General features: G+C 64.9%; 45 protein-coding genes and 1 riboswitch (2 of these 46 cut by a window edge). Of the genes, 19 read left to right on the forward strand and 26 right to left on the reverse strand.

Annotation, left to right across the window (positions count from 1 at the left end):
* Positions 1-415 carry the beginning of a helix-turn-helix domain-containing protein gene (locus EB836_RS11660; RefSeq protein WP_135540577.1) on the reverse strand. 881 nt of this gene lie to the left of the window's left edge, so the window shows 415 of its 1,296 coding nt (coding positions 1-415); it begins with the start codon at positions 413-415; its stop codon lies off the left edge, out of view.
* Between the two features lie 147 nt (positions 416-562).
* Between EB836_RS11660 and EB836_RS11665 the strand changes: the two genes are divergently transcribed.
* The 6 genes from EB836_RS11665 to EB836_RS11690 all read left to right on the forward strand — a co-directional run bounded on the left by EB836_RS11665 (position 563) and on the right by EB836_RS11690 (position 8,755).
* Positions 563-2,092 carry an AMP-binding protein gene (locus tag EB836_RS11665; protein ID WP_240689913.1) on the forward strand — a complete coding sequence of 510 codons (1,530 nt, stop codon included), beginning with the start codon at positions 563-565 and terminating at the stop codon, positions 2,090-2,092.
* A gap of 163 nt (positions 2,093-2,255) precedes the next feature.
* Entirely contained in the window at positions 2,256-3,527 is a 1,272-nt protein-coding gene (hutI, locus tag EB836_RS11670) for an imidazolonepropionase (RefSeq protein ID WP_205683358.1), read from the forward strand.
* A gap of 108 nt (positions 3,528-3,635) precedes the next feature.
* Positions 3,636-5,312: a histidine ammonia-lyase gene (gene hutH, locus EB836_RS11675; RefSeq protein WP_135540579.1), complete on the forward strand. Its 1,677-nt coding sequence runs from the start codon at positions 3,636-3,638 to the stop codon at positions 5,310-5,312.
* 84 nt (positions 5,313-5,396) lie between these two features.
* On the forward strand, positions 5,397-6,659 hold the full coding sequence (locus EB836_RS11680; protein WP_135540581.1) for an allantoate amidohydrolase: 1,263 nt from the start codon (positions 5,397-5,399) through the stop codon (positions 6,657-6,659).
* On the forward strand, positions 6,656-8,008 hold the full coding sequence (locus EB836_RS11685; RefSeq protein ID WP_135540583.1) for a formimidoylglutamate deiminase: 1,353 nt from the start codon (positions 6,656-6,658) through the stop codon (positions 8,006-8,008). Before EB836_RS11680 ends, EB836_RS11685 begins: the two co-directional genes overlap by 4 nt.
* Positions 8,009-8,011: 3 nt before the next feature.
* Positions 8,012-8,755: an IclR family transcriptional regulator gene (locus tag EB836_RS11690; protein ID WP_135540585.1), complete on the forward strand. Its 744-nt coding sequence runs from the start codon at positions 8,012-8,014 to the stop codon at positions 8,753-8,755.
* A 200-nt stretch (positions 8,756-8,955) separates the two neighbouring features.
* On the opposite strand, the gene EB836_RS11695 is transcribed toward EB836_RS11690, so the two are convergent.
* The 3 genes from EB836_RS11695 to EB836_RS11705 form a co-directional block, all read right to left on the reverse strand.
* Positions 8,956-10,698: a BCCT family transporter gene (locus EB836_RS11695; protein ID WP_240689915.1), complete on the reverse strand. Its 1,743-nt coding sequence runs from the start codon at positions 10,696-10,698 to the stop codon at positions 8,956-8,958.
* A 158-nt stretch (positions 10,699-10,856) separates the two neighbouring features.
* Complete coding sequence (locus EB836_RS11700) at positions 10,857-12,053, reverse strand: methyltransferase domain-containing protein (RefSeq protein WP_205683359.1); 1,197 nt, start codon at positions 12,051-12,053, stop codon at positions 10,857-10,859.
* A 104-nt stretch (positions 12,054-12,157) separates the two neighbouring features.
* Positions 12,158-12,820: a MerR family transcriptional regulator gene (locus EB836_RS11705; protein ID WP_135540587.1), complete on the reverse strand. Its 663-nt coding sequence runs from the start codon at positions 12,818-12,820 to the stop codon at positions 12,158-12,160.
* 92 nt (positions 12,821-12,912) lie between these two features.
* Here EB836_RS11705 and EB836_RS11710 point away from each other — a divergent pair, with 92 nt between their 5' ends.
* The 4 genes from EB836_RS11710 to EB836_RS11725 all read left to right on the forward strand — a co-directional run bounded on the left by EB836_RS11710 (position 12,913) and on the right by EB836_RS11725 (position 17,213).
* A complete protein-coding gene (locus tag EB836_RS11710) occupies positions 12,913-13,413 on the forward strand; it encodes a DUF2306 domain-containing protein (RefSeq protein WP_135540589.1) in 501 nt (166 codons plus the stop codon).
* A gap of 124 nt (positions 13,414-13,537) precedes the next feature.
* Positions 13,538-15,073 (forward strand): amidohydrolase family protein, encoded by a 1,536-nt coding sequence (locus EB836_RS11715; protein WP_135540591.1) that lies wholly within the window; start codon positions 13,538-13,540, stop codon positions 15,071-15,073.
* Positions 15,073-15,783, forward strand: a complete 711-nt coding sequence (locus EB836_RS11720; protein ID WP_135540593.1) for a sulfite exporter TauE/SafE family protein — start codon at positions 15,073-15,075, stop codon at positions 15,781-15,783. Before EB836_RS11715 ends, EB836_RS11720 begins: the two co-directional genes overlap by 1 nt.
* Before the next feature lie 263 nt (positions 15,784-16,046).
* Entirely contained in the window at positions 16,047-17,213 is a 1,167-nt protein-coding gene (locus tag EB836_RS11725; RefSeq protein ID WP_135540595.1) for a LacI family DNA-binding transcriptional regulator, read from the forward strand.
* 167 nt (positions 17,214-17,380) lie between these two features.
* Here EB836_RS11725 and EB836_RS11730 read toward each other — a convergent pair whose 3' ends face one another.
* The 5 genes from EB836_RS11730 to EB836_RS11750 form a co-directional block, all read right to left on the reverse strand.
* A complete protein-coding gene (locus EB836_RS11730; protein WP_135540597.1) occupies positions 17,381-18,787 on the reverse strand; it encodes a uracil-xanthine permease family protein in 1,407 nt (468 codons plus the stop codon).
* A gap of 316 nt (positions 18,788-19,103) precedes the next feature.
* Positions 19,104-19,724, reverse strand: coding sequence for a hypothetical protein (locus tag EB836_RS11735; protein ID WP_135540599.1), 621 nt, complete (start codon positions 19,722-19,724; stop codon positions 19,104-19,106).
* A gap of 214 nt (positions 19,725-19,938) precedes the next feature.
* On the reverse strand, positions 19,939-20,754 hold the full coding sequence (locus EB836_RS11740; RefSeq protein WP_135540600.1) for a methyltransferase type 11: 816 nt from the start codon (positions 20,752-20,754) through the stop codon (positions 19,939-19,941).
* Positions 20,755-20,942: 188 nt separating this feature from the next.
* On the reverse strand, positions 20,943-21,302 hold the full coding sequence (locus tag EB836_RS11745; RefSeq protein WP_135540602.1) for a DoxX family protein: 360 nt from the start codon (positions 21,300-21,302) through the stop codon (positions 20,943-20,945).
* Positions 21,303-21,339: 37 nt separating this feature from the next.
* Positions 21,340-22,005 carry a TetR/AcrR family transcriptional regulator gene (locus EB836_RS11750; RefSeq protein WP_135540604.1) on the reverse strand — a complete coding sequence of 222 codons (666 nt, stop codon included), beginning with the start codon at positions 22,003-22,005 and terminating at the stop codon, positions 21,340-21,342.
* A 187-nt stretch (positions 22,006-22,192) separates the two neighbouring features.
* On the opposite strand from EB836_RS11750, the gene EB836_RS11755 reads away from it, so the two are divergent.
* Positions 22,193-23,464, forward strand: a complete 1,272-nt coding sequence (locus EB836_RS11755; protein WP_240689917.1) for an Nramp family divalent metal transporter — start codon at positions 22,193-22,195, stop codon at positions 23,462-23,464.
* 164 nt (positions 23,465-23,628) lie between these two features.
* Here EB836_RS11755 and EB836_RS11760 read toward each other — a convergent pair whose 3' ends face one another.
* The 7 genes from EB836_RS11760 to EB836_RS11790 all read right to left on the reverse strand — a co-directional run bounded on the left by EB836_RS11760 (position 23,629) and on the right by EB836_RS11790 (position 32,472).
* Positions 23,629-24,501, reverse strand: a complete 873-nt coding sequence (locus EB836_RS11760) for a metal ABC transporter permease (RefSeq protein ID WP_135540608.1) — start codon at positions 24,499-24,501, stop codon at positions 23,629-23,631.
* The gene (locus EB836_RS11765) at positions 24,498-25,316 is read right to left on the reverse strand and encodes a metal ABC transporter ATP-binding protein (RefSeq protein ID WP_135540610.1); all 819 of its coding nucleotides are present in this window, start codon (positions 25,314-25,316) and stop codon (positions 24,498-24,500) included. The genes EB836_RS11760 and EB836_RS11765 overlap by 4 nt, the downstream gene beginning before the upstream one ends.
* Positions 25,313-26,275 (reverse strand): metal ABC transporter substrate-binding protein, encoded by a 963-nt coding sequence (locus EB836_RS11770; RefSeq protein WP_135540612.1) that lies wholly within the window; start codon positions 26,273-26,275, stop codon positions 25,313-25,315. The genes EB836_RS11765 and EB836_RS11770 overlap by 4 nt, the downstream gene beginning before the upstream one ends.
* A 136-nt stretch (positions 26,276-26,411) precedes the next feature.
* Positions 26,412-28,067 (reverse strand): lipase maturation factor family protein, encoded by a 1,656-nt coding sequence (locus EB836_RS11775; protein WP_135540614.1) that lies wholly within the window; start codon positions 28,065-28,067, stop codon positions 26,412-26,414.
* 104 nt (positions 28,068-28,171) lie between these two features.
* Positions 28,172-29,356, reverse strand: a complete 1,185-nt coding sequence (locus EB836_RS11780) for a hypothetical protein (RefSeq protein WP_135540616.1) — start codon at positions 29,354-29,356, stop codon at positions 28,172-28,174.
* Positions 29,357-29,508: 152 nt separating this feature from the next.
* Positions 29,509-31,767 (reverse strand): choline BCCT transporter BetT, encoded by a 2,259-nt coding sequence (gene betT / locus EB836_RS11785; protein ID WP_135540618.1) that lies wholly within the window; start codon positions 31,765-31,767, stop codon positions 29,509-29,511.
* Positions 31,768-31,911: 144 nt separating this feature from the next.
* Positions 31,912-32,472, reverse strand: a complete 561-nt coding sequence (locus tag EB836_RS11790) for a hypothetical protein (protein WP_135540620.1) — start codon at positions 32,470-32,472, stop codon at positions 31,912-31,914.
* Positions 32,473-32,568: 96 nt separating this feature from the next.
* Between EB836_RS11790 and EB836_RS11795 the strand changes: the two genes are divergently transcribed.
* The gene (locus EB836_RS11795; RefSeq protein ID WP_135540622.1) at positions 32,569-33,231 is read left to right on the forward strand and encodes a metal-dependent transcriptional regulator; all 663 of its coding nucleotides are present in this window, start codon (positions 32,569-32,571) and stop codon (positions 33,229-33,231) included.
* 46 nt (positions 33,232-33,277) lie between these two features.
* A complete protein-coding gene (locus tag EB836_RS11800) occupies positions 33,278-35,680 on the forward strand; it encodes a hypothetical protein (protein WP_135540624.1) in 2,403 nt (800 codons plus the stop codon).
* Between the two features lie 48 nt (positions 35,681-35,728).
* Here the strand turns inward: EB836_RS11800 and EB836_RS11805 are convergent, their stop codons facing one another.
* From EB836_RS11805 to EB836_RS11820, 4 genes are all read right to left on the reverse strand, one after another.
* On the reverse strand, positions 35,729-36,202 hold the full coding sequence (locus EB836_RS11805; RefSeq protein WP_135540626.1) for a hypothetical protein: 474 nt from the start codon (positions 36,200-36,202) through the stop codon (positions 35,729-35,731).
* A gap of 32 nt (positions 36,203-36,234) precedes the next feature.
* Positions 36,235-36,345, reverse strand: a riboswitch (SAM riboswitch).
* Positions 36,346-36,431: 86 nt separating this feature from the next.
* Positions 36,432-37,412: a hypothetical protein gene (locus EB836_RS11810; protein ID WP_135540627.1), complete on the reverse strand. Its 981-nt coding sequence runs from the start codon at positions 37,410-37,412 to the stop codon at positions 36,432-36,434.
* A gap of 42 nt (positions 37,413-37,454) precedes the next feature.
* Positions 37,455-38,513, reverse strand: a complete 1,059-nt coding sequence (locus tag EB836_RS11815) for a TM2 domain-containing protein (RefSeq protein WP_135540629.1) — start codon at positions 38,511-38,513, stop codon at positions 37,455-37,457.
* Positions 38,514-38,671: 158 nt separating this feature from the next.
* A complete protein-coding gene (locus EB836_RS11820) occupies positions 38,672-39,199 on the reverse strand; it encodes a hypothetical protein (protein ID WP_135540631.1) in 528 nt (175 codons plus the stop codon).
* 201 nt (positions 39,200-39,400) lie between these two features.
* Here EB836_RS11820 and EB836_RS11825 point away from each other — a divergent pair, with 201 nt between their 5' ends.
* Genes EB836_RS11825 through EB836_RS11835 form a run of 3 tightly spaced genes read left to right on the forward strand, consistent with a single transcriptional unit; the run spans position 39,401 to position 44,161 of the window.
* Positions 39,401-41,341, forward strand: a complete 1,941-nt coding sequence (locus tag EB836_RS11825) for a helix-turn-helix domain-containing protein (protein ID WP_135540633.1) — start codon at positions 39,401-39,403, stop codon at positions 41,339-41,341.
* Between the two features lies 1 nt (position 41,342).
* A complete protein-coding gene (locus tag EB836_RS11830) occupies positions 41,343-42,941 on the forward strand; it encodes a class I SAM-dependent DNA methyltransferase (RefSeq protein ID WP_135540635.1) in 1,599 nt (532 codons plus the stop codon).
* Positions 42,938-44,161 (forward strand): restriction endonuclease subunit S, encoded by a 1,224-nt coding sequence (locus tag EB836_RS11835; protein ID WP_135540637.1) that lies wholly within the window; start codon positions 42,938-42,940, stop codon positions 44,159-44,161. The genes EB836_RS11830 and EB836_RS11835 overlap by 4 nt, the downstream gene beginning before the upstream one ends.
* A 288-nt stretch (positions 44,162-44,449) precedes the next feature.
* On the opposite strand, the gene EB836_RS18495 is transcribed toward EB836_RS11835, so the two are convergent.
* Positions 44,450-44,776, reverse strand: coding sequence for a hypothetical protein (locus EB836_RS18495; protein WP_240689919.1), 327 nt, complete (start codon positions 44,774-44,776; stop codon positions 44,450-44,452).
* Positions 44,777-44,938: 162 nt separating this feature from the next.
* On the opposite strand from EB836_RS18495, the gene EB836_RS11840 reads away from it, so the two are divergent.
* The 3 genes from EB836_RS11840 to EB836_RS11850 all read left to right on the forward strand — a co-directional run bounded on the left by EB836_RS11840 (position 44,939) and on the right by EB836_RS11850 (position 51,374).
* Complete coding sequence (locus tag EB836_RS11840; protein WP_240689921.1) at positions 44,939-46,051, forward strand: ATP-binding protein; 1,113 nt, start codon at positions 44,939-44,941, stop codon at positions 46,049-46,051.
* Positions 46,048-49,272, forward strand: a complete 3,225-nt coding sequence (locus EB836_RS11845) for a type I restriction endonuclease subunit R (RefSeq protein WP_135540639.1) — start codon at positions 46,048-46,050, stop codon at positions 49,270-49,272. The genes EB836_RS11840 and EB836_RS11845 overlap by 4 nt, the downstream gene beginning before the upstream one ends.
* Positions 49,273-49,976: 704 nt before the next feature.
* A complete protein-coding gene (locus EB836_RS11850; protein WP_135540640.1) occupies positions 49,977-51,374 on the forward strand; it encodes an IS1380 family transposase in 1,398 nt (465 codons plus the stop codon).
* A 433-nt stretch (positions 51,375-51,807) separates the two neighbouring features.
* On the opposite strand, the gene erm is transcribed toward EB836_RS11850, so the two are convergent.
* The 5 genes from erm to EB836_RS11875 all read right to left on the reverse strand — a co-directional run.
* Positions 51,808-52,947, reverse strand: coding sequence for a 23S ribosomal RNA methyltransferase Erm (gene erm / locus EB836_RS11855; RefSeq protein WP_135540642.1), 1,140 nt, complete (start codon positions 52,945-52,947; stop codon positions 51,808-51,810).
* A 414-nt stretch (positions 52,948-53,361) separates the two neighbouring features.
* The gene (locus EB836_RS11860; protein WP_135540644.1) at positions 53,362-54,873 is read right to left on the reverse strand and encodes an inorganic phosphate transporter; all 1,512 of its coding nucleotides are present in this window, start codon (positions 54,871-54,873) and stop codon (positions 53,362-53,364) included.
* A gap of 379 nt (positions 54,874-55,252) precedes the next feature.
* Positions 55,253-55,849 carry a DUF308 domain-containing protein gene (locus EB836_RS11865; protein WP_135540646.1) on the reverse strand — a complete coding sequence of 199 codons (597 nt, stop codon included), beginning with the start codon at positions 55,847-55,849 and terminating at the stop codon, positions 55,253-55,255.
* A 52-nt stretch (positions 55,850-55,901) separates the two neighbouring features.
* Positions 55,902-56,882, reverse strand: coding sequence for a slipin family protein (locus tag EB836_RS11870; RefSeq protein WP_135540647.1), 981 nt, complete (start codon positions 56,880-56,882; stop codon positions 55,902-55,904).
* A 152-nt stretch (positions 56,883-57,034) separates the two neighbouring features.
* A protein-coding gene (locus EB836_RS11875; protein WP_135540649.1) for an aspartate/glutamate racemase family protein crosses the window boundary here: on the reverse strand, positions 57,035-57,671 show its 3' portion. It continues 155 nt past the right edge of the window; the window shows 637 of its 792 coding nt (coding positions 156-792); its start codon lies off the right edge, out of view — the gene reads right to left on this strand; the stop codon is at positions 57,035-57,037.

Raw genomic sequence — 57,671 nt, forward strand, 5'->3', positions numbered from 1 at the left:
CCGGCAGCTCCTCGTCCTCGATGACGAAATCGTAGGCGCTCTGGAGCATTCTCTGCTGCCCCAGACGATAGGCCCTGACCAGTGCATTGACGGAGATTCCGCGTTGGGCTAGCCGTCTGGCGTATTCAAACGCGGCGGTCGGCGGTTCCAAGTTGTCCGAGGAGATGCCGTGCTGAAGCGCGTGGAGGATCGTTTCGACATTGCCCTCGATGCTTGCACTGAGGAGATCGAGGAGAGCCGGTTCGGCACCGAGCTCGGTGATCTTCGTCGCCAGATAGTCGTAGACCCGTCGTGTGAGCTCGGGAATGTGCGGGGTCATGCCCGCAGCGATCCGCGACGCGTGGGTCCGCACCTCCGTGGTGGAGCTGTCGGCTTTCAGCCCGTCATTGGGCGGCCAGAGCAGATGATCGACCATGTCTGCACAGTACCGCCGATTGAGGCCCGTGGGGACGGCCGAGTCGACGAAAGCGCGAGCCGTGTTTGTATCTTTGACCGAAATGGCGATGGTGATTTGGTTACCGTGCCCAGTGAACGTGCGTCAACGCGTGGCTAGTGTGAGGCCATGATGACTTCGAATCCTGTCCCCATCGACGCGGAATCCTCCACCTATCCCGTCGCCGAGGTGATGGGGCTGCCCCTTGCTCGTGCCCGAACCAACCCCCACGGACCATGCCTCAGCTGGCCCGGAGGCAGTTTCGACAATGCTGAGTTCGCCGCCGCTGTCGCGGCCACAACCCACATACTGCGCTCGCGGTTCGGAATCGGTCGCGGTTCGGTGGTTGGTGTGTTGCTGCGCAATGTCCCCGAAATCATCACCACGATGTTCGCCACCTGGTCTCTCGGCGCCGGTCTCACTCCGATCAACCCTGCGCTCACTGACGACGAGGTGGTCTTCCAGCTCGACGACTCCGGCTGTGCCCTGCTCGTGGGGGACTCCCGCGCCGAGGCGCTCGCCAGAGGATGCGGGATCGGCTGCCTTCCGGTGACCGACGGCTGCTTCCGCGGTGACATGGAGCCCTGCGCTGGCGTCTCTTCGCACTGCCTCGATGACGTCCGGGATGACGACGTGGCGCTCATCGTCTACACCTCGGGGACGACGGGCAAGCCGAAGGGATGCGTTCTGGAGCAGTCGAACATCGCTGCCATGGTCTGGTCGATCTTGAATGGTCTCGACTTCGGTGAGAACGCCCGCAGCCTGCTGGTTCTCCCGCTCTTCCACTGCAACGGCCTGCTCGCGGGGACGGTCTCACCTCTCATGCTCGGCGGCAGCGTGCATATGATCCCGAAGTTCGATCCCGAGTCATTTTGGGACGTCGTGGAGGAAGAGCGCCCCACCTATTTCTCTGCTGTGCCGACGATCTTCTCGATCCTCGAGGCGACGACGACTCGGAATGTCGACTCGAGTTCTCTGCGCTTCGTCATCTGCGGTGCCGCCCCGATGTCCCCGGACGCGATCACCCGGTTCGAGACTCGTTTCGATGTCGACATGGTCGAGGGTTACGGTCTCTCGGAGTGCTCGGTGTGCGCCACGATCAACCGAAACGATGGTACGAGCAAGCCGGGAACCGTCGGGCCAGCACTGCCAGGAGTGAGCGTGGGAATCACCGATCCTCACGATCGACTGCTCGAACCTGGGGATGTCGGAGAGGTCGTGATCGCTGGGCGGACGGTGATGCGCGGGTACCTCGGCCGACCGGAGGCCACCGCCGAAGTGCTCAAGAACGGGTGGCTGCACACCGGGGACGTCGGATACCTCGATGAGGACGGCTTCCTCGTCCTCGTCGATCGGATCAAGGATCTCATCATTCGCGGCGGAGAGAACATCTATCCCAAGGAGATCGAGGATGCGCTCTTCGAACATCCTCAGGTTCTCGAGGCAGCGGTGGTCGGAAGCCCCGATGACACCTACGGGGAGATCCCCGTGGCTCATGTGGCTCTGCGTGAAGGAGCCGTCAATCGTGCAGAGACCCTGCGAGCCTTCCTCGAACCGCGGCTTGCGCGCTACAAACTCCCGGCGGAGATCCATATCCACGCAGGTCTTCCGAAGAACTCCGTGGGCAAGATCGTCAAGGGTCAGCTGCGAGAGAGCTGAGCGGTCGAGAACGAAGATCGTCCACGCCTGACGCCCGAGCGCTCTGAGCGCCCAATCACCATCTGTCCGAAATATCAGACAAATTCTTCCTGACCCGGTTCTGCCATACGCCGCGGCAGTTCATACTGAGGATGAACCATTCTCAACCGTTAAGGATCTTGTCGTGCAGCTCATCACGGGGATCAGCGAATTGGTCGTCAACGACCTCGACTCCCTCGGAGAACTCAGCGTCATCACCGACGCCGCCCTGCTCATCGACGACGGCCGAGTCGTCTGGTCCGGACCGTCCGCTGAGGCGGACACTGCGGTGGAGAACCATTGCGGTGAAGAACCGTCACCAGGTGTCAACGACGACGATATCGTCAACGGGGAAGTCACCTCGGCGAGTGATCTCGCGGGACTCGAGACCGTCGACCTCGGCGGTAAAGCCGTGATCCCCGGCTTCGTCGACAGCCACAACCACCTCGTCTTCGCCGGTGACCGCTCCGAGGAATTCGCCGCACGCATGGCCGGGCAGAAGTATTCGGCCGGCGGCATCGCGACTACGGTCGCCGCGACCCGGGCCGCCAGCGACGAGGAGCTCGAGGCCAACCTCGTCCACCTGATGGAGCAGGCGACTCGGCAGGGCACGACGACGTTCGAGATCAAGTCCGGGTACGGGCTGAGCCTCGACGATGAGATCCGTGCCCTGGACATCATCAACCGGCACACCGAGGAAACCACGCTCATCGCCGCCCATGTGGTCCCGCCGGAGTACAAGGACAACCCCGAGGGCTACGTCGACCTCGTCATCGACGAGATCATCCCGGCGGCCGCGGACAAAGCGAAATGGATCGACGTCTTCTGCGAGAAGGGAGCCTTCACCGAGGACCAGACCCGCCGCATCATCGACGCCGGCAAGGCCGCAGGCATGAAGCCGCGGCTGCACGCCAACCAACTCACCGAGGGCGGAGCGCTCAAACTCGGCGCCGAACTCGGCTGCGTCTCCGTCGACCATGCGACCTTCGCCTCGGACTCCGATCTCGCCGTCCTCGCCGAGGCGGGAACCGTCGTCACCCTGCTGCCGAGCATCGAATTCTCCACCCGTCAGCCATACCCCGATGCCCGCCGCTACGTCGAGGCCGGTGTGCGGCTCGCCATCGCCACCGACTGCAACCCGGGCTCAGGGTTCTCCAACAGCGTGCCCTTCGCGATCGCCATCGGTGTGCGCGATATGCACTTCACCGTCGAGCAGGCGGTGTGGGCGGCGACCGCGGGTGGGGCCCACGCTCTGCAGCGTTCCGATGTCGGCCACCTCGGCGTCGGAGCCCGCGCCGATCTGGCGATCCTCGACGCACCCAGCTATCGGCACCTGGCCTACCGGCCGGGAGTCCAGCTCGTCGAACGCGTCTACTCCAGCGGCGAACTCGTCGTCGACAACCGACCACGGAGCTGATGGGCGCGCAGAGGGCCTGAACCGGCCCGACCGTCGCCCCGGCAGCACCTCGAATACCACCGAACCTCCGGCGCCACAGCGCAGAGCAACTCAACCGAAAGGTCCGACATGTCAGACTTCATCGACCTCGATCCCGACACCCTCACCTTCGCCGAGGTGGTCGCGGTCGCCCGCCACGACGCGAAGGTGGAACTGAGCGCGGCCACGCTGGCCCGAGTGAACAAGTACCGCGAGGCCGTCGATGCCCTGGCTCAGGCCGAGAAGCCCGTCTACGGAGTCTCGACCGGATTCGGGGCGCTCGCCCAGCGCCACATCCCCGCCGAACTGCGCACCCAGCTGCAGAAGTCGCTCATCCGCTCACATGCGGCTGGAGTCGGCGAACCCGTCGAGCGAGAGGTCGTCCGCGCCCTCATGCTGCTGCGTGCCCGGACGTTGGCCACGGGCCGGGCCGGAGTCCGCGCCGAGGTGCTCCAGACCTATGTTGACCTGCTCAATGCCGGCATCACCCCGGTCGTCCACGAATACGGGTCGCTCGGCTGTTCCGGCGACCTCGCCCCCCTGTCGGCCTGTGCGCTCGTCGTCATGGGCGAAGGCGTCGCCGTCGGCCCCGACGGTGTGGCCGGACCCGCCGATGAGATCCTCGCGAAGGCCGGCATCACCCCGGTCACCCTGGCCGAGAAGGAGGGCCTGGCGCTGGTCAACGGCACCGACGGCATGCTCGGCATGCTCATCATGGCCCTGACCGATCTCGAGAACCTGCTCACCGCCGTCGACGTCTCTGCGGCCATGAGCATCGAGGGCCTCTTCGGCACCGACGCCGTCTTCGCCCCCGAACTCCACTACGCGCTGCGCCCCCACGATGGTCAGTCCGCCTCGGCGGCGAACATGCTCTCGGCCCTCGAGGACTCGGGCATCACCGCCAGCCACCGCGACTCGACCCACCTGGTCCAGGACGCCTACTCGATGCGCTGCGCCCCGCAGGTCAACGGCGCCGCCCGCGATGCGGTCGCCTTTGCCACGCAGGTCGCCGAACGCGAGCTGCGGGCGGCCATCGACAACCCGGTCGTGCTCACCAACGGCATGGTGTCCTCGAACGGCAACTTCCACGGGGCACCCCTGGCCCACGCCCTGGACTTCCTCGCCATCGTCGCCGCCGACGTCGCCTCGATGTCCGAACGCCGCACCGACCGGATGATGGATGTCGCCCGCAACCAGGATCTCACCCCGTTCCTCGCCGACGACGCCGGAGTCGACTCGGGCCTGATGATCGCCCACTACACGCAGGCCGCGATGGTCTCCGAAGCCAAGCGGGGCGCGGCTCCCGCCTCGGTCGATTCGATCCCGTCCTCGGCGATGCAGGAGGACCATGTGTCCATGGGGTGGTCGGCAGCACGCAAGCTGCGCAAGGTCGTCGACAACCTCGCCAGCGTCATCGGCATCGAGTTCTACGCCGCCGCCCGCGCCTGCGATATGCGTGAAGCCGCGCCGGCGCCGGTCACCGGTGCCGTGATCTCCGCACTGCGGGAGACCGTCCCCGGGCCCGGGCCCGACCGGTTCCTGTCCCCGGAGCTCGCCGAAACCATCGCGAAGGTCAAGGACGGAACACTCGTCACCGCCGCCGAGGCGGTCACCCCGCTGACCCACACCGTGACCAGCGACGCCGGCGCCTGGCAGCCCGTCGGCGGAGGACCAGCGGTGAACGATCCCGAGTTCACGGCACTGGGCAACCTCGACGCTGCCGCCGAAGCCTCGGGCACCGCGGCGGCGACCACCCACCAGAAGTGAAACCGGTTCGGGGCCCGTCACTGACTGGTCCCGAACTGACGGGACCGCTGCACCACCGGTCCCACCTTGAGTGAACGGAGTGACATGACCACCAGCGATGTCGTCTCGCTGCTGAGGCAGATCGAGGACACCGGCCGCGACCCCCGTGGACCCGGCTACCAGCGTCCTGGGTTTTCCGCCACCGAACGCGAGCTGCGTGACTGGTTCCTCGCCGAGGCAGACCGCCGCGGTCTCGACACGGAGATCGACGCCAACGGCATCACCTGGGCCTGGGCCACCCCGCCCGGTGACAACGCCGTCGTCACCGGCTCCCATCTCGACTCCGTCCCCGGCGGCGGCGAGTTCGACGGGCCCCTCGGTGTCGCCTCGGCGCTGGCGGCTTTCGACGAGCTCAAGGCCACCGGCGCACTCGAACGGGCCACCCGGCCTCTGGCCCTGGCCGTGTTCCCCGAAGAGGAGGGCTCACGCTTCGGCGTCGCCTGCCTCGGCTCACGACTGCTCACCGGCGCCATCGAGGTCGACCGGGCACTCGGACTCAAGGACGCCGCAGGCGACACCTTCGCCGACGTCGCGACGAGCTATGGCCTCGACCCGGAACGGGTCGGGCGTGACCAGTCTCGGCTGGCCGGTATCGGTTCATTCATCGAACTCCATGTCGAACAGGGCCTCGGCCTGGCGGGCACCGATCAGGCCGTTGCCATCGGCTCCTCGATCATCGGCCACGGCCGCTGGCACTTCGCCTTCACCGGACAGGGCAACCACGCCGGGACGACGCCGATGAGCCACCGCGCCGACCCCGTCGTCACCGCCTCCCGGGTGATCGGGGATGTCCCGACCCTAGCGGCCGCCACTGACACGAGCGCCGTGGCCACCGTGGGACGGACCCTCATCCACCCGGGCGGGACGAACGTCATCGCCTCGGCCATGAGCTTCTGGCTCGACATCCGTCACGCCGACGACGCCGTCGTGACACAGGTGCTCGAGGCCATCAGCCGCCGCGCCCGCGAGCACGCCGCCGACGCCGGCGTCGAGGTGAGCATCTCGCAGGAGTCCTACTCACCGACCACCCACTTCACCGCCGATCTCAACACCCGGCTGACCTCGGTGCTGCCCGAGGCACCCCTGCTGCCCTCGGGTGCCGGACACGATGCCGGCATCCTCGCCGGTCATGTGCCCTCGGCGATGCTCTACGTGCGCAACCCGACCGGCGTCTCCCACGCCCCGGAGGAGGCCTGCGAGGTCGATGACCAGCGAGCCGGAGTCGACGCGCTCGTCGCGGTGCTCGCCCGTGAACTCGGTGTCACGGGAACGCCCGGGCCGACCGGAGAGACAGGGGCGGGCGCATGAGCACCCAGTACTGGTGCGAAACCGCGTGGGTCGATGGAGCCGTGGCTCGCGGGGTGCTGCTGAGCGCCGATGACACCGGCACCCTGACCGCGGTCCAGACCGGAGTCGACGCCGCCCCGGCCACCGCCGAGGTGGTGCCCGGGTTCACCCTGCCCGGCGGAGTGAACGCCCACTCACATGCCTTCCACCGCATCCTGCGCGGACGCACCCACGGCGACGGTGGGACCTTCTGGACCTGGCGCGAGGTCATGTACTCCGTTGCCGCGAAGCTCGACCCCGAATCCTATGAGACCGTGGCCCGCGCCGTGTTCGCGGAGATGCTCGCCGGCGGGTACACCTCGGTGGGGGAGTTCCACTACGTCCACCACGCGCCCGACGGGTCGGCCTATGAACCGGCCCACGCAATGGAACGGGCGCTGGCCCGGGCGGCCGCCTCGGCGGGGATCCGGATCCGACTCCTCGACACCTGCTACCTCACCGGTGCCATCGACGCCGAACTCTCGGATGAGCAGGCCCGCTTCGGTGATGGCACGATCGACGGATTCATCGATCGGCACGCCGGACTGGCAGAGACCTTCGCCGCAGAGTTCCCCGTCAATGCCCCAGGTGAGAGCTTCGTCCACGTGGGTGCGGCCATCCACTCGATCCGTGCCGTGCCCGCCGCGAACCTGCCGCGCTTCGCGGAACTGACCGGCCCCGTGCACGTCCACCTGTCCGAACAGCCCGCGGAGAACGACGCCTGCCGAGCCGCCTACGGCGCGAGTCCCACCGAGGTGCTCGCACGCTCCGGCGTCGTCGACGAACGGCTGTCGGCCGTCCACGCCACACATCTGGATGATGAGGACATCGCGATCCTCGGCGGCTCACGAGCAGCGATCGTCATGTGCCCGTGCACCGAGGCGGACCTCGCCGACGGGATCGGCCCGGCGCGCGAACTCGCCGATGCCGGGGCCGTGATCTCGATCGGCTCCGACCAGCACGTCGTCCTCGACGCCCTGCGTGAGACCCAGAGCCTCGAAGCCGGAGAACGTCTGCGCTCGGGGCAGCGCGGCCGATTCTCCCCGGCCGAACTCATCACCGCACTCACCGAGGGCGGGGCACGCAGCCTCGACCTGCCCGTCGGAGCGCTCGAGGTCGGGAAGGCATGCGACTTCATTGCGCTGCGCACCGACAGCATGCGCACCATCGGCTCACTCGACGAGCAGATCGTCCTCACGGCCACCTCGGCGGATGTGCATCTCACCGTCAGCGGCGGCAGGGTGCGCGTCCGCGATGGCGTGCACGCGCAGCTCGGGGACGTCTCGGACCTCTACGCGAAGGCGTTCGCGGCGCTGGAGATGGAGGGCTGAACCGTGGCTGAGGTTCCCGCACTGCGGCGGGCGATCGCGATTCTGCGGCATCTGGCCGCGTCGAATCGGTCGATCACGGCCGGTGCTCTGGTCAGAGCACTCGAGATACCGCGCTCGAGTGCCTACGACATCCTCGGTGTGCTCGAGGAGCTCGGGCTCGTCGCGCGCACCGAGTCCGGGTACGTGCTCGGTGCCGGTGTGCATGAGCTCGGGGCCTCCTACCTGCGGACGAACCCCCTGCAGAGGCTGGCGCAGCCGATCGTGCGTCAGCTCGCCGAGGATACCGCCACGACCGCTCAGCTCGCCGTCATCCGCGGGTGGGAGACCGAGTACGTGCTCAAGGAGCAGTCGCTGAAGTCTGTCGCGGTCATCACTGCCACCGGGGTGCGCATGCCCAGCTACCTCACGGCGACGGGGCGGGCGATCCTCGCGCAGCTGCCGAAGTCCGAGGTGCTCGCGATGCTCCAGTCCGAGACGGGTTTCGTCACCCGCACGGGCAAGGGGCCGGCCTCGGTGAAGGCGCTCAACGCGATACTCGCCCAGGAGCGACGCACCGGCTGCGCGATCGAACACGGCGAAGTCACACCGGGGATCTCGACGATCGCCGCCCCCGTCTTCGACGTGCTCGGGCGTCCTGTCGCCGCAATCGGGCTGTCCGTGGTCAGCGACACCCTGCCCGAGGACTCCGGTCCGATGGTCGACCAGGTCCAGTCCGCCGCCGCCGAGGTGACCGCCAAGCTGCGGTGAGCCCTGCGGCGGCTGGCGAGCGCCGAGCGGACCCTGCGACGCCCGGCGAGCCTCGAGCGGACCCTGCGGCGCCCGGCTGGCCTTGAGCGCACCCTGCGGCGCCCGGCTGGCGCCGAGCGGGCCACTGAGCGCCGAGCGGACCAGTTGCAACCTGCGCGCTCGCTGCTCAGTGGTCCGCTCGGTGAAGTGGGCCGGCGCTGTCAGGGGCGCAGAACCCGCTTTTCGCGAGCGACCTCCTCGACGATCTGGTCGTCGCTGCGCAGCTCTTTGACAAGGGCGGCGCCGAGGACGACCACGATGACGGTGAACGGGACGGCTGAGAGCATCGCCGCCTGCTGGAGGGCCTGCAGGCCGCCGACGAGGAGCAGTACGATCGCGCAGGCACCGGTGAGGAATCCCCAGGTCGCGATGACCGGGCGGCGCGGTGCGAAGGAGCCGTGCGAGGACAGCGAACTGAGGACGAACGTGTTCGAGTCTGCGGAGGAGACGAAGAACAGGATGACCATGATGATCGTGAAGACCGACGCGAACAGGGACAGCGGAAGCTGCTCGAGGAGGCTGAAGAACGCGGTGTCGAGGTTGTCCTGAGTCGCCTCACCGATCGCGGCGCCGTCGATGTCGAACTTGATCGCCGAACCGCCCATGACGGTGAACCAGACGAAGAACACGGCGCTGGGAACGAGGAGGACACCGGCGACGAATTCGCGGATGGTCCGCCCCTTCGAGATCTTCGCGAGGAAGATGCCGACGAAGGCGCTCCACGACAGCCACCAGGCCATCATGAAGTACGTCCAACCGAGCATCCACTCACTGTCCTCGGCATTCGTCGGGGTCATGAAGCTGAGTTCGAGGAAGTCCCCGGCGAAGGCACCGACGGAACGGACGAACAGGTTGGAGATGAAGCCGCTGGGGCCGGTGATGAAGACGAACAGCCCCAGCAGCGTCGCCATGGTCAGCGTGATCTGGGAGATGTACTTGATGCCCCTGCTCACCCCGGTCAGAGCCGAACCGGTGAAGAGGAGTGTGAGGACGGAGATGACGATGATCTGCAGAGCGATCGTGGCGTCGATGCCGAAGACGGTGTTGAGACCCTCGCCGATCTGAGAGGCGCCGAGACCCAGGGAAGTCGTCGTCCCGAAGAGAGTGGCGATGATGGTGAGGATGTCGATGAAGCTGCCGACCCAACCGTCGACGAGGCGGCCGAGGACTGGCCGCAGCATTGTGGACACGAGTGCCGGTCGGCCCTTGCGGTGGGTGGAGTAGCCGATCGCGAGACCGAAGACGCCGAAGATCGCCCAGGCCTGGAAGCCCCAATCGAGGTAGGAGAACTGCATGGCGCGCACTGCGGCGTCCATGGTCTCCGGTTCGGCCAGCCCGTGGGGCGGAACCATGAAGTGGGACATCGGTTCGGCCACGCCGTAGCTGACGAGGCCGATGCCCATGACGGCAGCGAGGATCATCGCCAGCCAGGTGACAGTGCGATATTCGGGACGGGAGTCGTGTGCGCCCAGCCGCAGGCGACCGAAACGGCTGACGGCGAACCACACGAGCATGACGATCGCGGCGAAGGGCACGACCAGATAGATCCAGCCGAAGCCGGTGGAGACTGCGGTCATCGCCCGAGTCATGATGTCGGCCAGCGCCTCGGGGGCGATCGCCGCCCACAGCACGAAGGCGATGACGAGGCCGACAGCGCACACGAACACCTTCCCGACCCGGTTGGAGGAAGGGTCTGCAAGGGATGCGGTCTCGGCGCCGGCGGGGCCGGAGTCGGATCCGACCCCGCCGGGAGGGGGAGGGTCGTCGAGTCCGCCGGAGGAGGCGGATTCGGTGGAGTGCTCGGACCCGGTCGCGGCGGTGCCTGCAGGATCTGAGGAGGGGGAATTCAGCGTCGTCATCGTGGTCTCCGGGCTCACGGCCGCCTCGATGGCGGGCAGGAGCATGTATTCGGGGGCAGTGGGCGGGATTTCAGCAGATACACAACAGGCCCCGCGAACTGGGACGTTCGTGGGGCCGTGCAGCAGTCGAGTCTAGGCGCTTGTCGCCGAATCACCACATGGATTGGACCCGATGAGGCAGAGTGTGAGGCATCTCGCGGTGGTCAGCGGTGCTGCAGCACGACCGCGACCTCGAAGTGCTTCGTATGCGGGAACATGTCGAAGATCCGCGCCTGAGCCACCTCGTAGCTGGGCATCTGCGCGAGGTCCTTGGCCAGGGACACGGGATTGCAGCTCGAATAGACGATGTGCTCGACGCCGGAGTCCTCGAACGCGGCGGACAGCCGAGCACCGATCCCGCGCCGAGGCGGATTGACGATCACGCAGTCCGGCCGTTTGCCTGCGGTCAAGTTCCGTTCGGCGAACTCCGTGGCATCGCCGGCGAGGAAGCGGGCGTCGATGTCGAGCTCGGCGGCGCTGATCCTCGCCGATTCGATCGCCTGTTCGCTGACCTCGACACCGGTGACCCGGCGGGCCGTTCCGTCCTCGCCGCGCGCGCGTTTCCCCGCGCAGCAGAGCGCGAACCCTCCGACACCGCAGTAGAGGTCCCACAGGCTCTGTGCGCCGACCGCATCCACCCATGCGGTGACCTGGTTGTACAGTCCGATCGCGACTTGGGTATTCGTCTGGAAGAAACTCTGGGGACGCAGATGCAGATCGACCCGGTCGAGGTTCATTCGCAGGGAATCACCGTGGAGCAGCTCCTCGCGGCTGCCTTCGAGCACCGCCTTGTGTTCGGGCAGCAGATTCACCGACACCACTGAAGCCTCCGGCGCGAGCTCGAGCAGACCGGCCCGCCGCGACCGGAGCACATCGAGGCCATGCTGAGTGCGCACGACGAATCGGATCATCAGCTCACCCGATGGCGCCGCCGTGACATGGACGAACTTCAGCTCACCACGACGCGCGGAGACATCATAGGGTTCGAGCCCGGTGGCATCGAGGAAGTCTGCGAGCACCGGGATCACCGCCCGGATCGCCGGCGCCTGGACCCCGCATTCGCGCAGATCGACGCCGTGGAATTCCTGGTCGAGGATGCCCAGAGTGACATGACCGGCCCCACCGCCGACGGCGAGTTTCGCGCGGTTGCGGAAGCCGTCCACCCCACCGGCGAAGGTCGGCAGCCACTCCTGAGGGGCCGCCTCGGCGAGGATCTCCCGGCACCAGGCCTCCTTGTCTGAGATCTGCTTCAGATACGCGGTCTCGATGAGGGCGCAGGACCGGCACTCCCCGCGCTCGAAATATCCGCAGTCCAGGTGCTCGTGATCCGCCGAGGTGGGCGTGAGCGGCAGAGTCGGCATGGACCCATTTTACGGGCTCAGAGGCGAACCCCTCGACGCGAACCCAGGGGCGCGGACTCCTCGACGTGGGTGACTCGAGTCCTCAGCAGGGGAAACGCTCGTGGTCAGTCAGCCGGACCGCCCTCGGCCTCGGAGCTGCGAACACTCAGGGAGACATGTCCCAAAGCCCGCAGCGCTCTCATGAGGCGGTCGAACGCGATCGTGCCGGCCGCCGCTCGCATGACGACGACGTCGCTTGAGACCCGGCCTGCATCAGCGGGGCGCTGCTGGATGAATTCGATATCGCCCCGGGCGACTTCGGTCATCGGCACGGCATAGCGCATGACAGCGTCGATCTCGTCCGGCATCTCCCATGCTGCGAGGGTCTTGAGCGCCTCGTCGAGTGCTCGTCGTGGCACTGAGTCGATGTCGGGCCAGCCCATCTGCGACAACAGCCGACCCACTGTCGGGTGCTCGACATCGTCGGAATCGGTTGCCTCGCCGGTAGTCGGTGTGCCGAGGGCGATCGCTTGGGCTTCTTGGAGTGCTCGGATCTGCGGCACCTGGGGGTCATCGAGCAGTTCGGTGAGCCGACGGATCGCGCTGATGGGGGCATCCGCGACTTCGCGCATGACATGGATCAGCTGCAGTCTCTCGAGATGAACGCGTCCGTAGTCCTGCCGTGTCGCCGTGACGTATTCGCCGGGCGGCAGCAGGCCTTCACGCCGGTAGTACTTGATCGATGCCGCAGAACATCCACTCACACTGGCGAGCTGTTTGAGCAGCATGACACCTCCATCGTCGTCTGGGGGCCGGATAGCAGCCCGAGGCCGAACTATCTTGATGGCGGAAACCTGGATAGTGAAACTATCGTATACCTATGGATGCCTTCACTTTGGTCATCATCGTCCATGCCGTGGCCGCGCTGTACGTAATTCTTCTGGGGCCCGTGCAGATTCTGCGCCGGCGGCGGGATCGCGCCCACCGGCTGCTGGGCGCCAGTTGGGTGGCCGCGATGCTCATCGTCTGCTTCTCGAGCTTCTGGATCTCTCCAGACGGCTTCTCCTGGCTGCACGGTCTGGCGATCTGGACGCTCGTGTGCATGGTCGTTGCGATCGCCGCGATCCGACGTCGAGCGGTGGCCGTTCACCGCGGTTTCATGATCGGCTCCTACCTCGGCACGCTGACGGCCTTCGCCTTCGCCGTGTTGGTGCCCGAAAGGCTGATTCCGCAGCTGCTGCAGAGCGCACCACTGGTCGCGGTCGTCACGGTCACCGCCGTCGCCGCCACGGTCGCGGTGTTCGTCAGGCTCGCAGTACACGGGGCGATCCCTCGACGGACACCGGTGGATCTCGGCTCCGAAGAGCCGTTGACCCACTAGACTGCTCGCCGTAAACTGGCAGTAGCCAAATCGATTTGTCTCACCGGCAGGACCACGCTGCGGGCTATCGCCTGCCACGACGATCTGCAGGGTCGTCGAGGCTCCTGCGGCAACGAAGGATGACATGACTCAGCTGCGCACTCTGCACCAGTCCCCGACCGTGCTCGTCCCCGAGCAGGTGCTCCTTCCCGAAGGCCCGCAGTCAGGGCACGCGGTGCTCATCTCCGGCGGCCGGATTCTCGCTGCCGGCCCCCTCGCCGAGGTGACCGCCCACGCCGAATCGCTCCTCACTCCCACCGACGCCGCCGACCCGAATTCCGGTGCCGAACCTGCTCCCGCACCGACTCGCATCGACCTTCCCGGCCGCCTGCTCATGCCCGGCTTCATCGACGCCCATCACCACCTCACCCAGACCTTCGGCAAGTCCCTCGTCTTCGGCGAACCCTCGGAGATCTTCCAACGCGTGTGGGTGCCGATGGAGTCGAACATGGACGCCGAGGCCATCGACGTCGCCACCCGCCTGGCCGCCTGGGAATCCCTGCGCGGCGGTTTCACTACAGTCGCCGACGCCGGCACCCGCTCAAGCGTCGACGTCTCCGCGATCTCCGACGTCACCTCGGACGTCGGCCTGCGCTGCGTGCTCGGCGTGATCTGCAACGATCTCGGCGGGGGAGTGCGCACGGTGGAGCTCGCCGAGGTGGTCGCCGCCGCCGAAATGCACCTGAACAGGTGGGACGCCGAGTCCCTCATCCACCCCTCCCTGGCCGTGTCGATCCCCGAGGTCGCCTCCGACGAGGCGCTCGCGACGATCACGCAGATGGCCCGGGACGCCGGTGTGCCTTTCCAGACCCACCTCAACGAGCACATCGTCGCCGTCGAACGCTCCCTCATCTCCAGCGGTGAACGCCCGCTGGAGCGCCTTGCCCGCCTCGGCGCGCTCGGGCCCGAACTGCTCGCCGCGCATGCCACGCTGCTCACCCCGCGCGAGATCCGCCTCCTCCGCGACTCCGGCGGCGCGATCGCCTACAACCCGGTCGCGAGTTCGTGGAAGGGCAACGCCGTGGCTCCGGCCCTGCTCATGCACGAACTGGGAATGCGCATCGGGCTCGGCACCGACGGCACCCGCTCGGACGCCTTCCGGCTCCTCGACGCCGCCGAGACCGCGCAGCGGCTGACCGGAGGAATGGACGTCGTCGACTCCTCATCCGGCGGCGGCTGGACCTGGCTCGAACAGGGCCTGCGCGGCGGCGCCGACGCCGTGGGGCTGAGCGGCCAGATCGGTGAGATCGCCCCCGGCGCCCGCGCCGACCTCCTCGTCGTCGACATCGACACCCCCGAATTCGTTCCCTCCTGGGACCTGCCCTGGGAGCTTGTGCGCCTGGCCAACCGCGACCAGATCGAATCCGTCATCGTCGACGGCAGACTCCGACTCGACCGCGGCTGGCCCGTCGACTGGGACGGCTGCGCGTTCCTCGACCGCGCCAAGGAGGTCTCCCGCCGCGTCGTCGCGAACTCGCCGATCACCCGCATCGACCCCAACGCAGCCGAACACCGGGCGCGGTGGATGGCCGAGCGCGGGGCCGCCTCGGCGAGGGGATCTCACGCGGTGGGCGGGGCCGGCACAGCGGACAGGGCCACCTCGGCGGGCGATCGCAGCTGATGTCGATCCTCGCTTTCACGATCGTCGCTGCGGTCGTTCTCATCTCCGCTTTCGTGCAGGGATCGACCGGGATGGGGTTCGCGATGATCCTCGCGCCGGTCGTGACGTTCATCGATCCGAGTCTCATCCCGGTGATGCTGCTCGTGCTGATGATTCCGCTCAACCTCTACGTCGCCGCGCGCGAACGAGCGCACATCGATTGGACGGGCGTGAAGTGGATCAGCGTCGGCCGGTTCGCGGGCACCTTCGCGGGTCTGTGGATCCTCGTCATCGTCAATCTCCACCAGCTCGCGCTGCTCATCGGCTGGTCGACGCTCATCGCAGCGATCATCGCCCTGATCGCGCCGAAGTTCGCGCCGAATCGGCCGGTGCTCGCGACGGTCGGACTCATCACCGGTGTCACCGAGACCTCGACGGGCATCGGCGGGCCGCCCTACGCGCTGGCCTATCAGCACAGGCCCGGGCCGGAGCTGCGGTCGACGGTGGCCGTGTGCTTCCTCGTCGGTGAGATCATCTCGCTCATCGTGCTCGCCCTCAGCGGGCAGGTGTCGGCGGAGACGATGATGACGACCGCGTGGATGCTGCCGTTCCTCGTCGTCGGCTCGTTCCTCTCCCGCTATGTCCACCACCGCCTCGACGGGCCGGTGCTGCGCTACATCGTCCTCGGCTTCGCCATCGTCTCCGGAGCCATCGTCATCGTCCAGGCCTGAGGATGCGAGGGCGAGAGCGCCAGGGGACTTCGAGTAGTGGTCGCAAACGGATACTTGGGCCGAAAATATAGGTCGCAAACGGATACTTTCCGGCGCGAAAAATGTCCGATTGCGACCTATGTTTGGGGATTCGAATCTCGCGCGGGCCGGCAACAGGCAAATCTGCGGGCGCTGGATGCCGTTCGAGTCTCCGGTCGCTGGGTGAATCTGCGGGCGTCTTCGGCTGTCATCTCTGTCACGGCACAGTGAAGTAGGCTGATTCCATGTCCGACTTCCCGCGCACCCACCGCGTCACGATCGCTGATGTGGCGCGTGAGGCCGGTGTGTCACGGACGACCGTCTCGCATGCACTCAGCGGTCAGGGGAAGGTCAACGCCGCCACCCGGGACAAGGTCAAAGAGGTCGCCGAGCGGCTGAACTATCGGCCCAGCGTCCGTGCGCAGAGCCTGCGGTCGGGCAGATCGCAGACACTGGCTCTGCTCTCCTCCATGCCGGCGGCGGTGTCCGCAGGGCCCTCCCAGCTGGGATTCTTCACCGAACTGGCCATGGGGTGTGCGCGGACGGCGCTGCTCGAGGGCTACGTCTTCGTCCTCGCCCCACCCAACGAGGAGACCAATCCCGTCGACCTCCTCGATATCGACGGGGCGATCCTGCTCGAACCGACCCTCGACGATCCCCTCGCCGAGGCGCTGCGCGAGCGGGGCATCCCCTACGTCACGATCGACGGGCCGGGCTCCGGCGACGCGGAGCAGCGGGCCCGCGGGGCTGAGCAGCGGGCCCGCGCGGCGGAGCAGCAGGTCCGCGACACAGAGCAGCGGGTCGGCGGGGCGAGTCGCGGGGGTGCCGCGGGCAGCAAGTGGAGCATCGATCTCCACCATCAGGTGACGGCGCAGCTGCTGCTCGACCACCTCGTCGACCAGGGCGCCCGGCAGCCGGCGCTTCTCGTCAGCCGCAGTCGCCGCGGGGCACAGACGGCCGCCCGCGAAGTGTATGCCGCGACCGCAGAGGCCCGCGGCTTCGCCCCGCTTATCGCCGAGGCGGACGAGACGTCCGGAGAAGACGGTGCCTACGCGGCCACACAGGAACTGCTGGCCGCACACCCTGACATCGACGCCCTCCTCGCCCCCATCGACACCTTCGCCACCGGCGCGGTGAGAGCTGCCGAGGAAGCCGGACGAACCATCGGCGATGACCTGCTCATCGCCACCCGCTACGACGGTCTGCGCGCTCGCACAAGCAGCCCGCCGCTCACCGCAGTGGACCTCGGCCTCGAGGCGATCTCGAAGGCAGCGGTCGAAATGCTGGTCGCGGTCCTCGACGGTCACAGCACGGCAAATGATGAAATGACTGATTCGGTTCCGACCGCCTCGGCGGGTGCGCCCGGACCCAGGCTCGTCGCCCGGGAATCGACCACCGGTCCCAGCTCTTGACCGGGAACTCGACTACCGGTCCTAGCTCATGACCGGGGACTCGACTACCGGTCCTGGCTCATGACCAGGAACTCGACCACCGGACCACGGCTCATTACAAGTGACCAGAGAACCGGCCACCGGTCCGCGACAGTAAGTCGGACTGGCGTCTCGGTGTCAGATCCGAGTCAGATCCGATAGTCGGACGGGCGCTGTTCGAGCGTGCTCGGATCGTCGAGCGGTGTCCGAGACTTCGGGTGGCGGTTGCGCTTGCCGGTGTGGTGGAAGAGCAGATTGAGCAGCACGGAGACGAATGCGGCCATTGCCACACCGCTGCCGAGCAGGGACGCCGCGCTCTGCGGCAGCTGCGCGTACATGCCGGGGATGAGCACGGGCATGAGCCCTGCGGCCAGGCCGACCGTGGCGGTGATGAGGTTGCCGGTCTCGTTGAAGTCGATCTTCGCGAGCATCTGAATGCCGAGGACGGCGATGATGGCGAAGACGACCACGGCGGTTCCGCCGACGACCGCCGAGGGGATCCCGTTGAGAATGCGGGCGATGGGGCTGAAGCCGATGAGGATGAGGAGGCAGCCGGCGATGGCGGTCACGTACCTGCTGCGCACACCCGAAGCGCGGACGATGCCGACGTTCTCGCCGCTGGTGACCATGGCTGGAGTGCCGAAGAGCCCGCCGAGGATGGTGATGATGCCGTCGGAGCGGATGAGACGCGGCACCGCACGGCTGGGTTCGACTTCCTTGCCGACGATCTCACCGTTGATGATCGTCTGGCCCGTCGCCTCGGCCATGGAGGCCAGTGCCCACAGCAGCATCGGGATCGCGGCGATGAGGTCGAACTTCGGCGACCCGAACGGGAAGAGCGTCGGGATCGCGAACAGCGGGCCGTCGGTCTGGCCGGAGAAGTCCGTGGCTCCCATGAAGGCGCCGACGATGGTGCCGCCCACGAGGCCGACGGCCACGGAGAGCTTGCCGAGCATTCCGCGCAGGAACCGGAAACACAGGACCGTGATGCCGATGGTGATGAGCCCGAGCAGCAGATTCTGCGGGTCGCCGAAGTCGGGTGCATCCGCTTCGCCGACGATGAGCTTGCCGGTGATCTGGACGAGGTTGATGCCGATGACGATGACCATGATCCCGATGACCAGCGGTGGGAAGAACTTGAGCACCTTGACGAAGAGCGTCACCGCGAGGATGTAGAAGACACCGGTGAGCAGCACTGCTCCGACCGCGGTCTCGACGTCGGTGCCCTGGGCGATCGTGATGAAGAGGATCGTCGCCGCCCCGCCCGGGAGCATGACGAAGGGCAGTCGGACCCCGATCCTCCACACTCCGACCGACTGCAGGATCGACCCGAGGCCCGAGAAGACGAAGACCGCGGACAGCACCGCCGAGGTGGTTCTCGCATCCAGCCCGAGGGCAGTGGCGATGAGGAAGACCGAGGAGATCGGCGTCGCGACCATGACGAGCACGTGTTGGATGGCGAACGGGATGAGGGTGTGGATCGGCCGGAGCCTGTCGACCGGATGGACAGCGCTGTCCGTGCCGTCAGTTTTGTCAGCATCGGGTGTCGCGGTCATGGCACTGCTCCTCGAGGCACATCGTGATCGGCCTGGAACTCAGTGGCCAAATCGATTTGTTTAATCGTGCATCGTGAGGGAAGCGGTGTCAACAGGAGGCCCGGAATTCGGACAGCTGGCGGTGTCCACGCAGGGGCTGCGCGCCGAAAAACGGGGTGAGCACCGAGGAACGTGTGCGCGCACGTGTGTCTCGGCGCTCACCCCGTTTTTCGGCGGAGACGGGCCGGCGGGGAGGCGGGCCGGGGTGGGAAATGAGCGGCGGGTGCTGAGGGGCGTGGCGGGGAGATGGGTGGCGGGTGCTCAGGGGGATGCGGCGTCAGGCGATGGCGAAGATGAGGGCGATGAACGTGCCGAAGGAGACGAACGGAGCGACCGCCGCCACAGCGATGGCGACAATGCTGACAGTGCGACCCCGGGCAGTGACCGCCGCGGTGATGCCGAGGATGAGGCCGGTGATCCCCAGGCAGGTGCACAGGACCTGCAGTCCGACGAGCACGGCCGCCAAGGTCTGATACCAGTCCGGTGTATCGGTGAAGTAGTAGCCCGACGCGGCCTCAGCGGGGCCGACGGTGGCACCGAGGATCGCCGAGGCGGCCACGCTGAGAACGAGAGCGACGATCGAAAGCGCCATCGCCGCCTTGCCGAGGGCCGGCGACTTCGCCTCAGCCGCTTGCCTGCCGAGTGCGCCGGCTGTGTCGCCGGCTGAGGGGGTGGCCGTACCACTGGCGGAGGACATGCCGGAACCGCCTGCCGAGAACATGCCTGCGCCACCGGCTGAGGTCGTGGCTGAGGATGGGCGTGGTGCTCCGTCGTGGCTGTCGAAACCGGTGCCGGGGGAGGAGTCGATCAGCGAAGGGTGAGGGCCGAGAACCCGAGGCTGCTGTGCGGCGAGCTCATCATCGGTGGGCTGGGGGAATGAGAAGTCCGTCGAGGTCATAACTCGACGCTATCGAGGCCGGGCCGGTGCGACCCATCCTGCTTTCCCGTGCGCAGGGTCGGGAAAACCTCCCTCCTCTGCGCGCGCATCACGGCAGCAGGAACTCCCGGGCACCACGGGCGAGGCCGTGCAGCCGCGCCGGCACGGGCGAGGCCGTGCCGGCGCGCCGGGTTCGCGCGCAGGCCGTTTGCGGATGCTCAGAGTTTCCGGTTGCTCAGAGTTTGCGGGCGACGATGAGGAAGCGCTTCTGTGTGACCTCGATGGGGTCATTCGACTCGGCGAGGCGTTTGAGCACGCCGAGGTGGGGCATGACGGAGAACCCGGGCACATCCCAGGGAATGTAGGCGAGGTATTCGATGACCGCCTCGACGTCGGTGAAGGACATCGTGCCCTGCCACTTCCGTGCGGCTTCGATGTCGAACCCGTGACGTTCGGCTTCGTCGAGGCAGGGCTCGAGCTGCTGGTGGAGATCGCCGACTCCGCCGCCGAAGAAGTCCCGGAACTCCTGCGCCTCCGTACCGTCGACCTGCTGGGTGATGAAGAGTCCGCCCGGGGCGAGCACGCGAGCCACCTCGGCGGTGTCATAGCTTTCGTGCCGGTTCATCACGAGGTCGAACTCGCCGTCGTTCCACGGCATCTCCGGGTGGTGATCGCTGTCGTAGCGGGCGACGTCGACCCCGTAGTCCCGCAGCGCCGAGGCGGCCAGGGGCACGTTCGGCTCCCAGCCCTCGGACGCGGTGATCGTCGGCGAGGCTTCGCCGGGCGGGCGGGCCTCGTCGAGGCGGTCGATGAGTTCGATGAGGCGCTCGCCGCCTCCGGTGCCCATGTCGAGGCAGCTGTTCGCCTCGGCCATCGCGTCGAGGCAGATCTGGTCGAAGTCCCAGGGCGGATCGTCGGCGACGAGCCGTCCCGCGAGCGGGGAGAAGTCCCACCCGGTCATCGACGCCGTTTCGTGGATCCATACCCAGCGTTCGTAGCGTTCGTGGGGAGTTTCGTCGCGCGTGCGACTGCTGTCGGCGTATTCAGGCATGTCCACACTCCTCTGCCGGACGGCTGAGCGCCCCTGTCGGCGCCGGTGCCGTATCTCGACTCTAGGTCAGAACAAGTGGGGTGTGCACGGGTACGCGCCTGCAATTTGCGAATCTCGGCGCCGAGGATGAGGGGATGGCGGCGGAATCCGCCCGAATGTGCGGTGCTTGCCGTCCGCCTGCGCGGCACTCATTCGAGGAAGCAGAAGATGAGGACCGCCGCGCAGGCGAGGAGCATGCCCAGGCAGTTGAGCCAGAAGTCCCGCCCGACGTAGCGCGCCCGCCGATGCGCCGCGACAGCGCAGAGGAAATAGGCGACGAGCCCCGCCGCTGCGGCGGCGCCGAGACCGGGAATCCAGATGCCGGCGACCAGCCCCGCGGCGGCGAGGAACTTCACGATCGCGAGCACCCACCACCAATCGCGTGGGAACCCGACGCCGTCGAGGCAGGCGGCGATCGCCTGGGGCGGTCGGAAGGTCAGCAGTCCGTCGCCGAAGACGACGATCGCGAGGACGACGACCGGCCAGGTGGGGTCGGGCAGCAGAATCATGGCAGGGCCTCGGTGGAATCGTTGATGGACGGCCGGTTCACAGCGGGCTCCGGACGCGAGTATGGAAAGCGATGATGGCCAGGAGCGCATCCGTGGCCTCGGCGAGAGTCATCGTCGTCGCGGCCCACCGGAAGAGTATGCCCAGGTAGGAGTCGTAGAGCGCCGAGGCGCTGGCCCGCGCATGGTCCTCGCTGATCCCGATCGAGGCCAAGGCCCCGCTGAGGCGGTCCTGCAAGTCCGCCGCGAGAGCATTGAATACCTCGGGGTCGCCCTTGACCCGGATCATCGCCGCCGCGTAGTCCCGGGACAGGTCCTCGTGTGCGGCGAAGAATTCGAGGAACGGCAGAAAGAGATCAAGCAGGTGACGCTGCACCGCCGAGGTGGTCCTGGCCCCGCTCACCACCGACGTGCCCGCAGCATCGTGCCCTCCCCGCTTCGACAGACTGACCCGCCGAGGCGGAGGTGCCGTGTACGTCCCGTCCTGCAGTTGGCCGATCCACCGATCGAAGCAGCGGACGAGGATGGCGTCCTTGTCGCCCACGGACATCACCCGGCCGACGGACACCTCGGCGGACTTGGCGATGCCGCGCACGGTTGTGGCCTTGAACCCGTGTTCGAGGAAGAGATCGGCGGCGGCGCCGATGATCCGGTCTTCCGTGCGCCGGCGCTTTGCGGAGCGGAATTGAACATGTTCACCTGACATGGTCGAAGCATAAGTCCTTCCGTGTTCACTTTCCAGGCCGGTGCATCGCTCGCCGGCCGAGCGCCGGGTGCCGTGGGGCGGGTGCTTCCGGCCTCGCGCCGGTCGAGCGCAGCCGAGTGCTGCCGGACTCGCGCCATCGTGGACCCTCATGTTGCCCTCGACGGGAAAGTTTATGTACCTTAACTTCATGAACGTCGATTCCTCTGCCGTCGCACGCACGGGCGGGCACGGCCGGAAGAAACGCGACCGGAAGAAGATCTCCACACTCGCGCTCCTCGGCCCGGCCTTCGTCGCCGCCATCGCCTATGTCGATCCGGGCAATGTCGCCGCCAACCTCACCGCCGGTGCCGAATACGGATACCTGCTCGTGTGGGTGCTCGTGGCCGCGAACCTCATCGCCGTTCTCGTCCAATACCTGTCCTCGAAGCTCGGGCTCGTCTCCGGACGGTCGCTGCCGGGCATCCTCGGCGAACGACTGCGCCGACGCTCACGCCTGGCCTACTGGGGTCAGGCCGAGATCGTCGCCATCGCCACCGACCTCGCCGAAGTCATCGGCGGCGCCATCGCCCTGAAGATCCTCTTCGATCTGCCGCTCCTCCTCGGCGGAGTCATCGTCGGAGTGGTGTCTCTGCTCCTGCTCTCGATCCAATCCACCCGCGGTCAGCGCCCCTTCGAGTTCGTCATCATCGCGTTCCTCGCGATCATCGCCATCGGCTTTCTTGCGGGCCTGTTCGTCGGGGACGTGGATTGGGGGCAGGCCGCGGGTGGAATCGTGCCCCGGCTCGAAGGCACGAACTCCGTGGTGCTCGCCGCGAGCATGCTCGGCGCCACGGTCATGCCCCACGCGATCTACCTCCATTCGGCACTCTCGGTCGACCGTCACCGCAGGGACACGACCGCCTCGACCGGGCAGCTGCTGCGCGCGAGCCGCTGGGACGTCGTGGCCTCCCTCGTCGTCGCCGGATCCGTGAACATTGCGATGCTCCTCCTCGCCGCCGCTTCCCTGCGCGGCCAGGCCGGCACCGACACCATCGAGGGTGCGCACGCGGTCGTCACGGCCAACCTCGGCGAGATCGTCGGCCTCTTCTTCGGCATCGGACTGCTTGCTTCGGGATTGGCCTCGAGCGCGGTCGGCTCCTATGCGGGCGCATCGATCATGCAGGGTCTGCTGCGCGTGAACATCCCGATCATGTGGCAGCGGGCGGTGACGATGATTCCCGCACTCATCATCCTGGGGCTCGGAGTCGACCCGACCTGGGCGCTCGTGCTCAGCCAGGTCGTGCTCAGCCTCGGCATTCCCTTCGCGATGATTCCCCTGGTCAGGCTCACGAGCAGTCGGAAGGTCATGGGCGAATTCGCGAATGCCCGGTGGATCACGAGCATCGCCGTGGTCGCCTCGGCCCTCATCATCGTGCTCAACGTCGTCCTCGTCGTCCTCCTTGCGCTGGGAGTCGATTAGCCCCCACCGAGGTGGTCACCCGGCGGGGGTCACCCCACCGAAGTGGTGAACCGGTGGGATTCGCCCCGCCGAGGCGGCCGGCGAGGGAGAATCACCCCGCCGAGGTGGTGACGCGAAGCCCCTGACCGGCGAAGATTCCGCGGTCGCGGGGGCCGCGGCGCGCATCACACTCGTGCCCGCGTGCGCTGCCGTCGCCGGGTCGCCACGCGCCGGCCGATGAGGCCGTGGCGAGGGGCGAAGAGGTAGACGAGCGCGAAGACCGCGCCCTGCGCCAGCACCACCATCCCGCCGGACGCGGCGTCGAAGTAGTAGCTCGAGTACAGGCCGATGATCGCACACGCGATCGAGATCGCCGGGGCGATGAGCAGCATCCGCTGGAACCGATCCGTGAGCAGGTACGCCGTGGCTCCGGGGACGATGAGCATCGCCACGACGAGGACGACACCGACCGCCTGCAGAGCGACCACCGAGGTCAGAGCGAGCAGGCCGAGCAGTGTGGCGCCGAGGAGCCGCGGGTTGATACCCAAGGCATGAGCATGAGTGGGATCGAAGGCGAAGAGGGTGAAATCGCGGTTCTTGGCCACGAGCACGGTCAGGGTCACCGCGCCGAGCACCGCCACCTGCGCCAGATCCGCGGCCGAGACGCCGAGGAGGTTGCCGAAGATGATGTGGTTGAGATCGACATGGGAGGGGACGACCGAGATGAGGACGAGGCCGAGGGCGAACAGGGAGGTGAAGACGATCCCGATCGCGGCATCCTCTTTGACGCGACTGGTGTCGCGCACCGCCCCGATGAGCCCGACGGCGAGGAACCCGAAGGCCACCGCCCCGAGCGCGAACGGAGCATCGACGACATAGGCGAGCACGACTCCCGGCAGCACGGCATGGGAGACCGCATCGCCCATGAGCGACCAGCCGATGAGCACCAGCCAGCAGGAGAGCACGGCGCACACGACCGAGGCGATGAGAGTCGTGGCCAGGGCGCGGAGCATGAAGTCGAAGCCGAAGGGCTCGAACAGGAACTCGAAGACGGTCATCGCGCTTCCTCCTCGGTGAGTGTGACCTCTGCGGGTGTGGCCTCTGTGGGTGTGGCCTCGGTGGGTGTGATGTCGAGGCCGAAGGCGCGGGCGAGGTTTTCGGGGCGGAGCACCTCGGCGGGGGAGGAGTGGAGGAGGACTCGGCGCATGAGCAGGACCGCCTCATCGGCGAGACCGGGCAGCGCATGCAGATCGTGAGTGGACACGAGCACCGTCGCGCCCGCCTCGGCGAGTTCCTTGAGCAGCCGGGTGATCGTGGCCTCGCTGCGTTTGTCGACCCCGGCGAAGGGCTCGTCGAGGAGCAGGATCGTCGCTTCCTGAGCGAGCCCGCGGGCGACGAAGGCCCGCTTCTTCTGTCCTCCCGAGAGCTGCCCGATCTGGCGATCGGCGTACTCGGTGAGCTCGACGCGCTCCAGGGCATGATCGACGGCCTCACGGTCGGCCCTGCGGCTCAGCCGCAGCGGGCCCATACGACCGTAGCGACCCATCATCACGACATCGCGCACGGACAGCGGGAAGTCCCAATCGACGTCCTCGCTCTGCGGAACATAGCCGAGGACACCGGCCCGTCGTGCCTGCCGCGTGGGGCCGCCGTCGATGCGCACTCGACCGGATTCGGGGTCGATCATGCCCATGATCGTCTTGAACAGGGTCGACTTGCCCGAACCGTTCATCCCGATCAGCCCGCAGATGCGTCCGTGCCCCAGCGACAGGGACGCCCGGTCGAGAGCGAGCGTGTCCCCGTAGTGGACGGTCACCCCGTCGACGCTGATCGCGGGGGTCTCGGTGTGCCCCTGACCGATCGCGGCGCTCATCCTCTGCCCCCGGTCAGGGCCTCGGAGATGACCTGCGCATCGTGGCGGATGAGATCGAGATAGGTGGGGACCGGTCCGTCCGATTCGGACAGCGAGTCGACGTAGAGCGTGCCGCCGAATTCCGCATCGGTGGACTCGACGACCCGGTCCATCGGCGCCGAGGAGACCGTGGACTCGCAGAAGACCGCGGGCACGTCGTTGTCCTTGACGAAGTCGATCGCCGAGGTGATCTGCCCCGGGGTCGCCTGCGCTTCGGCATTGACCGGCCAGATGTACTTCTCGCTCAGTCCGGTGTCCCGAGTCAGGTAGGAGAACGCCCCCTCGCAGGTGACCAGAGCCCGCTGGGATTTCGGCAGCGTCGAGAGTTCGTCGACGAGGTCGTCGTGGACCTCCTGCAGCTGTGCTCCGTAGTCCTCGGCATTGGCGGTGTAGTCATCGGCATGGTCCGGGTCGAGGTCGGCGAAGGCGCGAGCCATGTTCTCGGCGTAGATCTGGACATTGAGCGGGCTCATCCAGGCGTGCGGGTTGGGTTTGCCGGCGTCGGCATCCGCGGTGATCGACAGCTCCTCGACGCCCTCGCTGACGACGGCATGAGGGACGTCGATGTCATCGACGAACTGGGAGAACCACTGCTCGAGGTTGAGCCCGTTGTCGAGCACGAGGTCGGCCTTCGACGCCTTGCGGATGTCACCGGGCGTGGGTTCGTAGCCGTGGATCTCCGCGCCGACCTTCGTGATCGACTCGACCTCGAGATGGTTACCGGCGACGTTGTCCGCAATGTCGGCGAGCACCGTGAAGGTCGTGAGGACGACCGGTTTGGCATCGGCATCCTCGGCGGCCGGGGAGCTGCTGCAGGCGGCGAGCAGGAGCCCGAGGGCCGAAGCGGTGATCGCCGCGGCTCCGCGCGCGATCCGGCGGGAGGCAGGGTGGGCGGAGGGCTGTGGTTTGCGGTGGGGCATGGGGCTCCTGCTTCTGCGTTCGGGACCTCGGAACGAAAGTTAATGTACCTTAACTTTAAGATCGAGTGAGCAGGAACGGCAAATCCCGGAGGGCGCGGCAGGATATCTCGACGGGAGCGCGCCGTGACCGAGGTCGTCAGTCGCGACGCAGATCGGTCGGGGGCAGCAGAGTGCGCGGGTTCGAGCGCACCCACCACGGACGCGGCAATCCGGCGGCAGCGGCGTCCCGGCGTTCGGCGCGGGTGGCATAGCGGTAGGTGAAGACGCGGACGCGGACGAGTTCCGGGGCCGCGCCGGCGAAGGGATCGGGGCCCATGAGACGGCGGATCTGTGCGTCGCCGGAACCGATCTTGGCCAGCAGCTCGGTGAACCAGGTCTGGCGATAATCGCCCAGCGCGGCGAACCACATCAGCCAATCGAGACGCAGATGATACGGCGCAACGACGGGCCCGCGCCGGCACACATCGCCGGGTTTGCCCTTGAACTCGTACTCCCGCCAGCCGACATCGGCCGCGACCGTCGACTCCTCGAACGGCTCTGCGCCTCGGAACGGCTCCCCGTCCTCGAGCGGCTCGCGGCTCTCGGGGGCGTTTCCGCCCTCGGAAACGTTCTCGCCTTCGGGGGAGGTCCAGCCTTCGATGACGATCTCGTTGCGGGTCTCGGTCATCGACCCGAAGGCGCCATAGGCATTGCCGAGGCCGAGCCGATTGAAACTCGCATTCATCAGCTGATGTGAGGAGAAGAGGTTCTTCAGCGCCGGGAGGTTGAGCATGCACTGCCAGATCACGAAGGCGGCGATGAGGATCAGCCACCAAGTGGGCACAGCACCGGATGCGGCCCCGGACGCTGCTGCCCCTGAAGCCTCGGCTGCCGTGGACGGACTTGCCGCCTCGGCGCCGAACATGCCGGTCAGGCCCCAACCCGGCCAGGGACCGCCGACGACCCAGGCGAGGAAGGAATCGCTCATGCCGGCGAAGGCGAGGAGGATCGTCGCCCAATTCAGCCAGGCATAGTTGCCGCTGATGACGAGCGCGAGCTGAGTGAGGATGATCGCGACCGCGGCGAAGGAGGCGATGGGCTGAGGCAGGAACAGCAGCCAGGGGGCGAGGAGCTGGACGATGTGACTGCCCAGGGTCTCGCTGCGATGCCACCACCGGGGCATGAGATGCGCACGCCGGCTGACCGGATTCGGCATCGGCTGGGTCTGATGGTGGTAGTCCATGGCGGTGAGATCACGCCAGGAGCTGTCGCCGCGCATCTTGATCATGCCGGCGCCGAACTCGACTCGGACGACGAACCAGCGGAGGAACAGGATCATCAGCAGGGTCGGGGCCACCTCGTGGGAGCCGAGGAATCCGACGAGGAACCCGGCTTCGAGGAGGAGCGACTCCCATCCGAAGCCGTAGAAGCGCTGGCCGATGCTCACGATCGAGAAGTAGAGGCACCACATGGCGAGGAAGGCCGGAATCGTCGTCCACGCGGGTCCGGCCTGGGGAACTCCGAGCACGACGGATGCGGCGAGGACCATCCCGATGCCGCAGGCGATGCGCAGGCGTCGGTCGGTGTATTCGAAGCGCTTCCACCGGAACAGGGTCGGTGCCTGAGCGGCGGTGGTCAGGGCGATGAACCGCGGGGCCGGGGTCAGTCCCCTTTCGCCGAGGAGCGCGGGGAACTGGTTCCACGCGGACAGGAAGGCGATGAAGAAGAGCGCACCGAATCCGCGCTGCAGCACCTCACGCGCGATCGTGTAGTCATCGGCGGTCAGGATCTGCGTCAGTGTCCCGACGTCCACGGCGCACACCTCCCGGTTCGGTTCGCGGTTCTGATCCGACTATGGTCCGCTCGCCGAGGATGTGCAAGAGTTCGCGGGCCCCTGGGGCCGAGCCGTCCGGCGTCTCAGGGTGTGGTTCGCCCGGTTCGGGCCAGGCGTGTGAGAGCCTCGGCGAATCTCTGCGACTGTGCCGGGTCGCCGCCGAGGAGCCTCATCTCGGCACGGCCGCGGAAATGCGCCGTGGTCACGACTCCGCCGGCGTCGAATGTGCAGCTGCCGCCCATCAGCTGCCCGGGCTGCGCCTGATCGAGGACGACGCTGCGTCCTTGGCCGTTGACGGAGGCGCGCACGACGCGACGGTTCGTGGCGATGAGCATCTGCGGTTCGGGGGTGAGATCGCTGCGGAACTGCAGGAGCAGGGCCTCTCCCGGCTGGAGGACCTCTCCCTGCTGGAGCAGGTCAGTCGGCGGTGCCGCAGTCGCGTGGGGAACGGCGCTGCCCTGCTGAACGGCGCCGGCTCGGTGAACGCCGTTGTCCTGGTGCCGGGGATCGAACCTCTCCCTGCGGTGCTGCTGCCTCGGGCTGAGATGAGGATGCGCTGCGTCGCAGCGGGCGACTCTCACCACCGCCCACAGTCGAGTGCCGAACAGGGCGAGCAGGGACAACGGCAGCGTGATCGTGACGAGTAAGAGGCCGGAGCCGGTGCTCATCTCGGGAATGGGGAACATGAAGACGAAGGTGAGGCCGATGCCGAGGAGGAACATCGTCACGAGCATGATGATGAAGACCGCGGGGTGATCGCGGTTGAACGCCTCGGCGACAGCGGACAGTGTGAAGCCCAGATTGACCGCTGACCAGCAGGCGAAGAAGATGACGAGCGCGGGCAGCGGTGATGCGCTGTAGTCGCCCCAGATCGTGCCCGGGGTGCCTGTGCTCTTGGCGAAGGAATGCCAGATGAAGATCGATGCCGCGGAGAAGAAAGCCCAGATAGGACCGACGGAGAACACCTTGTACCAGGCCTGGCGGATGAAGCCGGTGTACGAATCGGGGGCCCTGGGCACATGATGATCGGGTGCCGGTGCGTCTTTGTCAGAGGAGTCGTCCTCGTTGAAGAAGATGATGGCAATCGTATGGTAGAGCCCGTAGAGCCCGATGCCGACGATCCCGGCGCCCGCGGGATCGAAGTCCCCGACGCGGTGGGCCCGCGGATCGATGCCGGCATTCATGAGGAAGAAGACGATCGTGGTGAAACCGGCGAGACCCACCCCGTAGACCACGTTCGTGCTCATCTTGTGCGTTCTGAACTTCATGCTTCGATTCTTACAGCTCTTTCCTCGGCCATGGCCCGGTTCGTGTTCCAGATCTGAAGGATCCCACCTCGCCGAGGCGGCCGGCCCTCTTTCGGTGGGCCGCCTCGGCGAGGTGGGATCGGGAATGTCGCGGACGGCGGGGTCCGCGCGAATCAGTGCTTGGGTTCCTCCAGCTCCTCGACATCGTTCGGCGAGACCGGGATCGCCGGGATCGAGTCCGTGATCGGCGGGTGCGGCGGCGTGACGACCGACTGGTAGGAGTGCTCGTGCGAATAGGCGAGGAACGACAGGTGCGTCTCGTAGCGGTCGAGGACGTCGTCGATGATCTGCTGAGAGCTCAGCCCCATGAGGTCGTAGCCCTCGGAACCGGTCTGGGTGAAGACCTCGATGCGATAGTAGCGGTCGTCTCCGCGGGGTGCGTTGCGGGCACCGAACGAGGGCACATTCGCCTCGACGGCGGCCGCCTCGTAGCGGAAGTCGCGCTGTTCGCCCATATCGACGTTGAGCGTATTCGAGGTGATCGCCGTGTCTTCGTCCATGACCTGAAGGTGTTCGACGGAGTAGCCGAGTTCACGGAATTCCGCGGACACGGCTTCCAGGCACGGTCCGACCACCTCGGCGGCGAAGCGCTCGACGGAGGCCTTCGACGGATAGGACCGCAGGGTCGCGAGACGCTGGCGCCAGGTCTTCTCCGGGGCCCGACCGCCGTGAGCCGCAGTCGTGCGGCGCCGACGAGTCCGGCCCTCACGTTCGGCGCGCTCCATGCGCAGCACCTTCGAGAAGGATGCCATGACGAGGTAGGCGATGACCGTGACCGGCAGAGCGAAGATCAGCGTCGCATACTCCATCGTGGTCACACCGCCGGCGACGAGCATGGCGATGGTGAGCACCGCGGTGACGAGGGCCCAGAAGATGCGCAGCCATTTCTGGCCGTCCTCTTCCGGGTTGGGGATCGAGGAGGAGAAGTTCGACATCACCATGGCACCGGAGTTCGCACTCGTGAGGTAGAAGAGCAGCCCCGAGAGTGTGGCCAGTCCGATGAGGAATGTCGCTCCCGGGAACATCTCGAGCAGGTCGTACCAGCCCTGTTCCGGTGAGGCGATGGCCGTCTTCGCGAACTCGCCGTTGCCGGAGAAGACCTCGGACAGGGCCGAGTTGCCGAAGATCGAGACGATGATGAAATCGCAGAGGACCGGTGCGGTGATCGCGGCGATGACGAACTCACGCAGAGTGCGTCCGCGGGAGATGCGGGCGAGGAAGAGCCCGACGAAGGGGCCCCAGGCCAGCCAGAACGCCCAGAAGAACAGGGTCCATCCGCCCATCCATTCGGAGCCGCCGTCGACATAGGCGAACGTCGACAGTGTGCGTTCGGGCAGGGTGAAGATGAACCGGCCGACATTCTCGACCATGGCGTTGAGGAGGAACGCGGTCTTTCCCGTGACGAGGATGTAGAGCATCATCGCCGCGCACGACCAGAGGTTGAGTTCGGAGACCAGGCGGATGCCCTTGTCCACGCCCGAAGTGCAGGCGGCGACGGTCATGACCACGGCCACGATGACCAATGCGATCTGCAGTGCGAGTCCCTGCTCGAAGCCGAAGAGAGTGGCGAAGCCGACGTTGAGCAGGACGACGCCGATGCCCATCGAGGTGGCCACACCGAAGACGGTGCCGACGAGGGCGAAGATGTCGATGACGTCACCGGTGGTTCCGCGCACGCGCTTGCCCAGCAGGGGGTAGAGGACGGCGCGGATCGACAGCGGCATTCCCCAGCGGTAGGCGAAGTAGCCCATGGCCATGCCGAGCAGCGAGTACATCGACCAGCCGGCGATGCCGTAGTGGAACATCGTCCACACCACGGCGTCCTGGGCGGCCGCGGCCGACTCCGGGCTCGCATTGACGGGTTCGAGGTATTGGGTGATCGGCCCGGTCACCGAGTAGAAGAGCATATCGATGCCCACACCGGCGGCGAAGAGCATGGCGACCCAGGTGAAGAGGTTGTACTGGGGGCGGGAGTGGTCGGGCCCCAAACGGACCGAACCCTCCTTGGACAGAGCGACCCAGAGGACGAAGGCGATGACGACGGTGACGGTGACGACGTAGAACCAGCCGAGGTTCTCGGCGATCCAGTCGACGGTGGTCTTCATCGTCGACTGGGCTGAGTCCGGCATCATCATCGCCCACACGGAGAAGGCGAGGATGATGAGCGAGGCGACGATGAAGACTCGCCAGTTGACGCGGGAACCGCGTTCGTCGGAGAGCTCCTCGGGGCCCCTGCTCATCTCTGTGCTGTCGATCGGTGCACGCTTGGCCGGGTCGACGCCCCGGCCGGTTCGCGTCGTTCGATCGGTGCCGCCGAACCGTTCTCGTTCGACGATCGGGCGCTTCAACTTCTCTTCGTTCGGATCGTGCACGCATCAGCCTCCGGTAGGAAACGTGGTCTGGCCCGAAAGCGAGCCTGCGCCAGTCTACTGATGGAGGAATTTCTGCCGACCATCACACCCCGTCCGTTCAGGAAACAGGGCGAGTTGTCAGGGGGCCGCGGGGACGGTCGGGGATCAGGCCCGGGATCGGGCAGCCGCCTCGGTGATGGTGTCGACGAATTCGTGCGCCTCGGCCGGGGCGGTCTCCTCGAGCCGCATCGACGATCCGACGTGCAGTTCCACGGTCACGGTCGCACGGTCGCGGAATTCCTCGGCGCGGGCGTGCCCGACCTGCCAGAGTGCAGTTTGGGAGAGCTGGGCGACGTGTCCGGCAGCATCGGTGCGCACCCGCATCAGTCGCCGGTCGGTGAGGATGAGGACGTCAGTGTCGAAGGGCGGGAGGCTGTAGAGCCGCGCGAATTCGATCTCGCCGGGCCGGAACAGCCCGATCGGGACATCCGGTGCGAGGTTCGGCCGATCGGCGGGGCTGCGTCGTGGAGAGCGCGGTGCCGGTCGATCAGCAGCAGAGCGGTGTGCACTCGAGGTTCGGCGGGCTTCTGCCCGCTTGCTGAGCGCGAGGAACGGGGCGCGGATGAATGCGAGAAATCGGACGCCGGCGGGTGCGGCGGCGGGTGGGCCGGATCGGGTGGGGACGGCGTCGTCGGTCGGGGGCACCGGATCGGAAGGGGAGGTCATGTCTGTGATTCTGGCAGGGCCGCCTCGGCGAAGGAGCGGTCAGCAGGTAATTGTTTCGCAACATCCGTGTCGGTTTGTCCATGGGATACTGGACGTATGCGTGCAGGTGAAGTCTCCGAGGTCAGTCAGGACTACCTCAAGGCCATCTGGTCGGCCCAGGAATGGGGCGGGGACCCGATGACGGCCACGGAGCTTGCGAACCGTTTCGGAACGACGAAGGCCAATGTCACCGAGGTGCTCAAACGCCTCGACGAACTCGACCTCATCACCCGAGTGCCCTACCGTCCGCCGGTGCTCACCGAACGGGGCAGAACGATCGCCCTGTCGATGGTGCGCCGGCACCGGCTCATCGAGACGTTCCTCGTCGAGTCGCTCGGCTACGGCTGGGACGAAGTCCACGACGAAGCCGAGATCCTCGAACATGCCGCCTCCGACCGGCTCATCGACCGCATCGACGCGTTCCTCGGCCACCCGACATCCGATCCGCACGGCGATCCCATCCCGGGCGCCGATGGCGCCGTCGATTCCCATACTCCGACCCTCCTCGCCGAGGCGGCCGCCGGGTCCTATGCGGTGCTGAGAGTCTCCGACGCCGATCCGCAGATCCTGGGCAAGCTCGCCGAGGCGGGAGTGCTTCCCGACGTCGCACTCGACGTCGTCGACCCCACCGATGATGAGGTGACCGTGGATATCGGAGGGAAGCGGGTGGCGATCGCTTCCGCGCTTGCCGTGGCCGTGTATCTGCGCACGACTGGTTGAGTCGAAGCCGGATTTCCCGACTGATTCCGTTGATAACATCTGTTGTATGGGAAAGAGTTTCGGTCACGGGAATGACCCCGACCTCGACATCGTTCGCTCGGCTGATGCCTCCGGCTCTGATCTGCAGAGGATAGCGGCGACCCGGCCGGACCTGCTCGCTGACATCGCTGCCCATCCGAATGCCTATCCGGATCTGCTCGACTGGCTTGCGACTCATCAGGATCCGGCCGTCCAGGAAGCGCTCACGCGACGAGGCTGGACCTCGGGCCGGCAGCAGGACCCGGCACCTCACCCCACCTACCACCAGGGATCTGCTGCACCGGTGGGGAACTCACCTTCGCCGCAGCCGGGGAGTCGCAGCAAACGGAAATGGATGCTGGGAATCGGCGCGGGGCTTGTCCTCGTCCTCGCTGTGACGGGCGGATTCTTCGGCGCGCGATTCTTTGCTGGCTCCGACTTCGACAAAGCGCCCAATCAGAAGGCGGCCGTCGACCTCGCCGATGTCGGACGCAATGCGCAGCTGACTCGGCTGCAAGCAGACGATGACGCAGATGCTGACCAGCAGCTCGTCAACGTCGTCGGCCCTCGACAGTCAGTGATCATGGCTCTCCACGAAGAGACTCTGCAGCCGACGTGGATGGCGCCGGTTCCGCACACCGATGTGAAGGAGCCAGAAGTCGAGGACGTCATCGAAGACGGTGAGGCGGCCGAGGGCGATTCTGCCGATGACGAATCGAGGAGTTCCGGTCCGAAGCTTGAGGGCACTCCAGTGGACTGCCAGTGGTCGGCAGACTCCCTGACCTGCGGGGACCGCACAATTCGGCTGAAAGACGGAGAAGTCACCCTCACCCCAGGTGACGACGCGAAGGACTCGAAGTCAGACGGATCGACAGGCGGATCGTCAGGAGGCACGGAGGACGGCGGCACAGACCCCGCCGAGGTGGAAGACCCGGCTTCGGAGGCCGTGCCGATCACCGTCAATGACGACGGAAGCCTCAGCTCACCGTCTGGCGGCAAGTATTCCGACGTCAGCGTCGATACCGAGGCGACAGTGCGGAAGGTCGGCGCCGGCGAAGACGGACCGTGGGTGGTCTCGGACGGTCAGGTGGTCGTCGCAGTCGATGCCGACTCGGTGCTGTGGAAATCCGAACTGGGCGAGGAGGCGGCGACGGCATCTGGCCTCGGCGAGCCTCGCCTGCGACCTAACTGGACGATTGAGGACGAAGTGCTCGTCATCGCCGACGACGCCGGTGTGCACGGTCTCGCCGTTGACTCGGGTCAGGAACTGTGGCGCGTCGACGTCGAACTCGACAGCTTCACTGTCTCCGGTGACCGTCTGATGGTCATGTCCGAGGGTGTTCTCGAGGTCTTCGACTTCACCGATTCGAGCGACGTCGACACCGTCAAGGCCGACCCGGGTTTTGACGGCGGCTCCGATGGCGGCGCGATTGCGAAGTTCCCCGGCCGAGACGCATTCCTGAACCGGAAGCTGTCGGCGCCGCCGGCCTGCGCGGAATTCGGTCTCGCCTATGACGACTATTATCTTGGCGACGGCCCACTGGATCCGAAGCCCGAGCACGAGGTGGAATTCACTGACGGTGAGGCCAGCGGCGACGACGGCCGCTATTCCGGTATCTCCATGGAGAAGTTCACGACGTCTCGCATGGGTGACAAGGCCGTGACCGCCGTCGAATTCAGCTGCAACGGCGGCGGCTCCTATATCTACCCGTCGATCGGGATCTACGATCAGGATCTCAATCTGCTCGACTCCATCGAGCTCTGGGACGACGTCGACGATCGCGGCAACTCGGCCGATATCTCCGGATATATGCCCAAGCCGTACTTCAATGCGGTCAGCCCGCTGGGGCAGTATCTGGGGATCAGCGTCGGCGGCATCGGCGTCTACGGTGACGATGGATGCACCGCATGCCAGAAGTCCGCGAACGCCGATGTCCTCTACCGCTGGGACGGGAAGTCCTTCGCCCATCAGGACACCGTCTACCACGTGCCTTCCGGTGACATTCGTACGCCGGCTGTGGAACAGGTGCAGAAGTTCGCCGAGGCGGTCGCCGCCGGAGACGACGCAGAAGCGAAACGTTCGGCGACCCCCGAAATGATGTCATCACTCGATGACATCCTCGGTGATGGTCAGACGTCGAACCCGCCGACCGTCCGATCCGAGCATTTCCCCAAAGGTGTGAAGGTCGACCATTGCGAGCTCATCCAGCCGTATGAAGAGGGTGAATTCAGTGGTGGCGAGTACTTTTTCACCAACGGCAAGTCGATGTCGTATCTGTCGGCTCGGGATGAGATCCGGCCAGGTGACACAGTCTGCGGCGTGACAACGCCGGGGACGGGAAGCGACGATCAGTATTACTTCTACCTGCTCCTAAGAGGGACCCCGGATGGCAGCGTCACCGTCTACGAGGCGGGCCGGCAGTTCGGCTGAGCCGACAGGCCGTGCCGGTTGGGTTGGGCGAGGTCGGGAGATTTCGCCTCAGTCGCTGGTACGTGGGCGCGGAAACTTCGGTTCGGCGCGCAGCAGAGTCAGGGCCGTGGCCGTTCGGGCATCGAACCCGTCGGTGAGGAAGAGCTTCGGCCAGTCGCACCACAGCTCGGATTCATACGGGGTGCCGGGCACGTAGGTCTTGAACGTCGCCTGGCGGTGTCCCGGATGGGATCGGAATGACGCTTTCGGGATGGTGCGCAGGCTTTCGTGGAGTGCTTGATAGAGCACCGGGTTGAAGCCGTCGGCGCGAGCGGAGTCAGCGGTGCGCACCCAACCGGGCCCGGCGACCGGGATTCCGCGATCGATCGCTGAGTTCATCTGAGCCTTGATGCCGGCGCGCTGCGGGTCGGGGGAGTGGCGGAGGAGGACCTTCGACCAATGCAGTGCCTCGGCGGGGTCGAAGCCCGGCCACTGTTCGGCGGCCCTGCGGCGTTTGTCGGAGTCGTTGAAGTCTGCGGACATGGCGAACCGTCCTTCTCGGGCGTATGGGCCCGGATCGAAGCTTGCCCGAGCGGTCGGCGCGGGCCCGTTCTTCCCCTGGGGCACCCGGTCGATGACGGGTTGCCGTGTGGCCGGCCAGGTACCGAAGGCCACAACTCGCGAACGTGATTTCAGTGTAGTCGGAGGGCGGGGTGACACAGGTCAGCGGAGGCTGAGCCCGATCTGCGGCTGTGCAGGGTCTCCTCCGCTCTTACTGGCCGAAGAGCCACCGAGAGAGCTCGCCGTTGGACGATATCGTCACCAGCCAGGGAAATCCGATGATGATTGCGACGAAGAGCACGGTCGACCCGATCGACGACCAGGCGGAGCGGGCATTGAGCGCTTCGAACTTCGACGCCCGAACGATGACTCTGTGTTTTGTCGTCGCTCCGTGCTGAAAACCGAGATACGAGCTCCACGCGAAAGCCGTCGATACTGCTGACCATGCCCAAATCAGCGCGAAGATCATGGCAACGAGTGCAAAGACGCCGACCAGCGCCAACTGTGCGTCTGAGAAGAACATCTTGAAGGCAGGGACAACCGTCCTCGAACCGACCCAAGGTGCGGCGCCCTCGCTGAGTGCTGCCGGTTCCGTCAGGGATTCCAACTGAGTTCTCACATCGGCCATAGAGTATCCGCCCCATGTTCTGCCCACCGTCAACCACGATGCTGTAAGCAGAAGCACGATGGCACTGAGGATCCGTATGCATGCAGCCAGCGACTGGACCGCGAACAGCTCGGCTTTGTACGTACGGAAGATGAGGGCGATGAGAATCACTGTCAAGGCGATACTGACTCCAACAGCGAATCCGACGGCCACTTCGTACCCACGGCTGTAGACCGCTATGAGAGTGATCATGACGAGACCGATCAGCACGGCCCGCACACGTTCGTCTGGAGCGGACTGTGTCGTACCGGTCGACTTCGCCGATGACTCGATGTTCTGATGAATCGTCTGGTGGGTCGTCATGACTACATTGTTCTGAGTCGGGTTGATCGGGCCAGTGCTGTTGGGGGCGTAGACCTGCTGACCATTTTTGTTCTGCACCGACGTGCGGCTGCCTCCCGTCCATAGCGAAGGGCGGGTCCCGATCGGGATGGCCGCGACGATGAGGGCGCCGAGAACTGCTGAAATGGTGCTGATGGCGATGTCCGACAATGCGGTGAGCATATCGATCCCTTTCTTGTGCATGGCCGGCGACCTCGGCCGGCGGCCATTTTGATTAGTCAGTGATCAGTCGGTCGTCAGACTCCACTTGCCATCGGCATTGACGGTGAGGAGCGATGGACCTGCCGACAGGGGGACAGTGCCTTCGTACGCGCCGATCTCGTTGATGAGCAGCCCCATGGAGAATTCGTCGGTGTCTTCATAGACGACGAAGTTCGAGTCGCCGTTATAGGTGGCTGTCAGCTGAGTCGGCGGCCCGGTGTAGAGGAATGCGGCGTCTCCTGTGCCGGTCGGTTCGAGTTCGGGCGCTGCGGAGATCGGTTCGATCGTGATGTTCCAATTGCCGTCGGAAGTGACCTTGAGAGAGGAGGCCTCTCCGAAGGAGTTGATTCCATAGGCCGTTGCGCCTTCGTAGGTACCGATTTCATTGACCAGGAGGTCTCCGGTCGACTGATTCGAGTCGTCGAGGACATCGATGACGAAGTTGCCGCTGCCCGTATTGTTCGCAGTGACGAGCCCCGCGGTCGCGCCGGAAGGAAGCGTGATGATCGAGTCGCCAGTTCCGTCTTCGCTGACGGTGCTGAATGCTCCGTACTTCTCGTCTGCCCATGAGGCGTCGACCTCGTCTGCCGTGGGGTCCTCGACCGCCGGCTCTGCGGTTTCAGGCGCCTCTTGCGCAAGTGCCTCCTGCGCCGGCGTGTCCTTATCGGGCGACGTCTCCTCGGACTGCTGGTCTTCCGCGACGGCCGGTCCGGAGACGTCTTCGGTGCCGCTGGTGCCGGCAATGCTGCTCCCGATGATGCCGACTGCAACGAAGCCGGCAGTGACCGCGAACGCCACAGTGCGATGCTGCCGGTATCCCGACAGTGGTCTCTTGGACTTGTCAGTCGCCTTGCCGGCGAGGACGACGATGACGTCGACCAGCCACCAGATGCCGAATCCGGCGAGCGTCATCAGTTTGAGAATGCCGGTGCCGACCTTGCCGAGGTAGAAGCGGTCGACTCCGAAGAAGCCGAGGAACCACGCAAAGAGCCAGGTCAGGACGAAGCTTTTGTCTGATTCCGGCGGCAGGTTGTTGTACGAAGTGGCGAATCGGGTGGTCTGTTCGTGCGGGTTGTGGGACATGATTCTCCTTGGGTGTGTATAGCGGTGTGATGTGAATGGCGGTGATGGGCGGTTGGGGCGCCTCGGCTGGCTGTGCGCGATGCGCCGATCGGTGAGCGGCGTGCAGGCCACCGACCGGCGGCGGGCAGCGAGCAGTCAGGTGGACTGTTCGCGAAGGGTCACGAATCCGGGACGTACTCGAAGATCGCACCGAGTCCGTCATCGGGGTGGTAGTTCCACGACAGGGAGAACGAGTCCCATTCCGCGGTCTGTGTTCCGTCGAGCGCCCGTGTCTGCCCCATCCGGGAGCTCACTGAGTCTGGCATGCCCAGTGCGTCGCCGAGGCAGTACACGTCGGCGAGATCCGGGCCGAAGTACATCCCGGCACCGTCGAAGTCGACGCTCAGCCTGTCTGCGCTGAGTGTCGCTCCGTCAACCGAGTCGAGCGAGCATGTCTCGTAGCCGTCGGCCATGAGCTCTGCCTGAGCTGCCTGCGCGTCGGCCTCGGCAAGCGAACTGATCCCGACGATTCCCCCGACCGTTCCGACTCCGAGGAGCAGCCCGATCACCAGACCGCCGAGCCCGAACCAGATGTGCTTGGTGGACCGCTGCGGTGTCAGGGGCACCGGGGAGGATGGGGCGCTGTAGGGCTGTTGGTGTTGATGTCCGCCGTCATGGTGCGGAGGCGGATGTGGGAACGAGTTCATTCGGGGCCGTCCTATCGCTGGTCGGGGTGCATCGACCAGCATGGTTCGGCCGGTCGTTGAGAACTCAGTCCACGACATACGCATAGAAGTGAGCAACAAATACACCGTTAAGCGGGCTTAACAGTGAATGCGTGTAAGAACTTGTGCAGGCTCGCCTAGGATCGGGGCACAACGGAAAACGCGAGTGCAATGGGAGGCGCAGTGAGCGACGCAATGATGTCGATGCAGGACATTGCCGACTTGGCAGGTGTCTCCCGGCCGGCAGTGTCCCAATGGCGCAGACGCACCACGGTCAGAGGTCGCGAAATCCCCTTCCCGGAGGGGACCGAAGGCCCGGACGGGCGTGAACTCTTCCATGCCGAGGCTGTCGTCGAATGGCTGCGGCGCACGGGCCGCGGCAACAATGCGGAGTTCGTCGAAGATGCTCCGGCCGCCGGCATTCCCACTGGGGTGTCGATCGACCACGCGCTGGTTCTTCTGTGTCTGAGGGACAATGCCGAGGACGATCTCAGCAACCTCGGTGAGTCGATGCTCGTCGAGATCGCCGCCTCCCTCGATCCTGCTGATCGATTTCTCCTCAGCGAGGTCATCGACACCGAGTTCGCCGCTGCCACGCTGGACTACGTCGACGACCTCTATGCCGCGTCGTTCGGTGCCGCCGATGCCCTGGACCGGTTGGAAACGGGGCGATTGAGCCGGAGCCAGGAACGACGAGGTTTCGATCCCGGACTCGTGGATGTCATCGCCTCCGTCGTCGAGGGAGTCGTCGCTGACGGCGAGTCTGCCTCCGATGAGCTGGGATCCTCGGCGACGGGGGAGCTCGTCCTCGAGTGCGAGGACGTTGACCTCCTCGCCGTGGCGGAGACGGTGGAGGGTTTGGCCTCGCATGTGACCACCGACTCTCCCCACATCCGTGACCTGCGAAGGAGGGCGCTTCTGCGCGGGTGGCTGGCCCTCGACGCCGAACGACCGACGGTGTCAGTCGTCGCCGTCTACGGCTTGGAGAGCGCAGAGGTGCTCGAAAGACTCGATCGGGTGATTCTCGATCTCAATCCCAATGAGTACGCGATCGTCGCCGGTCCTGCCGACCTGCTCTGCGGGCGACTCGACGGCTTCGCGGAGCAGCGTCGTTCGGAATCACTGCGAAGCAGCCGTTCTGCGAACCACGGACCTCTCGTTTGTGCGCTGCGTCTGCCTCGCGGTCTGTGGAAACACGCTCCGCGACAGAGCAGCGGACTATGGCTCCTCAAAGGAGGTGCCACTCTCGCCCACCCATGGGTGGCCGATCTCAGTGAAGCCCCGGTCGACCGGTCTGATCTGTCGGCCGATGTGGCCGGAGTGCTGGCTGCCGGAACCGTGCCGAACGAGCTGCCTGCTCGCGCTTTCCGGTATGTCAGGTCGCGTGATCTTCGGTCGATCCTCGGCGGCGAGGCCGTTGTTCCGCCCGGTACCCGAGCGGTGAGCTTCGCAACCGGGCAACAGGACTTCATCGACGACGTGCGCGCCGCTTCGATCGAAACCGCCGAGGCGACCGAGGTCTTCGACATCTATGTCACCGACCGCCCCGCCTCGCTGGTGGTGGGATCGATGTCGCTCGGAACGATGATCGACAACGGAACGCTCACCCGTCACAGCGGCAGTCGGATCGACGAATCGCTGGCGGAGGACACTGGTGCGGTGCCGGTCGTCGATGCCAGGGGAGGTGGCGAAGTGTTCCGAGTTGATGCCTTCGTCGCCGAAAGCTCGCTGCGTCGCAGCATGAGAACCCGACCGGGAGACGTCGTCTTCTGCTCGAATCCGCCGACAGCGTGGGTTGATGACCGGGGCGGGGCGCTGGTGGTCTCGCCGAACAAGATCCTGCGGAGGGCCGGTGGCGCCCCGATCGGTCCGCACACCTTGGCCGCGGTCATCAACGATGCGCAGTCGAAGGAGTACGCGAACTGGCAGATTCCCCGCATTCCTGCCGACCAGGTCGACGCGGTCGAGGACGCGATGCGGAGATTGGCCGGATATCGACAACAATTGCAGGTGAAGGAACGTGCCGCGAAGACGCTGGGGCATTCGCTCTTGAGCGGTGTCGCGGCCGGGACGATGGAACTGATGGGCAGCAGCCTCGAGCCGCAGCCATCACAAGGAAGGTGACATGGCCACGAAGAAGAACGCCGTCGAACAGCCGACGACGATGAGCGAACTCAAAGCGACTCTGTGGAAGGCGGCCGACCGCCTGCGGGGCTCGCTGAGCGCGAGTCAGTACAAGGACGTGATTCTCGGTCTCGTCTTCCTCAAATACGTCTCGGACGCATTCGAGGAGGAACAGTCGGTGCTGCGGTCCGACTATGAAGAGCAAGGCATCGACGAGGAGGACATCGCCGAGCTGCTCCAGGACCCGGATACCTATGTCGGCGAGGGCATCTTCCTCGTTCCCTCTGCCGCGCGGTGGGATTTCCTGGCTGAGAATGCCAAAGGCCAGGCGCCCTCAGGGGCCGAAGCCGGCAGGACCATCGGTGCTCTCATCGATGAGGCGATGGATCAGCTGATGAAGGCCAACCCGTCCCTGCGGGGAACCTTGCCGCGCCTGTACAACAAGGACAATCTCGATCAGCGTCGTCTGGGTGAACTCGTCGATCTCTTCAGCAGCACGCGCTTCTCCCGGCAGGGAGAGTTCCGGGCACGTGACCTCATGGGGGAGGTCTATGAGTATTTCCTCGGCGAGTTCGCCCGTGCGGAGGGCAAGCGGGGCGGCGAGTTCTTCACCCCGCGACCGGTGGTGCGCACGATGGTCGAGATCCTCGAACCGTTCAAGGGGCGGGTCTACGATCCGTGCTGCGGTTCGGGCGGCATGTTCGTCCAGTCGGAGAAGTTCATCGAAGACCATAACGGCGATCCACGAGACATCGCGGTCTACGGTCAGGAATCCATCGAGGAGACCTGGCGGATGGCGAAGATGAACCTCGCCATCAACGGGATCGAGGTCCAAGGTCTCGGCGAGAAGTGGGGAGACACCTTCGCTCGCGACATCCACGCGGATATCCCGATGGACTATGTCCTGGCTAATCCGCCGTTCAACCTCAAAGTGTGGGCACGCAGCGAGGAGGACCCGCGGTGGACCTTCGGCGTCCCGCCGGAGAAGAACGCGAACTACGGTTGGATCCAGCACATCCTGTCCAAGCTCACCGACGATGGCAAGGCCGGCGTGGTCATGGCGAACGGGTCGATGTCGTCGAACACCGGCGGTGAGGGCGATATCCGTGCTCGGATCGTCGAGGCCGACCTGGTCTCGTGCATGCTCGCGCTGCCGACTCAGCTGTTCCGCTCGACCGGTATTCCTGTGTGCGTGTGGTTCTTCGCGAAGAAGAAGGGGGCCCGGGCCGGCGAAGTCCTCTTCATCGATGCGCGCGAAATGGGGCACATGATCTCCCGTGCCGAGCGTTCGCTGTCCGATGAAGACATTGCCGAGATCGCCGGTACCTATCATGCGTGGATCGGCTCTGAAACCGCCGAGGCGGCCGGACGAGAGTACGAAGACGTGCCCGGATTCTGTCGGACAGTGCCGCTGGCCGAGATCAAGGAAGCCGGATACGCGCTGACCCCGGGCCGTTATGTCGGGTCGGCGCCCGAGCCCGAGGATTTGGAGCCGATCGACGAGAAGATCGCGAGACTGAAGGGGGAACTGATCGAGGCCTTCGACGAGTCAGCCCGTCTGGAAACGGTCGTCCGCGAGCAGCTGGAGCGTCTGGGATGAGCGATATCACTGTGGCTCAACTTGTCGAAAAGAAGAAACTCCGGGTTGAAGATGGAAACCATGGGAATGATCGGCCGAGAAGTCATGAGTTTGTCGATCATGGGGTGAATTTCATTCGCGCCGCAGATATGACTTCTGGGAAAGTTGATTTCTCCAATTCTGAAAAGATTGACGCCACTGCCTTCAACAGAATCAGGAAAGGAATTGGCGAGCCAGGGGACGTGTTGGTGACTCATAAAGGGACGATCGGGAAAGTTGCGTTTGTAAGCGACGAAGCACCTGAATTTGTGTGTTCGCCTCAGACGACTTTCTGGCGTTCATTGGATCAAGACTATTTGAATCAATCATTTATTGGATATTGGTTGAAGTCCACTGAGGCGCAGCAACAATTTCGCGTTCTGGGCGGTCAGTCTGATATGGCGCCCTACGTCAGCCTCACTAGCCAACGTTCAATGACGATCACGGTTCCTGAGGTTTCGCGTCAGCGCGCGATTGCTGATGTCCTCGGCGCCCTCGACGACAAAATCGCCGCCAATGAGCGACTGTCCGGTGCGGTGCAAGATCTGTTGCAAGAACGCTTCGCATTACTGAGGCTGGATGGCTTCACGGGGGACGGCTCGTTCTTGACCGTCAGCGACCTATTCGACGTGAATCCTCGAACCTCTCAAAAACTGGCTGGTCAGGCTCCATATCTTGGCATGAAGGACCTTCCTGACTCTTCCATGACTGTGGGCTCGTGGTCCACTCGCGAAGCAAAGAGCGGTGCACGGTTCATTAACGGCGATGTGCTGCTTGCGCGCATTACTCCTTGCTTGGAGAACGGCAAAGCTGGCTACGTAGATTTCCTCGAGAATACGGAAGTCGGTGTTGGTTCGACTGAGTTCATCGTCTTCCGTGCTAGGTCGCCATTGCTTTCAGCTGTCCCGTTCTTTTTGACGAAGAGTGAGCGCTTTCGCGATTTTGCGATCAAGCACATGCAGGGGACCAGTGGTCGGCAGAGGCTTGCGGCTGCAGACGTTGCGGATTACCGGCTGGCCAAGGTGGACGACGAGAGTCTAAATCGCTTCGGAGAGCTGTCATTGAGCTTGCTTAAGCGTGTAAAGACGGCTGTGTCTGAGTCTCGGGCTCTCGCTCGCACCCGCGACGAACTTCTCCCGCTGCTGATGAACGGAAAGATCACGGTCAAGGATGCGGAGGCGGTAGTGAGCGACGCGGTCTGAGCCAGTCGAACCTGCATTCGTCTGAACAGCCGGCTTCGGAGCCGGGAGCGCCCACTTGGACAGCTACTTCGACAACTCTTTCACTGAATTGAAAAGGTGGTAAGGTTTCTGAAAAGGAGGGAGGTCGGTGAAAAGGTGCAAGACGCTGAACTGACTGCAGCCGTGCATCGCCTCCGGACGCTTGGGGTGGAGCCAGCCGATGTCGAGGTCAAGGCCTCGGTCGGAAAGCTTCCGAAGACGGTTCCGGAGACCTTGAGCGCTTTTGCCAACGGTCAGGGCGGAACTGTCTTACTCGGCATCGACGAATCGGCCGACTTCACCGCAGCTGACGGCTTCGACGCCGCTGCGATACGTGATGCTCTCGCCGGTGCGTGCGCTGACAAACTGACACCTCCGATTCGAGATGAAGTCGAAGTCCTCGAATTCGAGGGCTCCGCCATTGTCCGCATTGTTGTTTCCGAAGCACTGCCCAAGGACAAACCCTGCCACCTCACAGACCGTGGCGCGCACCAGGGCTCTTTCATCCGCAGCGGGGACGGTGATCGGAAGCTGACCGGCTATGAGGTCACCCAGCTGCTCACGAATACGATTCAGCAGACTCACGACCGCGAACAAGTCGCGGAGGCAAGCAGAGAGCACCTTGATGACGAGCTCTGCACCGAACTCGTCAAGAGGGCCACAGAGCGCACTCCGCGCGCGTTCAAAGGCCAGAACGAGGACGAAGTGCTGACAGGACTGGGGGTTCTCACGACCGCCGGCGGAGAGACTCGCCCCACCTTGGCAGGACTGCTGACCGTCGGAAAATACCCTCAGCAGTTCTTCCCTCAGTTGTTCATCTCGTTCGTAGTCTTTCCTGGACGTGATCGAGCGAGCCTGGGGCCGTCCGGGGAACGCTTCTACGACAACCTCAGCCTGGACGGTCCGATTCCCGATCAGCTTGACGCGGCTATAGACGCAATGCGCAAACACATGAGCCGAGCCGCGATCATTCACGGAATCGGACGCGAAGACCGCTATGACTACCCGATCGAAGCTCTGCGTGAGGTCTTCGCCAATGCCCTGCTTCATCGCGACTACAGTCCGGAATCCCGGGGGACCCAGATTCAGATCGAACTGTTCCCGGATCGACTGGAAGTGCGGAGTCCCGGAGGACTGTACGGGGAAGTGGCGGCAGAATCGCTGGGCACTGACGAAGGTGGCTCGACCTCCCGAAATGCCACTTTGGCGAAGCTCCTCTCCGATATGCCTGTGATCGGGGAGAAGGAGACCATCGTTGAAAACCGCGGAACCGGTCTGGTCAGAGTGACAGCGGCACTCAGAGCGGTCGGAATGTCTCCGCCCGAGTTCGACGTTTCACCAGGACACCTCACAGTGACGATGCAGAGGACGGCACTGTTGTCGACACAGACAATGGACCGGATCAACCGACTGGGTCTTGCCGGGCTGTCGGACACTCATCATCTGGCGATCGCGATGATGATCAATGCCGGACGAACAAACGTCGCCATGCTCAAAGGCTGGAGCGTGCCCGGTGACGAAGCCCGAGCCGTCCTCAAAGACCTTGTTGATCGACGAATAGCCGAAATCAAGGGCGGCAGACGATACGCCAGCTACCACCTTGTGCCCGGCGAACCGACGATGGCTGCTGCGATACCTTCACAAATGCAGTCTCGTCAGCCCGGGATCGATGGGCAACTCGATGCCGTGGTTCAGGCTCTTGGTGCAGGCCATGCGCTGACAAGTGAGATCGCATCGCAATTGGGCTTGAGTCACACCACTGTGTGGCGTCGGCTGAGAACCCTGATGGAACGAGGGATCGTCGAACGGGTCGGCACGCAGTCGAGTTCCAAACAGAGTTATCGCCTCATCGCCAGAAACGAGGAAGTATGATCCCCGAATCCGAATGGGAGACCTTTCACATCGACCGCCTCGTCGAGAACGGGTGGGAGCACGTACCGGGCCCGGAGGTCATACCCGGGCAGACCGATGGGCGGACGGAATGGGACGGCCTCGTCCTCAAGACTCGGGCAGCTCAGGCCCTGCGCACGCTCAACCCGGGCGTTCCTCCGCGGTACCTCGACGAAGCGCTGGGAGAGATCCTCGCGGCCGCCTCGGCGGATCCGATTGCGGAGAACTTCAGGTTCCACGGATACCTGACCCATGGCTATCGCGGCATCTCCTACATCGATGCCGACGGAACCGAACAGAACCCGACGATCCGCCTCTTCAGCCACCGTCCCGAGGACAACTCCTACCTGGCGATCAACCAGGTGACGATCCGCAACCGTGAGATCGAACGACGCTTCGACATCGTTCTCTACGTCAACGGGTTCCCGCTGGTGATCATGGAGATCAAACGGGCCGGCGACGCGAACACAGGCGAACGAGAGGCCTACGCGCAACTGCAGACGTACCTGCGGGAATTCCCCGACGCTTTCTCCTGCTGCGCCCTCACCGTCGTCAGCGACGGAGTGAACGCGAAATATGGGACCCCATTCACCCCCTTCAACCACTACTCACCATGGAATGTCGACGACGACGGCGCGGTGGTTGCACTCGGCCGCGACCACACGGATACGGGAGCGAGCCTCGGCAGCGAAGTGCTCATCGACGGGGTGTTCAATCAGGAGCGATTCGGACAGATCATCCGCAACTTCGTGGCCTTCGACGAAGGCGCGGACGGTCTGGCCAAACGGGTCGCCAAACCGCACCAGTACTTCGCGGTCACCAAGGCGGTCGGCACTACCGTCGAGGCGGTGCGCAGCGACGGTCGTGCGGGGGTCGTGTGGCATACGCAGGGATCGGGCAAGTCCATGGAGATGGAACTGTACGCCCATCTCGTCGCGATCCGACCCGAACTGAAGAATCCGACGATCGTCGTCGTCACGGACCGAACCGAACTCGACTCCCAGCTGTTCGAAACCTTCGACCGCTCCCAACTTCTAGCCGAAAATCCGGTCAAGATCTCCTCCCGGCGGGAACTCCGGGAGGCGCTGACCCATAAGGCCACGGGTGGGATCTATTTCAGCACGCTGCAGAAGTTCGGTCGCACCGACAGCGAACGCGCCGACGGGCTCGACCACCCGGAACTGAGCAATCGCCGGAACATCATCGTCATTGTCGATGAAGCACATCGGTCCCACTATGACGAGCTCGACGGCTTCGCCCGACACATTCGCGACGCCCTGCCCAGAGCCTCATTCATCGCATTCACCGGCACCCCGATCTCCTTCGCCGACCGCAACACCCAAGAGGTGTTCGGCGATGTCATCGACACCTATGACCTCTCCCGGGCCGTCAGCGACGGCGCCACGGTCCCGGTCGTCTACGAGCCGCGCCTGATCGAGATGGGACTGGGGCAAGAGGTCTCCGAAGACGACCTCAACACCTCGGCCGACGAGGCGACCGCGGGCCTCGACGATGTCGAACGCACCCGCGTGGAGCAGTCGGTCGCCGTGATCAACTCCGTCTACGGCAACCACGAACGGCTGCAGCTGCTGGCCGCCGATATCGTCGAGCACTGGGAACAGCGTTCGGAATCGATGCGGCCATTCATCGCCGCACCTGGCAAGGCGATGATCGTCTGCGCCACGCGTGAGATCTGCGCCCGACTCTATGAAGAGATCATCGAATTGCGCCCGGATTGGCACAGCGACGACGTCGACGCCGGCAAGATCAAGGTCGTCTACTCATCGAATTCTTCGGATTCCGGACTCATCGCGAAGCATCGCCGGAGGCAGGGGCAGAACAAGACGATTCAGAAGCGCATCAAAGACGTCGACGACGAACTCGAACTCGTCATCGTCAAGGACATGATGCTCACCGGCTTCGACGCCCCGCAGCTGCACACGCTGTACCTGGACCGGCCTCTGAAGAACGCGCTGCTCATGCAGACCCTGGCGCGAGTGAATCGCACCTATCGGGGCAAAACCGACGGACTCATGGTTGCCTATGCTCCGATCGCGAACAACCTGCGCAACGCGCTGGCCGAATACACGGCGCGTGATCAGGAAACCGAGCCGATGGGGCGCAAATTCGACGATGCGGTGCGAGTCGTTCACGAGTTCCTCGATGCTTTGGACACTTTGTGCGCCGGATACGACTGGCGGGCGAAACTCGACGGACAGCCCGGCAGTCACATCAAGGCTGCTCTAGGGTTGACGAACTATCTGCGCGATCCCGCGCATGCGAATGTGACCCTGGCACAACAGCCTCGAGGGCTCGGCGACGACGGCACCGAGAACTCTTCGGACACGGATGCAGCTGAGGACTCGGGGCTGGCCGAGAACTATCGGCGCCTGTCCGGAAGTCTGGCACGAGCATGGGCACTGGCCCGAGGTTCCGACGAACTCAAAGACAGGCGTGCGGATGCGCAGTTCTACGAAGAGGTGCGCGTGTGGATGGCGAAGTTCGACGCTCAGGAGCGGCAGGCCTCGGGACGCCCGGTATCCGAGGACGTCGAGCTGATGCTCGCGGGCCTGCTGGAGGAGTCGACCCATGCTGGGGAGATCGTTGACATCTACGAGGCCGCGGGGCTCGCGAAACCGTCGCTGCAGGACCTGACCCCGGATCTCACCCACCAAGCCCAGAAGTCTCCGACTCCCCACCTGGCCATCGAAGCACTCAGGGATGTACTCACCGACCGGGCGACGCAGCTGACGAAGAGCAACCTCGTGCGGCAGAAGGCATTTGCCGAGCGGATCCGAGAGCTGATGAACAGGTACACGAATCAGCAGCTGACCTCGGCCGAGGTGATCGCAGAGCTCGTGGAGCTCGCGCGCGAGGTGGCCGACGAAGGCAACCGTGGTCAGCAGTTCGATCCGCCTCTGGACTGGAAGGAGCTGGCCTTCTATGATGCGGTGGCGGAGAACGAATCCGCAGTGCAGAGCCAGGGCGCGGACACATTGGCGCAGATCGCCCGGGAACTCGTGGGAATCATGCAGCGTGATGTCAAGACCGACTGGACTGTGCGCGACGACGTTCGCGCCAAGCTGCGGACATCTGTGAAACTGCTGCTCATCCGGCACAAGTACCCGCCGGATCGGCGCAAAGAGGCGATCCAGCTGGTCATCGATCAGATGGAGGAGCTGGCTAAGGTGCAGGCGGCATGATCGACCCGGGGCTTGTCGGAGTCATAAGTATTTTGGTGACAACAGTAATTGCTGTGATCACGATGGTTCGGAGCGCAAGGGACAGTCGCGATCGTTCACGGCCGTATGTCACTGTCAAGTTTGTTGAAGCAATGGCTTCGAGTCGAATGTACTTTGTCGTGGAAAATTTCGGCCAGAGCGCGGCATATAACGTGACCATCGAATTCGACAGTTCCCTGAGTAGCGCTGAGCCGAATAGGAACAACTACGGTTCGTACATCCGACGGATGTATCAAGGACCGGGATTGACGTTCGGTCCAGGGGACTCTCGACGTTCCTTGTATAGGAACATGCTCGATGAGCATCGAAGGAAGGGCGAAGTGGTGGCGCCCGACCGATTGACCGGTACGATCCGCTATTTCGGTCCAGACCGACGAAAGCAGTATTGCGAATCCATCGTCCTTGACCTCACAGGACTTCGATACAGGGTTGACACGACACGAAGCGACCGTGACATCGAGCAAAGGCTGAAGAGGATCGGAGACCGGATTGGACAACTTCGCAGGCTCGAAAAGCGAGGGGTCGAAGCTCTCGAAGAACTAGCCTCGAGTTTTCATGATTAGGATCGACCGGATGGTGGACTGACAGAAGAAAAGTGCTCCTGACCAGGGATAATGGTGTTTGCGAAGACAACCAGAACCCGTTGGAAAAGGAGCACTCTCACAGTGAAGCCTACCCGCAGCTATCCTCGCTTGCACGTCGATACCGCGCTCAGCAATGCTGTCGGGCAAGCCGGCGGTATGCTGCTGACTGAAACCGTGCACACCAGCGGGCTTGGCCACTACCTGAAGCAGGCTCTGGCAGCGTGGAAGAAACCCTTCGCCATCCACGACCCCGCCAAGATCCTCACCGACATCGCCATCACCCTCGCACTCGGCGGCGACGCCCTCTCCGATAGCTCCGTCCTCCGCGACGAACCCGACCTCTACGGCCCAGTGGCATCGAACCCGACGATCACCCGCCTCATCCGCACCCTCGCCGCCGACGCCGATCGAGTACTGGCTGCTCTCAACACTGCTCGGGCGGCGGCGCGTGCCCGGGTGTGGGAACTCTCCGGGGCTCAGGCACCAAACCACGAGACAGATGCTTCGACTCCGCTGATCGTCGATATCGATGCCACCTTGGTCACCGCTCACAGTGAGAAGGAAGACGCGAAACCCACCTATAAGAAGGGATTCGGGTTCCATCTCCTGCTGGCGTTCATCGACCACGGAAGACCAGGCTGTGGCGAACCCGTTGCTGGGCTGCTGCGTCCCGGTAATGCGGGTTCGAATACCGCCGCCGACCACATCACACTGGTCAAAGAAGTTCTTGCTGGCCTGCCCGGCGGCAAACCTCGTCCGGGGAAATCGGTCCTCATCCGCACTGATACTGCTGGCGGCACCCACGCTTTCCTGAACTTCCTCACCAAGAGGCGTCTGTCGTATTCGATCGGATTCATGCTGCCGACGACGATGCCCGACCTCTACCGCCAGCTGACGAAACTGAAAGCGTGGGAGCCGGCCTACGACACCGACGGTTGTCCCCGTAAAGGGGCCGATGTTGCCGAACTCACCAGTGTCCTTGACCTCGATGATTGGCCGGACGGGATGCGAATCATCGTCCGCCGTGAACGTCCCCACCCGGGTGCCCAACTGCGATTTGACGATGTCGACGGATACCGACTGACCGCGTTCGCGACGAACACGACCGGTGGCCAGCTGGCTGATCTGGAAGTCCGTCACCGCTGCCGGGCCAGATGCGAGGACCGGATCCGGATCGCCAAAGACACCGGGCTGCAAAACTTCCCACTCAAGGGCTTCGACCAGAATCGGATCTGGTTGGCCATCGTCGCTCTCGCCGGTGATTTGCAAGCCTGGAGCGGACTGTTGGCCTTCGCCGATGAACAGATTCGCAGGTGGGAGCCGAAGAGACTGCGCATGCACATCTACACCGTGCCGGCCACGATCGCGAGGACCGCTCGCCGGGCCGTGGTGCATATGAAGAAAACTGCCCGGTTCGCTCAAGACATCGTCGCCGGCCTGAACCGACTGCGTACCTTGCCGGGACCCGAGCCGGGATAATCGTCCTGGTGTCAGTGTCCGTTCGAGTAGAGGAAACCACTGGGGGTTGGGTCCCCGCCGAACCGTGGCGAGACACGGTGGTCGCGTCATACCCGAATGGCACAACCGGAACCGAATGCGCTCCATAGCGCGAGAATCATGGGCGCGAGCCACACCATGAAAAATCGAGGCTAGTGGAGAGAACTCATGAAAGACCAGACCACAGATTCTTGATCGCCGAAGACGGTGAGAGAGCTGACAACCATACTCCTTAGCCGACGTAGGCAGAATACTGGCTAGGTCCAAGGAGACCGGGAACCTGAACTACGAGGGCGTTCTCCCAGTCGCAGGATCCGGCCCCGTCGAGTGGCGGGTACACGACCGCGCTGTGTGACTGAAGCAGCGTCCCGGCGCGAAGTTGGTACCTCGAACCGGGACGCCTTGCAGGGTTATTTCACCTGCGCGGGAGATTCCACCTCGGTTGAGGCTGCTGCGGCTTCTGATGCTGATTCATGAAACCGCGTTCGGCCTGCAGATGACCCTTGTCATGGCTCTTCGCCTTCGGATCGGCACCCGGGATGGACGCCTGCAGCTTCTCGGTCGCCTGTTCGGCGCCGATGATGGGCAGCTCCCCGGTGATCAACGGCTTCTCCGGGACCGCCTCGGTGATGGGGTTCTGATTGGGTTTTCTGTTCTTTCGCATGGTCTTTCCCTTCTTCGGATCCGTTCGGCGCTGTGCGGACTTCGCAGTCTTCTGCGAGGCCGTGGTCTCTGTGCGGCCGGAATCGGCGGTCAGCTCGGTGAACAGTCCGGTCCACTGGTCGGGGGTGAGGTCCTTGGGCAAGGTGTCTCCTCTGATGTCGTTGCGGTCCATGGTCGATTGCAGCGTGCGGTGATCGGTGATGCTCATCGTTGAGAGGATTCCTTTCATTCCTCGCCCGCGGCCGGTGAAGACCGACCGGACGAACTGTTGATAATCGGATCGAACACCGGCTGGGATCGATCCGGTGGGACAGCGATCGATGGTGAAGATGCCGCCATCGACGCTGGGTTTCGGGGTGAATGCATCCGCGGGGACGCGTGATACGAGGCGGAAGTCGAACCATGGTGCCCATTGGGCGGTCATCATGGTCGATCCGCCGACTCCGGCACGTTTGCGGGCCACCTCCCATTGGGTGAGCAGGATGGCCTGCTGCCACTGACTCGAGCGCAGCAGTCTGCGGAGAATGGGGGTGGTGAGGTGGAACGGCAGATTGCCGACGATGACCGGCCGGTCGAGCCGGGTGGTCAGGATGTCGGCGTGCCGGACCTCGGCCCGCGGGAATGAGTCTTCAAGGTGATCAAGCCTCGTTTCGTCGAGTTCGACGAGTGTGAGCTCTCGGCCGAGCCGGTAGAGCTTGGTCGTGACTGCTCCGTCGCCGGGGCCGATCTCCATGATCGGTCCGGAGGTGGAGCGAGCCAGGCTCGCAATCGTGTCGATAGTGGTGCGTGAGCGGAGGAAGTTCTGGCCGAGTTCGTGTCGCCCGCCGTGCTTCGACCGTGAATGTCTCGACTTCGAATGTGTCGAGTGTGTACGTGTCGTGTGGGGTCGCAATGGGATGTGCTCCAGAAAGAAGGTGGAGGCACCCGAGGCAGCGCAATGGTGGTGAGTCAGATCGGTCCGCGATGACCTGGTCGATCATTGACGATCAAAACGGTCAGTGGGGACGGAAAAGGATCAGCCGATTGCCGCAGCACCCGGATGCCGATGACGATCCGGGAGGACAACGCGCTTGCAGGAGGAGATCGAGGCGGCCGTCGTCGGTCAGCCGATCACAGAATCTTCGTCGAGCGCGCTGACAGCGCGGCGGTGACGAATGTAGAAGCAAGGCGCAGTCATTGCGCTGCTGTTCAATGTTCCCATGCCGAATAAGATAGCACGGGTCCTCTCGCGCCCACCAGGGTGTGGACGAAAAAATTACCCCGCCGAATTCTCAGTGAAGTCGGCGGGGCGTGTTCAGAACGGGTATCAGCCCATGAGGGTGCGCAGGACGAGCACTCCGATCGAACCGATGGCGGCCGCTGCCGGCAGGGTGATGACCCAGGCCAGGGCGATCGGCTTCATGAGCTTCCAGTTCGCCGACCGGTTGACCAGGCCGACACCGATGATCGCGCCGATGAGGATGTGCGTCGAGGACACGGGCAGTCCACTCACCGAGGCGGCCATGACGATTCCGGCGGCCGCGAGCTCCGCGGCGAATCCGGAGGCAGGGTGGATCTCGGTGAGGTTCGTTCCGACGGTCGCGATGACCTTCCGACCGATGAACCAAAGACCGACGATGAGGGCGATTCCGCAGGTGAGCATGGCCGCGAACGGAACGGTCGCCTCGGCGTTGATGCTGTCGGTGCGGAGCACATCGAGGACGGCGGCGAAAGGGCCGACGGCGTTCGCGATGTCGTTCGAACCGTGGCTGAAGGCGAACGCGGAGGCGGTGAACACCTGCATCCAGGAGAACAGGATATAGGTCGCGCGGGGCACGGTCTGCTTGCGCAGGGTCTTGGCGAAGACGAACACGGCCAGCCACACGGCCACGCCGATCATGGCCATGACGAGGACTCCGCCGACGGTGGACACGCTCATGTCGAGATTCGTCAGACCCTTGAACAGCAGCATCGCGGTGATGATGACCGCACCGGCGGCAGCGATGAGCGGAACCCAGCGCTGCAGAGCCGAGTGAGTGCCGATCGCACCCGTACCGGCTCCTGTGACGTCCGACCCGGTGGTCTCCAAGTCGATCTGGGCGTCGACGGAGCCTTCGGCCGGAGCGACGGCGGAGAGCATATGTGGCTTGAGGGTGTGTGACAGCGCATTGCCGAGCACGTACTTCTTGATCAGCCCGTAGATGAAGAACGCAGCGAGTCCGCCGAGCGCGGGCGACAGCACCCAGGAGATCGCGATCTGGCCGACCTCGGACCATTGCACCATGGAGAGCCCGCCGGTGCCGGTGACGAAGCCGATCGTCAGCGAAGCTCCGATGATGCCGCCGATGATCGCATGCGTCGTCGACACCGGCCAGCCCATCCGGGTTGCCACGAGCAGCCACAGTGCGGCACCGAGGAGGGCGGCCATCATGATGAACGCGAAATCCATCGGGTTGATCGCGACTCCGCTGAGGTCGACGATTCCGCTCTTGACCGTGTCGGTGACGTCGCCGCCGGCCAGCAGGGCACCGCTGACTTCGAAGACCGCAGCGATGAGCAGTGCCTGCTTCATCGTCAGTGTGCCGGCTCCGACGGAGGTCCCGAAGGCGTTGGCGACATCGTTGCCGCCGATGTTGAACGCCATGAAGGCGCCGAAGATGACAGTGGTGACGAGCACCATGCGCGGTGCGTCGCGACCGACGAAGTCGAAGGACCACAGGGTGAAGGCGATGAGGGTGATCGCGAGCAGGCCGCCGAAGGCCAGATGCCAGAGGCGATCATTGCTGCGGCCGAGGGCAGGCGGCGGAGTGCGGCGCTCCGGGGCCAGAACCTGGGTCATTCGAATCTCCTAGCGAAGGTCTGGATGCAGGCTGTGTCTGCTCCCATGATTCGCAGGCCGAATGACCGCCAGGTTACGGGAAAGGTGAACGGAAGGTGAACACCGAATCGGACGCGCGCGAAATGAACATGCACATTCGGTGCAATTCGCCTGAGGTTCACGCGAAATTCCAGGTCAGATGCTATGCGAGCGGGTTCGCGCGGGAGGTGGTGAGGTCGGTTGGGGCAGGAGGAAAGACCGGCTGTGACAACGGCCACGAAACCCCGAGACGGGGCCGCGGCAGCGGAAGCGGGCCCACAGACGTGACCGGGCCCGGACATGCGCGGGCCCGATCGCAGAAGTCAGAAGAGAGGGGAGAGGCTCGCCGAGGCGGCCGGACTCAGTCGATGATCTCGCCGCGGATGACGTCCCCGCCGCCGTCGTCGGGACGGTTGCGGTGCGGATCGGCCTGCATCTGCCGGGCAGTGCTGCGCAGGCGCCGACCGAGAGCGATGAGGGCGATGCCGACGAGGATGATGAACGCGGCGAGAGTGAAGATCAGCGCGGTCACCCCGGCGCTCGGGGCGAAGAGGAAGAACGCGCCGAGGATGATGCCGAGGATGCCGATGGTCGTGAGCACCCACCAGGACCCGACACCGATGCGTCGGATGAAGAAGGACACGGTGAGAGCGAGGATGCTGAAGAAGACGATCGCGAAGCCGGTGAGCACCGTGACCATCGAGGCGAACAGCATCGGGGTGAGGAAGATGAGCACGCCGAGGAGGATGAGCAGAACCGCACGCGTGACCAGGCTGCCGGTGCGTCCTCCTCGCGGGGCGAACACGAGGGAGGAGACGGCGATGACGGCGAGCCAGCAGGCGAAGATCCGCACGACCACCTCGGCGGAGGCACCGGGCCAAGCCATCATCAGCACACCCATCACGAGGGCGATGACGCCGTTGACGATGACTGTTCTTCCTGTGCGCTTGAGGTCCATGGCCTCAGCCTAATCCTCGGATTTGGACGGATGCTGAAGAGGACGGTCTCGATCAGGCGTGCCCGAGATGCTTCTCCGCCTCCGCGGTGTCCGAGGTCGTGCGCTCCTGCTCGGGCATGAGGCCGGTGAGTTTGAGCGATTCGGACATCGCTTGGACGATGGCGTCGAGGTCGGTGGTCGGTGCGGTGTTCGCCGCGGCCGCGTCCGGGGCGGACGTCGCCTCCGCCTCGGCGGAGTTGGGATCGGGCTTCGCCCCCTCCTCGGTGGTCGGAGGCGAGGTCGGAGTGTTGCCTTCGAGGAACCGGAGCAGTTCGACGGGGAAGGGCAGGACGAGGGTCGAATTCCGTTCGGCGGCGACTTCGACGATGGTCTGCAGCAGGCGCAGCTGGAGGGCGGATGGGGTGTGGGCCATCGCCTCGGAGGCCTGGGCGAGCTTGTTCGACGCCTGCAGCTCACCATCGGCGATGATGACGCGCGAGCGGCGTTCGCGTTCGGCTTCGGCCTGGCGCGACATCGACCGCTTCATCGTCTCCGGCAGGGCCACGTCCTTGATCTCGACGCGGTCGATGTGGATGCCCCAGTCGACGGCGGGATTGTCGATCATGATCGCCAGGCCCTGGTTGAGGCGTTCGCGGTTGGTGAGCAGATCGTCGAGTTCGCTCTGGCCGATGATCGACCGCAGCGAGGTCTGCGCGACCTGCCCGACGGCGAGCTGATAGTCCTCGACATCGACGACGGCCTTGCGCGGATCGACAACCTTGAAATAGATGACGGCGTCGACGCGGACGGTGACGTTGTCGCGGGTGATGCCCTCCTGAGCGGGAATCGGCATCGTGACGATCTGGAGATTGACCTTCTGCAGGTTGTCGACGAACGGGATGATCGCCGTCAGCCCGGGAGGTTTGGGCTCGGCATTCACTCTGCCGAGGCGGAAGACCACCCCGCGCTCATACTGTTTGACGATCCTCAGGCTGTTTCCCAGCGTGATGGCTCCGAGTGCGACAAGTGCGGCAAGGATTCCGAGCGCCAACATGTCGAATCGCCTCCTTTGACGACTGACGGTCCCCTCATTTTAGCACTCGTTTGCCTCTGATGGCAGGGTCGGTTATAATCACGAAACTTTTGCCGAGCGCGGGGTTTCGTGGGAGGGGCGTCGACGGCTCACCCTGAGAGGGGGTGGGGCGCTCAGCCCTCCTGCGACTCTCGGGCCAGCAGTCGTTTGCCGGCCGGGTAGGCCGCCAGTGAGGTGGGCAGGTTCACCCGGCGCCCGGAAGCGAAGGTGGCGAGCACGCGTCCGGTGCCCGGCTGTTCCTCGCCGATTCCCGCGGGTTCGAGGCCGATGCGGCGCAGTGTCTGTTTGGCCACCGGCATCGGGGAGTCGAAGACGGTGAGGGCGCCCGCGCGGGCGGCCATGATGCGGTCAGCGACGAGTCCGTAATGGGTACAGCCGAGCACCACGGTCTCCATTCCCGGCCCCATTTGGGTGAAGGCATCCTCGATGGCGGTGTCGATCTTCTCCAGGTCGGCGGCGTTGATCGCCTCGGCCAATCCCGGGCAGGCGACCTTAGCCACGTGCAGGTCGGCGGCGAAGGAGTCTATGAGGTTCTGTTGGTAGTCGCTGCCGGTGGTCGCCGGGGTCGCCCAGATCGCGAAGTCCTGTCCCGTGCCGGCGGCCATCTTCACCGCGGGGACGGTGCCGATGACGGGAATGCGCGGTTCATAGCGGGCGCGCACGGCCTCGAGTGCCTGCACCGAGGCGGTGTTGCAGGCGATGACGATGGCATCGGGTTCCCATTCGGCGAGCACCCCGGCCGAATGCAGG

The sequence above is a fragment of the Brevibacterium sp. S111 genome (assembly GCF_004745075.1).
Taxonomy (GTDB): Bacteria; Actinomycetota; Actinomycetes; order Actinomycetales; family Brevibacteriaceae; genus Brevibacterium.

Excerpts from the sequence above, each read along its gene's own strand:
- EB836_RS11665 (WP_240689913.1), top strand. The coding sequence starts at position 563 with ATGATGACTTCGAATCCTGTCCCCATCGACGCGGAATCCTCCACCTAT.
- hutH (WP_135540579.1), top strand. The coding sequence starts at position 3,636 with ATGTCAGACTTCATCGACCTCGATCCCGACACCCTCACCTTCGCCGAG.
- EB836_RS11680 (WP_135540581.1), top strand. The coding sequence starts at position 5,397 with ATGACCACCAGCGATGTCGTCTCGCTGCTGAGGCAGATCGAGGACACC.
- EB836_RS11685 (WP_135540583.1), top strand. The coding sequence starts at position 6,656 with ATGAGCACCCAGTACTGGTGCGAAACCGCGTGGGTCGATGGAGCCGTG.
- EB836_RS11695 (WP_240689915.1), bottom strand. The coding sequence starts at position 10,698 with ATGCTCCTGCCCGCCATCGAGGCGGCCGTGAGCCCGGAGACCACGATG.
- EB836_RS11700 (WP_205683359.1), bottom strand. The coding sequence starts at position 12,053 with ATGCCGACTCTGCCGCTCACGCCCACCTCGGCGGATCACGAGCACCTG.
- EB836_RS11705 (WP_135540587.1), bottom strand. The coding sequence starts at position 12,820 with ATGCTGCTCAAACAGCTCGCCAGTGTGAGTGGATGTTCTGCGGCATCG.
- EB836_RS11710 (WP_135540589.1), top strand. The coding sequence starts at position 12,913 with ATGGATGCCTTCACTTTGGTCATCATCGTCCATGCCGTGGCCGCGCTG.
- EB836_RS11715 (WP_135540591.1), top strand. The coding sequence starts at position 13,538 with ATGACTCAGCTGCGCACTCTGCACCAGTCCCCGACCGTGCTCGTCCCC.
- EB836_RS11720 (WP_135540593.1), top strand. The coding sequence starts at position 15,073 with ATGTCGATCCTCGCTTTCACGATCGTCGCTGCGGTCGTTCTCATCTCC.
- EB836_RS11725 (WP_135540595.1), top strand. The coding sequence starts at position 16,047 with ATGTCCGACTTCCCGCGCACCCACCGCGTCACGATCGCTGATGTGGCG.
- EB836_RS11730 (WP_135540597.1), bottom strand. The coding sequence starts at position 18,787 with ATGACCGCGACACCCGATGCTGACAAAACTGACGGCACGGACAGCGCT.
- EB836_RS11735 (WP_135540599.1), bottom strand. The coding sequence starts at position 19,724 with ATGACCTCGACGGACTTCTCATTCCCCCAGCCCACCGATGATGAGCTC.
- EB836_RS11740 (WP_135540600.1), bottom strand. The coding sequence starts at position 20,754 with ATGCCTGAATACGCCGACAGCAGTCGCACGCGCGACGAAACTCCCCAC.
- EB836_RS11745 (WP_135540602.1), bottom strand. The coding sequence starts at position 21,302 with ATGATTCTGCTGCCCGACCCCACCTGGCCGGTCGTCGTCCTCGCGATC.
- EB836_RS11750 (WP_135540604.1), bottom strand. The coding sequence starts at position 22,005 with ATGTCAGGTGAACATGTTCAATTCCGCTCCGCAAAGCGCCGGCGCACG.
- EB836_RS11755 (WP_240689917.1), top strand. The coding sequence starts at position 22,193 with ATGAACGTCGATTCCTCTGCCGTCGCACGCACGGGCGGGCACGGCCGG.
- EB836_RS11760 (WP_135540608.1), bottom strand. The coding sequence starts at position 24,501 with ATGACCGTCTTCGAGTTCCTGTTCGAGCCCTTCGGCTTCGACTTCATG.
- EB836_RS11765 (WP_135540610.1), bottom strand. The coding sequence starts at position 25,316 with ATGAGCGCCGCGATCGGTCAGGGGCACACCGAGACCCCCGCGATCAGC.
- EB836_RS11770 (WP_135540612.1), bottom strand. The coding sequence starts at position 26,275 with ATGCCCCACCGCAAACCACAGCCCTCCGCCCACCCTGCCTCCCGCCGG.
- EB836_RS11780 (WP_135540616.1), bottom strand. The coding sequence starts at position 29,356 with ATGAAGTTCAGAACGCACAAGATGAGCACGAACGTGGTCTACGGGGTG.
- EB836_RS11790 (WP_135540620.1), bottom strand. The coding sequence starts at position 32,472 with ATGACCTCCCCTTCCGATCCGGTGCCCCCGACCGACGACGCCGTCCCC.
- EB836_RS11795 (WP_135540622.1), top strand. The coding sequence starts at position 32,569 with ATGCGTGCAGGTGAAGTCTCCGAGGTCAGTCAGGACTACCTCAAGGCC.
- EB836_RS11800 (WP_135540624.1), top strand. The coding sequence starts at position 33,278 with ATGGGAAAGAGTTTCGGTCACGGGAATGACCCCGACCTCGACATCGTT.
- EB836_RS11805 (WP_135540626.1), bottom strand. The coding sequence starts at position 36,202 with ATGTCCGCAGACTTCAACGACTCCGACAAACGCCGCAGGGCCGCCGAA.
- EB836_RS11810 (WP_135540627.1), bottom strand. The coding sequence starts at position 37,412 with ATGCACAAGAAAGGGATCGATATGCTCACCGCATTGTCGGACATCGCC.
- EB836_RS11815 (WP_135540629.1), bottom strand. The coding sequence starts at position 38,513 with ATGTCCCACAACCCGCACGAACAGACCACCCGATTCGCCACTTCGTAC.
- EB836_RS11820 (WP_135540631.1), bottom strand. The coding sequence starts at position 39,199 with ATGAACTCGTTCCCACATCCGCCTCCGCACCATGACGGCGGACATCAA.
- EB836_RS11830 (WP_135540635.1), top strand. The coding sequence starts at position 41,343 with ATGGCCACGAAGAAGAACGCCGTCGAACAGCCGACGACGATGAGCGAA.
- EB836_RS11835 (WP_135540637.1), top strand. The coding sequence starts at position 42,938 with ATGAGCGATATCACTGTGGCTCAACTTGTCGAAAAGAAGAAACTCCGG.
- EB836_RS11845 (WP_135540639.1), top strand. The coding sequence starts at position 46,048 with ATGATCCCCGAATCCGAATGGGAGACCTTTCACATCGACCGCCTCGTC.
- EB836_RS11860 (WP_135540644.1), bottom strand. The coding sequence starts at position 54,873 with ATGACCCAGGTTCTGGCCCCGGAGCGCCGCACTCCGCCGCCTGCCCTC.
- EB836_RS11865 (WP_135540646.1), bottom strand. The coding sequence starts at position 55,849 with ATGGACCTCAAGCGCACAGGAAGAACAGTCATCGTCAACGGCGTCATC.
- EB836_RS11870 (WP_135540647.1), bottom strand. The coding sequence starts at position 56,882 with ATGTTGGCGCTCGGAATCCTTGCCGCACTTGTCGCACTCGGAGCCATC.